This is a genomic window from Aggregatibacter segnis (assembly GCF_003130075.1).
Taxonomy (GTDB): Bacteria; Pseudomonadota; Gammaproteobacteria; order Enterobacterales; family Pasteurellaceae; genus Aggregatibacter; species Aggregatibacter segnis_A.
The window spans coordinates 115,343-173,013 of the sequence record NZ_NRCW01000002.1 but is presented as its reverse complement, the minus strand read 5'-3'; the positions used below and the strand labels follow the sequence as shown (position 1 = coordinate 173,013).

Sequence of the window (57,671 nt, the reverse complement as noted above, 5' to 3'; positions counted from 1 at the left end):
CAACAACGGCAAGTTGATGTAGGTGGTATGGCGTTTTGTGTGTTGAAAAAAATGGATACTTAAAACAATATAACGGAGTTCACTATGAAAGCTGATCTAAATAAACACGATCTCGTTAAAAGCACCTTAGTGCTTATTTTGGCCGGTGGCCGCGGTTCACGTCTGCACGAATTAACGGATAAACGTGCAAAACCGGCACTTTATTTTGGTGGTAACCGTCGAATCATTGATTTCGCTTTGTCCAACTGCATTAACTCCGGCTTAAACCGCATTGGTGTGGTAACGCAATATGCCGCACACTCTTTATTACGTCATTTACAAAAAGGTTGGTCTTTCTTGCCACAAGAGCGCGGTGAATTCATTGATATGCTCCCGGCGCGTCAACAAATTGATGACTCCACTTGGTATCGTGGTACGGCCGATGCGGTGTATCAAAATATGGCGATTATTCGTGATCACTACCGTCCGAAATACGTCTTAATTCTCGCCGGTGACCACATTTATAAACAAGACTATAGCCAAATGTTGTTAGACCACGTGACCAGTGGGGCAAAATGTACCGTGGGCTGTATCGAAGTACCACGTTCTGAAGCACATGAATTTGGCGTGATGGCAGTCAATGAAAATCTGAAAGTGAAAGCCTTCGTGGAAAAACCGAAAGATCCACCGGCAATGGTCGGCAAACCGGATACGTCGTTGGCTTCCATGGGGATTTATGTATTTGATGCAGACTATTTATACAAAATGTTAGATCGCGAAGTGAATACCCCTTGCACATCTCACGACTTCGGTAAAGACGTATTGCCGAAATGTTTGGAAGAAGGCACCTTATATGCCCATCCGTTCAGTCGTTCTTGTATGGGACGCAATACCGAAGGTGATATTTATTGGCGTGATGTGGGCACCTTGGACAGTTTCTGGCAATCCAATATCGACTTGGTGTCTGAAAATCCACAATTAGATATTTATGACCAAACCTGGCCGATTCGTGGTAACCCGGTGCAAGCCTATCCGTCTAAATTCTTCTATAAAAATGCCAATGTTAAGCCGGTGGATAATTCCCTTATCGGTGGAGGTTGTGTGATTACCGATGCGTCAATCAGTTATTCCGTATTATTTGATCGCATTAAAATTAATGAAGGCTCAGTGATCGATCATAGTGTCGTGTTGCCGGAAGTGACTATTGGAAAAAATTGCGTATTGAAACACTGTATTATCGACCGTCATTGCGTCATTCCAGACGGTATGCAAATTGGTGTTGATCGTGAATTGGATAGTAAACGCTTCCGTATCAGTTCTACCGGTAAAGTCATTTTAGTGACCCCTTCTATGCTGAAAAAATTAGAAGGGCAAGAAGTGTTTTCGGAAGAACATTTAGACTAACGTGAAAGTGCGGTCAGTTTTCAAAACGTTTTAATTATTACTCATAAATCACGGAAGTGATTTATTCGCTCCTTCGGAGCCGTTGGCAAAGCCAACGTTCAAAATCCTTCGGATTTTGTGACCGCACTTTAAGAAGGCAAATACAGGCGCAAGCGTCTTCGCTTGTGCCTGTAACAGAATTGTTTATAACGGCACGCGTTAGAAAACGCGCGTCATCTTCGGTGCCATTTTGGCGTCATATTAGGTAAATAAAATGAAAGTATTACACGTTTGCTCGGAGTTATATCCTTTACTCAAAACCGGCGGATTAGCCGATGTGATGGGCGCCTTGCCGTTTGCACAAAAAGAAATCGGCATTGATGCACGTATTTTGTTGCCGGCTTATCCGGCGATTATGGCTGGCATTCCGCACACTTCCGTGGTGACGGAATTTGATAATTTTGCCGGTCATATCGTTTTGCGCTATGGCGAATATAACGGTGTCGGCGTTTATCTTATTGATGCACCGCACTTATATGCGCGTGAAGGCAACCCTTACCATGATGCGTATTACAATGATTACGGTGATAACTACAAACGTTTCGCATTGTTAGCGTGGGTTGGGGCTGAATTGTCCACTGGTTTAGATAGTTGGTGGCGTGCCGAAGTTGTTCATGGTCATGACTGGCACGCGGGGTTAACGGCGGCGTATTTATTTAATAAAGGGCGTCCCGCGAAATCCGTTTTTACGATTCACAATTTGGCGTATCAAGGTCAATTTGATTATCGCCATTTATTTGAAATCGGTTTACCGCACAGCATGTTTCATGTGGATGGCGTAGAGCTGTTTGGGCAAATTTCTTACTTAAAAGCCGGACTCTATTATTCTGATGCGGTGACGGCCGTTAGCCCAACCTATGCGAAAGAAATTACTACACCGGAATTTGCGTATGGCTTACAAGGCTTACTTTCAACCCTTGATCATGAAGGGCGCTTGGTCGGTATTCTCAATGGTGTTGACGAAAAAATTTGGCATCCGATGAACGATCAGTACATTCAACATGGTTACAAGTTGAAATACATGGGCGGTAAAGCGAAAAATAAAGCGGATTTACAGGCTTATTTCAACCTTCCGGAACAAGCTGAGGCGTTATTGTTTGTCATGGTAACCCGTTTAACGGAACAAAAAGGCGTTGATTTATTGCTAGAAAGCGCCGATGAAATCGTTAAACAGGGAGGACAGTTGGCGATTCTCGGTTCTGGCGCACCGCACTTAGAAGCCGGTATTCGTCAATTAGCGGAAACTTATCCGCAAAATATTGCCGTTAAAATCGGCTATGATGAAGCATTATCTCATTTAATGGTTGCCGGTGGTGATGTGATTTTAGTGCCAAGCCGTTTTGAACCTTGCGGTTTAACACAGCTTTACGGATTAAAATACGGTACGTTGCCATTAGTTCGTGCAACCGGTGGCTTAGCTGATACCGTGGTGAATACCACGGCGGAAAATATCCAAGCTCGAACAGCAACTGGGTTTGTCTTTAGTGATGCTACTGCTGATAGTTTACGTCAGGCATTACAATCGGCGTTTGCTTTATGGAAAAAACAACGTTTATGGGCAACAGTCCGAGTCATTGCAATGGAACAAGATTTTAGTTGGCAAATCTCTGCAACCCATTACCAACATTTATATCAAAGAATTTTATCTAATTAATGAAACAGTTATCTTCTGCACAAAGAAAAAACAAGCTTTGTGCAGAAGATTGTTATTGTTTTTTTATTTTTAATGATTAAAATTCCCCCGTTTTTTTATTAACTGAGGACTATTTTTTATGATAATGGATAATTTTGATTCTCCATTCCTATACGATCGACCTGAAGTCAACGTCGATTCATTGAAAAAGACAATTGTCTATAAACTGATTTTTTTAATTGGCCGCTCACCGAAAGAAGCGAGTCAACGAGATTGGTTGAATGCCACATTATATGCTGTGCGTGATTTCGTCACCGAAGGGTGGATCACCACTGCACGCGAAGCCAGAGCAAAAGATTCCCGCCGTGTTTATTATTTATCAATGGAATTTCTCATTGGCCGTACCTTATCTAATGCGATGATCGCGGAAGGATTATACGATCTTGCCAAAGATGCGCTTTCCGAATTAAACGTTGATTTAGAAGAAATAATTGAAAAAGAAGTGGATCCGGGTTTAGGTAACGGTGGTTTAGGTCGTTTGGCTGCCTGTTTCATGGATTCTATTGCGACCTTAGGCTTACCGGGCATGGGGTATGGTATTCGTTATGAATACGGTATGTTCCGTCAAAAAATTGAAGATGGCCAACAAGTTGAACGCCCGGATGCCTGGTTAGAAAAAGGTGCGCCTTGGGAATTTATTCGTCCGTCTAAACGTTTTACCGTTTCTTTCGGCGGTAATATTCATTTTGAAGGTAAAAAATGTATCTGGAATAAAGGCGAAGAAGTGACCGCACTTGCTTATGACCAAGTGATCCCAGGCTACAAAAATGATTCTGCGGCCACATTACGTTTGTGGTCAGCTCATGCGGGTGAACTATTCAATTTGGAAGACTTTAACCGCGGTCAACACATTGCTGCCGTGGAAAGCCGCGCCTCTATTAAAAATCTTTCTCGTGTGCTTTATCCGGATGATTCTACTTGGAATGGTCGTGAATTGCGCTTACGTCAAGAATACTTCTTGGTTTCCGCTTCATTACAAGACATTATCCGTCGTCATAAACGCACACATAACAGTATTGAAAATTTAGCGGATAAAGTGGCGATTCATTTAAATGACACTCACCCGGCATTAGCGATTCCTGAATTAATGCGCATTTTAATTGATGAAGAAGGCTTTGCATGGCAAAAAGCGTGGGATATGACCCGTCGTATCTTCTCCTATACTTGCCATACCTTGATGTCTGAAGCGTTAGAAACCTGGCCGGTAGAAATGATGGCGAAAATCTTGCCTCGTCATTTACAAATGATTTTTGAAATTAACGATCATTTCTTGGAATACGTAAAAACCTACATCACCACGGATTTAGACTTCATTCGTCGCGTTTCTTTGGTGGAAGAAGGGCATCAACGTAAAGTTCGCATGGGGTGGTTATCCGTGGTTGGTTCGCACAAAGTCAACGGTGTTGCGGCAATTCATTCCGACTTAATGGTGTCATCCACTTTCGCGGATTTCGCGCGTATTTATCCGGAACGTTTCACTAATGTGACTAACGGTATTACGCCACGCCGTTGGCTTGCTGTGGCAAACCCACAATTAGCTTCATTATTTGATAAATATATCGGTTCTGATTGGCGTTGTGATTTAAGTCAAATCGAAAAATTAAAACAATATGCCCATGAAGCGGATTTCAAACATGCCATTTCCGATATTAAATTTGCGAATAAAGTGAAATTGACAAATTATGTGAAGAAAACGTTAAACATTGATTTGGATCCCCATGCGTTATTTGACGTTCAAGTAAAACGTATTCACGAATATAAACGTCAAATTCTGAACGTATTGCATATTATTGCCCGTTACAACGCGATGTTAGAGCATCCGGAAAAAGATTGGCAACCTCGCGTGTTTATCTTAGCCGGTAAAGCGGCATCGGCGTATTACGCAGCGAAACAAACCATCCATTTAATTAATGATGTAGCGAATGTGATTAATAACGATGCCCGTTTGGGTGGCCGCTTAAAAGTGGTCTTTATCCCGAACTACAGCGTCAGTTTGGCTCAATTGATTATTCCTGCTGCAGATATTTCTGAACAAATTTCTTTAGCTGGTACAGAAGCTTCCGGTACCAGTAACATGAAATTTGCATTAAATGGTGCCTTAACATTAGGAACATTGGATGGTGCAAATGTAGAAATTTTGGAAAATGTCGGCAAAGACCACATCTTTATTTTCGGTAACACCGTAGAACAAGTAGAGAAGTTACGTCGCGACGGCTACTGTCCATTTAATTTCTATCAAGAAGATGCCGAGCTAAGAAATGTTGTTGATCAAATCATTAACGGCCGTTTCTCTGAAAACGACCCGAACCGTTATCAACAATTGTTACAAGGCTTACAATATCACGATTTCTACCAAGCGTTTGCTGATTTCCGCAGCTATGTGGACGCACAAAAATTGGTGGATGAAAAATATAAAAACCGTGATGCATGGATTGATAGCACGATTCAAAATATTGTCAACATGGGTTATTTCTCTTCTGACCGTACCATTAAGGAATACGCAGAAAATATTTGGCACATTGAGCCATTAAATCTCGAGAAATAATTTCTTGATAAAAAGAAACCCCATTCAACGCTGAATGGGGTTTTGTTTTATGAGGTTAAAGTAACTGGAAAAACGTTTTGATTTTTTGACCGCACTTTTATGCTTTTTTGCTAGTATTTTTACGTCCTTTACGCCATTTCCAGACCAGATAGATTGCTAAAAGCGCAATTAAAATATAAATAATGGACTGTCCTTTTTTGATTTGTTCATGTAGCCAACCTAAGTTACTTGCTCCAAAATCACCTAGATAAACCCAAATTGGGACAGAAATAATGGCAGCGAAAAAATCCAACAAAAGAAAGCGAATGAAACTGACTCGACGGGTAATGCCGGCAACCATATAAATCGGTGCCCGTAGTCCCGGTAAGAAACGGGCGACAAATAAAACACGATTGCCATATTGTTCAAATTTGCTCCGAACCATACGCAAACGATCTAAGGTTAAAAAACGTCGAATAGGGCGAAAGCGTAAAATTTTTGTACCATAAATGCGTCCCAGCCAATACATGGTGCTATCACCTAAGAGGACGCCGAATAAACTCACAACCAACATAATATGTACGTTGGTATAACCTAAACCGGAAATAACGCCACCAGAAACCAAGGTAATGTCTTCGGGAATCGGCACCCCAAAGCCACAAATAATCAAAACAAACAGAACGGCAAAATAACCGTAATCACTAAAAAAACTAATTAAAAATTCCATCGAATACTCTTCAACTCAATAAAAAAATAACGCCCTATTGTAGCCCGTTTCTTAGCGTAATACCTAGGAAAATTAACAAGATTTTCGTTTGCTTTAGCGTCATGAATTCATTATAATGCACCACCTCAAAGTTCAAGCTTTGAGCAAATTTTGTGGAAATCGCTGGGTCGCCTGCGATTTTTTAATTTTAATCTTTACAAAAAGAGAACATAACAATGGCATTTAAATTTAACGCTGAAGTTCGTACAGCGCAAGGTAAGGGTGCGAGCCGCCGCCTGCGTCATAACGGTCAAATTCCTGCTATCGTTTACGGTGGTAGCGAAGCGCCGGTTTCTATCATCTTAAATCATGATGAAGTTAACAACGCTCAAGCACACGATTCATTCTATTCAGATGTGATTACTTTAGTTATCGATGGTAAAGAAGTTGCAGTAAAAGCACAAGCAATGCAACGTCATCCGTTCAAACCAAAATTGGTTCACGTTGACTTCAAACGCGTTTAATCATGAAAAAAACTCCGAAATTCTCGGAGTTTTTTTATATTTAAAAAGATTGAACGAATCATTACATGCTATGTCTAATGCCCCGTCTTTTGCTCGTAATAGAGTAATTTTCATCAACAATTAATAAGGATTTTTTATGAACAAATTTACAAAAATTAGCGCTACCGCATTATTGGCTCTTTTCTTAACAGCTTGTGATAAACCGGCTGATAAAGCACCAGAAACGAAAGCGGAAGCAGCGCAAATACAAGCTGTATCAGAAGTAAAAGTAGATGAAAAAGGTGATTATCAAAAATTAGTTGATTGGAACAAGGCGCAAGAACAAACACAGTTACAATCACAACAAAAATTCCAACAAGATTTGGTGGCTGCAGTTCAAGCTCAAGATGAGAAAAAAGTGAAAGAAGCGATTGAAACATTTAATCAATCAGTAAAAGATACAATTACAAGCTTAGATGCATTAGATGTAAAAGCCGAATCAATTAAATCTATCAAAGAGCAAACAAAAAATGTATTAAGCTTGGCGAGTGGTTTATTGGTTGATCAGGCTAATATGAGTTTCACTAACCCGACACAAACACCAGAACAACAAAAAGCTTATGCTGAAAAAGCTGAAGCATTAAGAAATGCGATGGCCGAGTTACAAAAACAAAGTGTCAAATTAGAACAAAAATTTAATCCTGCACCGGTAGCAGAGTCAGCACAAGAAGCAAAATAATATTCTGACTTATTTATCTAAGGCTTGGTAATTCAAATAACGAATATATAAAAACAAAAACCACCTTCTGTTGAGGGTGGTTTTTTTATTTAATCTGATTTTGAAAAACTGCTAGAATAGTGCTGTCGCTTACTTCTTTGAATCATCCTATGTTATCAAAAACCTTGCCTTTATTATTTTTACTACCAACGGTTGCCGTTGCGCAATCTTATGTTGTGTATGACTTTACCCACAATAAAATATTGGAAAGTAGCTCACCTCATAGCGTACGTCCCATTGCTTCTGTGACAAAATTAATGACGGCAAATGTGTTTTTAGAACATAACAAAAATGCCCGTTGTACAGCCTCAATTACCGCTGAAGATGCGGACCACATCAAAGGCACAAGCACGAAATTACCCAGATATACCCCTATCTCTTGCAACGAATTATTGAAAGCGATGTTGGTGCATTCTGATAATTATGCTGCACATGCTTTGTCCCGTTCAGCCGGTATGAGCCGTCAACAATTCATCAAAAAAATGAATGATAAGGCGAGAGCGCTTGGTATGACCTCAACTCATTTTAGCGACAGTTCAGGTTTATCTAACAGTAATGTGTCCAGCGTGATGGATTTGGTGAAGCTAGCTAAATATTCTTTAAATAACGCGGAAATTAAACGTCTTTCTAATATCTCTTCCACCTATATCCAAACAGGAAAGCGCAATATTTTTGTGAAGAACACCAATAAACTCGTGCGTGACGAAATGTTTAGTGCGGCTATCAATAAAACCGGCTATATCCGCGAATCAGGATACAATTTGGTGTTCGTCAATAAAGAGCCTTGCAATCGAGCCACCATCGGCGTGATAAGCCTCAATAATATCTCCTCTGCGTATCGTTCCAGCTTTACCAAAAGCAAATTGGAAAAATACGGTTGTACCGCGTTAAATAGCAAAGTATTGAGAGATTTCGTAGAGGATATGCAATATGAAGAAGGCTATGATGAAGAGGGTATGAATGAATTAATCAAAAAAGTGGCAGGTTAATCTAAAGATAAGTTTTATCTGAAAAACCATTGTTTTTTTTGACCGCACTTTCCATTTTCAAGCTGTTAGAAAAGGCAAATTCCTGTATAATTCCCGCAATTTTTTGTTGAAATAAACCTGTTGTGAGAACCCTCATGCTTGACACATCACAAACCATTCCCGAACTGGTCTCCTGGGCGAAAGAACGTGAGTTTTCCTTAAATTTGCCGACAGAACGCTTGGCATTTTTACTGGCGATTGCCATTTATAATAATGAACGTTTTGACGGCGAAATGCTAGAAGCCGACTTAGTCGATATTTTCCGTCACATTTCCACCGCCTTTGAACAATCTCAAGAAACAATAGCCGTTCGCGCGAATAACGCTATTAATGAACTGGTTAAACAACGTTTTCTTAACCGTTTTAGCAGTGAATTTACCGAAGGTTTAGCGATTTATCGCTTAACGCCGTTGGGTGTTGGTGTATCCGATTATTACATTCGTCAACGTGAATTTTCAGCCTTACGTCTTTCCGTTCAACTTTCCATTGTTGCTGATGAAATCCAACGTGCCTCTGATGCCGCTGAAGAAGACGGCGATGAGCATTATTGGCGTCGCAATGTGTTTGCGCCGTTGAAATATTCTGTCGCAGAAATTTTTGACAGCATTGATTTGTCACAACGCGTGATGGATGAAAATCAACAAAGCATTAAAGAAGATATCGCCGCCTTGTTAACCAAAGATTGGCAAGCAGCAATTTCTAGCTGTGAACAATTATTAGATGAAACCTCCGGCAATTTACGGGAACTCCAAGACACCTTAAATGCTGCCGGTGACAAATTACAGGCACAATTATTACGCATTCAAGATTGTGTGATCGGTCGCCAAGAATTGTATTTTATCGAACAACTAATCATTGATTTGCAAGCCAAGCTAGACCGCATTATCAGTTGGGGACAACAAGCTATCGATTTGTGGATCGGCTACGACCGCCACGTGCATAAATTTATCCGTACCGCCATTGATATGGATAAGAACCGTGTCTTTTCCCAACGTTTACGCAATTCTATTCACCATTATTTCGACAACCCTTGGTTCTTATGGACAGCACAAGCAGAGCGTTTAGTGGATTTACGCGATGAAGAATTAGCACTACGTGAAGAAGATGCCTTGGGCGAACTGCCGGAAGAATTACAATTTGAGTCTTTAGCCGATATTCGCGAAAAAATCGTCGAACACATGCAAGGCTTATTAATTGATTACCGCGAAGAAAATCGTCCGATTAATTTAAGTTTAGTGTTGAAGCAACAATTAGAAAATTATCCTTTGACACAACATTTTGATGTAGCGCGAATTATCGTGGATCAGGCTGTGCGTTTAGGTATTGCAGGCGATGACTTGGCTGGTATCTATCCGCATTGGACGGAAATTAACGATTACGGCGCAGAAGTTCAAGCGCATATCATTGATAAATATTAAAAGTGCGGTCGAAAATCCACGCGTTTTTTGAGTCGTATCTATCGCACGAATAAGACAATAACAGAGCAATTCAGTTAGAGAAAAAAATAATGACAGACAACCTTCAAGATGTAATTTCACCGAAATTGGCAGCTGCCATTGCCAACCCGTTATTTCCTGCTGTGGACAGCCAGTTGCGTTCCGGTAAACATATCGGCACAGAACATTTGGATAACCACGCTTTTTTACTTGATTTTCAAACGGAACTGGATCTGTTTTATCGTCGCTATAATGTCGAACTGATTCGTGCGCCAGAAGGTTTTTTCTATTTACGCCCGAAAGCGACAACACTCATTGCCCGTTCTGTGTTAACTGAATTGGAAATGTTAGTGGGTAAGGTGTTGTGTTATTTGTATTTAAGCCCGGAGCGACTAGCTCAACAAGGCATTTTTAGTACTCAGGAAGTGTATGACGAATTGCTGAATTTAGCGGATGAAGGCAAGTTACTGAAAGCGGTGAATCAACGTTCCAGTGGTTCCGATTTGGATAAACAAAAATTAGCAGAAAAAGTACGTGCGGCAATCGGTCGTTTGCGCCGTTTAGGCATGATTTATACCGTAGGCGAACCGAACAGCGGCAAATTTACTATTTCTGAATCGGTATTCCGTTTCGGCGCAGAAGTGCGTGCCGGAGATGATCCGATTGAAGCACAATTACGCTTAATTCGCGATGGTGAAGCGGCAACGCCACAATCTTTACAAGCTGAAAAAGCAGCATTACAACGCGATACAGAAAGCACTGAAAACGATACTGACGTTGAAGACGAATTCGTAGAAGAGGAACAAGAATAATGACTGAAGAATTATCCCTGGAAAATGAAGTAATGGATATAGCATCCTCTGATGTAGCGCCGGTTATCTTTAACCAAAACAGTGGGGTAGAACGCGGTAAATTCTGTTCTCTAACGCTCATCAACTGGAACGGTTTCTTTGCCCGTACCTTTGATTTAGACGAATTGGTGACCACACTTTCCGGTGGTAATGGTGCCGGTAAATCTACGACCATGGCCGGATTTGTGACAGCGTTGATTCCGGACTTAACCTTGTTGCATTTTCGTAATACCACGGAAGCAGGTGCAACAAGCGGTTCTCGTGATAAAGGTTTGCATGGTAAATTGCGTCCTGGCGTTTGTTACGCGGCGTTGGATACCATCAACTCCCGTCATCAACGGATTATCGTTGGTGTACGTCTGCAACAAGTGGCAGGGCGTGATAAAAAAGTGGATTTAAAAACCTTTTCTATTCAAGGCGTAGAATTGTCTGTCAATCCGACCGCACTTTTCACCGAAACCATTAACGAACGCCAAGCGCGCGTACTGACCTTAAATGAACTAAAAGATAAGGTTGAGCAGAGCGGCGCCCAATTTAAACAATATCATTCCATCACTGATTACCACGGCATGATGTTTGATTTGGGGATTATTCCAAAACGTTTACGTTCTTCTTCAGACCGCAGCAAATTCTATAAACTTATCGAAGCCTCTTTATACGGCGGTATTTCCAGTGCCATTACCCGTTCATTACGGGATTATTTATTGCCGGAAAATCTTGGTGTGAAAAAAGCCTTCCAAGACATGGAAAGTGCTTTACGTGAAAACCGTATGACGTTGGAAGCCATTAAAGTCACCCAAGCAGACCGCGATTTATTCAAGCATTTAATCACCGAATCCACCAATTATGTGGCGGCGGATTATATGCGAAATGCCAACGAGCGTCGTGGCAACATTGAAACCGCATTAAATTTCCGTCAGGAGTGGTATAAAGCCAAATCTGAACAGGATTTATCGCAACATCGTTTGGTTGAATTAAGTCGTGAAGCCGCCGAATTGGCAGAAAATGAAAGAATTCTGGAAGTCGATCATCAAAGCGCGCTTGATCACCTGAATTTGGTGTTAAATGCGTTACGTCATCAGGAAAAAATTTCTCGTTATCAAGAAGATGTTAACGAACTGACTGAGCGCTTGGAAGAGCAAAAAATGGTGGTTGAAACTGCTAACGAACAACTGGAAGAAAGTCAGGCGCAATTTGAACAAACAGAACAAGAAGTTGACAACTTGCGTTCCCAATTAGCAGATTATCAGCAAGCTCTTGATGCACAACAAACCCGTGCATTGCAATATCAGCAAGCCATTCAAGCCTTAGAAAAAGCCAAGACCTTGTGTGGATTAGCCGATTTAGCTGTGAAAAATGTAGATGTGTATCACGAAGAATTTGAAGCGCAAGCGGAAGTATTGACGGATAAAGTACTTGAGTTAGAGCAAAAAATGTCTATTTCCGAGGCGGCGAAAACGCAATTTGATAAAGCGTATCAATTGGTTTGCAAAATTGCCGGTGAGGTGCCACGTTCTGCCGCATGGGAAAGTGCCAAAGAGTTGTTACGCGAATATCCGACACAAAAACTTCAAGCACAACAAACGCCGCAATTACGCGCTAAGTTACATGAATTAGAACAACGTTTAAATCAACAACAAAGTGCGGTGAGATTATTAAACGATTTTAATCAACGTGCGAATCAAAGCTTAGAAACGGCGGATGAATTGGAAGCGTTCTATGGCGATCAAGAAGCCTTAATTGAAGATTTATCCGCCGAACTTTCCGAGTTGGTTGAACAACGTTCAACGCTACGTCAAAAACGTGAAAATTTGACCGCACTTTATGATGAAAACGCCCGTAAAGCACCGGCTTGGCTAACCGCTCAAGCCGCATTGGAACGCTTGCAGGAGCAAAGTGGAGAAGAATTCGCAGACAGTCAGGATGTGATGAATTTCATGCAATCACAGCTGACCAAAGAGCGCGAATTGACCATGGCACGCGACCAACTTGAGCTTCAACGTCAGCAATTAGATGAGCAAATTAGCCGTTTAAGTCAGCCGGATGGTTCGGAAGATGCCCGTTTGAATGTGCTGGCAGAACGTTTCGGTGGCGTGTTGCTGTCTGAATTATACGATGATGTGCCGATCGAAGACGCGCCTTATTTCTCAGCCTTATACGGCCCAGCACGCCACGCTATTGTGGTGCGTGATTTGAATGCGGTGAAAGAGCAACTCGCTAATTTGGAAGATTGTCCGGAAGATTTGTATTTAATTGAGGGCGATCCGGCGGCCTTTGATGACAGCGTACTTTCCGCGCAAGAGTTGGCGCTTGGTGTGGTTGTTCAGGTGTCCGATCGTGAATTGCGTTATTCCAAATTCCCTGAAATTCCGTTGTTCGGCCGTGCGGCTCGTGAAAAACATTTGGAAGAATTACAGGCTAAACGTGAGGAAGTGGCGGAGCAGTATGCACAGCGTGCTTTTGACGTGCAAAAATGTCAGCGTTTACATGAACATTTCAGTCAGTTTGTTGGCCTGCATTTAGCCTTGGCATTCCAAGCCAATCCGGAACAACTGATGGCGCAGACCAATCAACAACGCAATGAAATTGAACGCGAGCTTAATCAATTGGTGATCGGCGAGCAACAAATTCGTCTTCGTTTAGATGATGCGAAAGAAAGAATGCAGTTGTTGAATAAATTAATTCCGCAATTGCCATTATTGGCTGATGATAGCTTAACTGATCGCATTGAAGAATGCCGTGAGCAATTAGATTTGGCAGAGCAGGATGAATTATTTATCCGTCAGCACGGCGTCACGTTGTCACAATTAGAGCCGATTGCTAATACGTTGCAAAGCGATCCGGAAAATTACGAGCACTTAAAAGCCGATTATGAACAAGCCATTCAGCTACAAAAACAAGTGCAACAAAAAGTCTTTGCCTTGGCAGATGTCGTGCAACGCAAAGCGCATTTCAATTATGCGGAAAGCGTACAAACGGAAACCTCTGAATTAAACGAACAGTTACGCGCGCGTTTAGAACAAATGCAGCAACAACGTGAAATTCAGCGTGAACAATTACGTCAGGTTCAAGCGCAATATGCTCAGTACAATCAAGTGTTGATTCAATTGCAAAGTTCTTTCAACAGTAAAAATCAAATGTTGCAGGAATTAATGCAAGAGATTGGTGAGTTGGGTGTGCGTGCTGATGAAGGCGCGGAAGAGCGTGCCAAAATTCGTCGTGACGAGTTATATCAACAACTTTCTACTAATCGCCAACGCCGTTCTTACATTGAAAAACAACTTACTCTTATCGAAAGTGAAGCTGAAAATCTGACTCGTCGTATTCGTAAAGCAGAACGTGATTATAAAACCCAGCGTGAGTTGGTGACGGCGGCTAAAATGAGCTGGTGTGTGGTGCTTCGTTTATCCCGTAATTCTGATGTAGAAAAACGTTTAAATCGTCGTGAATTAGCCTATTTATCCGCAGATGAATTACGTTCCATGTCGGATAAAGCGCTAGGTGCGTTGCGTACAGCGGTTGCTGACAACGAATATCTGCGTGATGCTTTGCGTTTATCAGAAGATAGCCGTAAACCGGAAAATAAAGTGCGGTTCTTTATCGCTGTATATCAACATCTGCGCGAACGTATTCGTCAGGATATTCTGAAAACCGATGACCCGATTGATGCAATTGAACAAATGGAAATCGAGCTTTCCCGCTTAACGGAAGAATTGACCAGTCGTGAACAAAAATTGGCGATCAGTTCTGAAAGTGTGGCGAATATCATGCGTAAAACCATTCAACGTGAACAAAATCGCATCCGCATGCTGAATCAAGGCCTGCAAAATATCGCCTTTGGTCAGGTGAAATCAGTGCGTTTAGTGGTGAATATTCGGGATACGCACGCCATGTTGTTGGATGCGTTATCCGGCAATCAGTCGGATTATCAAGATCTGTTCAGCGATAATCGCATGACTTTCTCTGAGGCCATTGCGAAGCTGTATCAACGCCTCAATCCGCATATTGATGTAGGGCAACGTACTGCGCAAACCATCGGTGAGGAATTATTGGATTACCGTAATTACCTTGACTTAGAAGTGGAAGTGTATCGTGGCGCAGATGGTTGGTTGCGCGCAGAAAGCGGCGCATTATCCACCGGGGAAGCTATTGGTACCGGTATGTCCATCCTCTTAATGGTGGTACAAAGCTGGGAAGAAGAAAGCCGTCGTATTCGCGGCAAAGACATCGTGCCGTGCCGTTTATTATTCCTAGATGAAGCGGCTCGTCTTGATGCGAAATCCATTTCTACTTTGTTTGAGCTATGCGAACGCCTGGATATGCAACTATTGATTGCTGCACCGGAAAACATCAGCCCGGAAAAAGGCACTACCTATAAACTGGTGCGTAAAATCGCCGGTAATCACGAACACGTTCATGTGGTCGGATTACGAGGATTCGGCGCAACAGAGTAGTTTAATAAATAAAAAAGTGCGGTTAAAAAATGAAGTGTTTTTTGACCGCACTTTATTTCGTTAAAAGGAAAATTAAATGCACAATCTCATTATCGCTGTTCTCTGTAGCGTTGCGGTGTCTGTATTATTAAAAGTTGCCCGTAAACGTAATATCGCTATTCAGCAAGCCATTGCCTTTAATTATATTGTGGCGTTGTCACTTAGTTGGTTTTTATTGAAACCGGATTTCAAAGGGCTTGAGTTTACTGACTTTATCGCACAAAGCGAAAATACGCCGATTTTCTTAGCATTAGGTATTTTATTACCAAGCGTGTTTATTATTATGTCCAAAGCCGTAGAATTTGCCGGTATTGTACGTTCTGATGCAGCACAACGCTTATCCTTATTTTTACCCATTCTCGCTGCGTTTTTAATCTTCCATGAAACCCTAAGTCAATCAAAAGTCGTTGGTATTGTGTTGGCATTTGTCGGGTTGTTTTGCCTTTTAAGCAAACCGAATCAACAAAGTGCGGTCGATTTTCGAGGTGTTTTAGGCTTAATCGGCGTGTGGTTTGGTTATGGCATCATCGATATTTTGTTTAAACAAGTAGCGAAAAGCGGGGGAGCATTCCCTACGACGCTATTCATTGCGTTTTCCTTGGCTGCCTGCATTATGTTTATTTACTTGTTATTCAAACGAACTCAATGGAATGTCGCAAGTTTTGTGGGCGGCATTGTTTTAGGTGTGCTGAATTTCTTCAATATTCTGTTTTATATTAAAGCTCACCAGAGTTTTGGTTCGAATCCGACATTAGTTTTTGCCGGCATGAACATTGGGGTGATTTGTTTAGGTACGATTACCGGCGCATTAATTTTTAAAGAAAAAATCAGTAAAGTTAACTGGTTAGGCATTGTATTCAGCTTGTGTGCAATTTTCTGTTTGTATTATCTCGATAAAATCTTGGCTTAAATTTGAGAAAAACGATGGCAAAAAACGATTTTAGCTTTTTCATTTACGACTATGAAAGTTTTGGTGTCAATCCGGCAACCGATCGCCCGGCGCAATTTGGCGGCATTCGTACAGATGCCGATTTTAATATTATCGGCGAGCCCGTTGTGTTGTATTGCAAGCAAACCAACGATTATTTGCCTGCTCCGGAAGCGGTGTTAGTGACAGGCATTACACCACAGGAGTGTAATGAAAAAGGCCTACCGGAACCGAATTTTGCCGCTCGAATTTTACAGGAATTCAGCCAACCAAATACCTGTGTCATGGGCTTTAATAATATTCGTTATGACGATGAAATGACACGCTATACCTTTTATCGTAATTTTATTGATCCTTATGAATATAGCTGGAAAAACGGTAATTCCCGTTGGGATTTATTGGATTTAGTGCGTGCGTGTTATGCCTTGCGTCCCGATGGCGTTGAGTGGCCTTTAGATGATGAAGGCATGCCGAGTTTTCGTTTGGAAAAACTGACGGAAGCGAATGGAATAGAACATACCAATGCTCATGACGCCATGTCCGATGTGTATGCCACCATTGAAATGGCAAAATTAATTAAGCAAAAACAGCCGAAGTTATTTCAATATTTCTTTGAAAATCGTGGAAAAAAAGAGATTGAAAAGCTCATTAATACCGCAGAAATGACACCGTTAGTGCATGTATCTGGAATGTTAGGAAATTACCGCGGAAATACGACATTAATTGCCCCTTTAGCTTGGCACCCAACGAATAAAAATGCGGTGATTGCGTGCGATTTAACGGCCAATATTGATGATCTACTGACAAAATCGGTAGAGGAGTTGCGTGAAAATCTTTATACGAAGAAAGAAACGTTGTTAGAGGCCGGAGTGCTTCCTGTTCCGTTAAAGCTCATTCATATCAATAAATGTCCTATTGTAGCGCCGGAAAAAACCTTATTGTCTCAAAATGCTGAACGTTTAGGGATTGATCGAGCGTTATGCGAGAAAAATCAACAGCGTTTGTTGGCATCTAAGGATATTCGTCAAAAAGTCATGGATATTTTTCAGCAAGATCGCGAGTTTGAAGCATCTGATAATGTTGAAACTGAACTTTATAATGGCTTTTTTAGTGATGCCGATAAAAACAATATGGCGATTTTACGCACTTTGGATCCCGAAAAGCTCGCTGAACATAATCTGAGCTTTCAAGACCCAAGAATCCCTCAATTGTTGTTTCATTATCGCGCCAGACATTTTTATCGCACATTAAACCGAGCTGAACAAATTAAATGGCAAAAATATTGCCGGAAAAAATTAGAGGCTGAAATTTTGCGATTTGAGCAAAGCCTTCAAGAGTTAGCTGCACAAAATGAGAACAATGAAGAAAACCTCACTTTATTACGAAAAATTTATGAATATGGCAATAAGATAATTGATTAGAAAGTGCGGTCAAATTTTTTAAAGTTTTTTTAACAGAAGAAAAGAGACAACGTCACTAAACATTTAAAACACATCACGAAAAATGGTGTGTTTTTTTATTATAGCCAGCCAAAGTCTGGCTATAAAAACCATACGCTATGCGTATGGAGCCAAATAGCTTAAGCGATGAACAGAAAAAAAAATCCTCGCTATATAATGAACAAGGCTGGCAACCGAAATCAACATATAGGACGATTATTAACCCCTTGTAGCGTGCAACTTGTTGCACGAATAATTAACCTCGATGTGTAATTCAAGATTTCATGAGTAGCGTGCATATTGATACACGACGAAATTACGCACGGAACGTTATTTAATTCTTTCGGACATTCATGATTTCGTGCAACAAGTTGCACGCTACGATTCACTAAAATAGTTATATGAAAATAAACACGGTAACCAGTTTCACAAGCCCTTTGAGGGGCTTGTGAAGTATAGACCCTTATAGGAGGGAAGCCTAAAAACCGCACGTTTTACGTGCGGATTGTTATTTGTCTAATTTTTAAAAACTCAAGATAGGAGGGGAAATCGTTAAAAACACTTCAGATTTAACGTAGCGTTACCAATATATATAGCATTATTTTCACAATGCGTTAAATATCGATACCAATAAAAGAAAAACGATAGTAGATTCATTTTGGATGCGCTTTAGCGCATTTTTAAACATATTAATCATATCCATAATCCCTTTGCAATTAATTTACATATCAACCCATCAGTCTATAACTTTAGTTTTCTATTTGTTACATACCTTATCAACTCTAGATTTCATCATATTTAACTAGTGAGAGTGACTTGTGCATAACTATGTGATTTTCTTAATCCGTAGCTTTCGCTTACCTTATAACTAATTTCGCATAATGCATATTATGTTAAATAATAAATAGTATTTGTCACATTCAGATATTAAGGATAATCTACTTTGAAGCTATATCGCTTTGATGCGTAATTCTATAAAAAACATTAAATTTTCATGTTTTCTATTTATCCAGTATTTTGGATTTAATAAGTGATAGCAAAAAACTTTGGAAATCTGCGATTCTCTTTCCAACACCTCATCATTTCTCTAGAGAATTTGAGCAAAGGCGATATTGATAACTCATTTCATTAAATCTAACCAAATGAGAATGATTTTACTTATAAAATCCTTTTTAAATTAATGGGTTACAATAAAAATCAATAAAATAAAATTGACCATTCTCAATAATATGAGTAAAATTCATCCGCAAATACAAATTTTGTATTGTGATACATCTATTAACCGTATTAAGGAAAGGAGTTAGTTATGCTAAGTAAGTCAATTACAGCAAAATTAAACGAACAAATTAATCTTGAGTTCTATTCATCAAATGTCTATTTGCAAATGAGTGCATGGTGCCATAAACATGGTTATGAAGGCGCTGCAGCATTTTTACTTCGTCATGCCGATGAAGAATTGGAACATATGCAAAAGTTGTTTACTTATGTGAACGAAACCAGTGGAATGCCTTTGTTAGGTAAAATTGACGCTCCTAAACACGATTACGCTTCATTAAAAGAAGTTTTTGAAACAACACTTGAACACGAAAAACTAGTGACATCTAAAATTAATGAGTTAGTTGAAAGTACTTTTGCAGAAAAGGATTACTCTACTTTTAACTTCTTACAATGGTATGTGGCTGAACAGCATGAAGAAGAAAAATTATTTAACAGTATTGTTGATAAATTCAAACTTCTTGGTGAAAGTGGCACAGCGCTCTACTACATTGATCGTGAATTAAAAACTTTATAAGAATAGGAGAAATAAAATGTTATCAAATAGCGTGATTAAACTATTAAATGATCAAATGAATTTAGAGTTTTATTCTTCTAACTTATATTTACAAATGAGTGCCTGGTGCGAACAACAAGGTTTCGAGGGAGCTGCAAAATTTTTATCAGAGCATGCGGCTGAAGAAATGCAGCATATGCGTAAACTCTTCACTTATTTAAATGAGACCGGCGCTTTGGCTATCATCACACAAATTGATGAACCACCTCATCAATTTTCATCATTGAAACAAGTACTTGAATTAACTTATGAACATGAAAAGTTAATTACCTCTAAAATCAATGAATTAGTTGGTAGAACTTTTGAAGAGAAAGACTACTCTGCCTTTAACTTCTTACAATGGTATGTGGCTGAACAACATGAAGAAGAAAAATTATTCAGTGGCATTTTGGATAAATTAAATCTTCTTGGTGAAGATGGTAAAGGTTTATTCTTAGTTGATAAAGATTTAGGTGCATTAGCAATAAACAACTAATCAAGTCTGATGAAAAAGGCTAAGTCATTATCGATTTAGCTTTTTTTATATCAAAAATCTAGCTACTCTTTTCTAAAAGTGCGGTGCTTTTTTCAGGTGTTTTTGAAGGATATTGAGATTGTTGGTTGGTTTCATAATGAAATGTACGATAAAAAAACGCAATAAGTAGAATGATTAGTGCCAGTAAAATTTGAATTAAGCGTTTTTTAGTTAGTTTTTCAGCAGCCATACTTCCTCACCAATGTTTGTACTTTTTAAATTAATAATTTAGTGGTATTATTGAGATAGATCAATTTTACACGATTCTTTTCCATTTTTCTGGAATTTGGGGAATAAATGAAAATTTTACCGACTGAAACAAAATTAGGACGTCGAGTTCAATCTGGTGGATGCGCAATCCATTGTCAAAATTGTAGCATTAGTCAGCTATGTATTCCTTTTACTTTAAATGAACATGAATTAGATCAATTAGATAATATCATTGAACGTAAAAAACCTATCCAGAAATCTCAAGTGCTTTTCAAAGCAGGTGATGAACTTACATCACTCTATGCTATTCGCTCTGGTACGATTAAATCTTACACAATTAGTGAAACCGGTGAAGAACAAATTACGTCTTTTCATTTGCCAGGAGATTTAGTTGGTTTTGATGCAATTATGAACATGCAACATCCAAGTTTTGCTCAAGCCCTGGAAACCGCTATGGTGTGCGAAATTCCATTTGATATTTTGGATGATTTATCCGGCAAAATGCCGAAATTACGCCAACAAATTATGCGTTTAATGAGTAATGAAATTAAAAGTGATCAAGAAATGATTTTATTACTCTCAAAAATGAATGCTGAAGAACGCCTTGCCGCTTTTATTTATAATTTATCACAACGCTATTCTGCACGCGGTTTTTCCGCTCGAGAATTTCGTTTAACGATGACACGTGGCGATATCGGTAATTATCTCGGTCTCACCGTTGAAACAATCAGTCGTTTACTTGGCCGTTTCCAAAAACTAGGTGTTTTGTCTGTGCAAGGAAAATACATTACGATTAGCAATATGGCAGAGTTAATCGATCTATCCGGCACTAATAAAACTAAAATCAAAATGGTTATCTAATTCTTCCCTTTCCGGCGCATAAAATTGCGCCGGATGCCTTTTTAAGTCTCTCTCCTTGTCATTTATTCAAGAATGTTCTACCCTATTTATAACCAATAAATGGAGGTTGTACATGAAATTCAATAACATACTGGTGGTTTTAAATCCTGAAAATGACAAACAATATGCCCTTGCTAGAGCTGTTCGTTTGGCGCAAGAGCAAAAAAGCCAATCCCCAGTAAAAATAACTCTTTTCCTCGCAATTTACGATTTATCTTATGAAATGTCAGCGCTACTTTCTTCAGAAGAACGCTCAGAAATGCATAAAAATGTCATTGAGCAACGTAAATTAGCCATCCAGCCCTACATTGAAAAATATGCTTCTGATGGAATTGAATTTGCCACAACCGTTGTTTGGAACAGCAATGAGGCAGAAGCCATTGCCACTGAAGTAGAAAATCAAGGATATGATTTGGTCGTGAAATACACTAAAGCGGAAGAAAGCCTGACATCATTAATCGTGACGCCGGTTGACTGGCAATTACTGCGTAAATGTCCAGTACCTATTCTCGTAGTGAAAGATGGCGATTGGAAACATCAACGCCGGGTTTTGGTTGCAGTCAACGTATCTGATGATGAAAATGAAGCGCATAGCTCGTTTAATGATGAATTAGTCTCATTAAGTATGGATTTAGCGGCGTCTTTAGATCGTGGCAATGTTCATCTTGTTACCGCTTATCCACCAACGCCAATCAATATGGCCATAGATTTACCGGAGTTTAGTTCGGGCGAATACAATAGTGGCTTGCGTGGACAATACTTGATTAACATGAAAGCATTGCGCCAAAAATACGGTATTAATGACGATCATACCCATGTAGTTGAAGGCTTCCCGGAAGATGTGATTCCGCAAATTGCTAAAAAAATCGAAGCTGAACTCGTAATTTTAGGCACCATTGGTAGAACCGGGTTTTCTGCTGCATTTTTAGGGAATACCGCAGAACATGTCATTAGCAAACTAAACTGCAATTTATTAGCTATTAAGCCATCAAAGAAAGAGAATTAATTTAATCGCTTTCAGCTTAATGATTTTTTCTTATTGCAGAAAAATTATGGGTATTCTGATAAAACAAAAACCACCTCTATAGGTGGTTTTTTAATAATAAAAGTGCGGTCTAAAATTTAACTGTTTTTTTAGACCGCACTTTTAACTTTCAATAAAGAAGGAAATTACTTCTTCCGCTCTATCCATTTTCCATCGACAAAATCCACAATCCATTTCGTGGCTTTGCCATTCTTTTCAGAGGTAACATATTGACGTTTTTCTTTACGGCTAAAGCGAATAATTGCCTCATTCCCCTCCGGATCGACTTGTGGTGCATCGGCTAAGTAACGCAATTTCTCCGGTAAACGCTCACGATATAACGCCAATTCTGCCACTTTCGGGGCGCGAGTTTCGCGAGATTTCGGGAAATTATGCGCGGACATAAACACGCCGCTGGCACCATCGCGTAATACAAAATAAGCATCCGATTTTTCGCATTTTAATTCGGGGAAAGGAATCGGGTCTTCTTTTGGTGGTGCAACTTCACCATTTTTCAAAATTTTACGGGTGTTATCACATTGCGTACAGCCCATATATTTACCGAAACGTCCTAATTTGAGGTGCATATCGCCACCGCACTTATCACATTCGACAACCGGGCCGTCATAGCCTTTAATCTTAAATTTACCCTCTTCGATTAAATAACCCTCGCAATTTGGATTATTACCGCAAATGTGCAATTTGCGATGTGGATCGATAATGTAACTATCCATCGCCGTACCACATTTAGGACAACGTTTACGCTCCATCAATGCTTTTGTTTCCGATGCATCATCTAACACATTTAGCAATTCCGCTTCTGGAATCAAATTAATAGTAGTTTTGCAACGTTCTTTCTGTGGTAAAGAATAGCCGGTACAGCCTAAGAAGACTCCCGTACTAGCCGTTCTAATAGCCATATTGCGTCCGCAAGTCGGACAAAGAATATCGGTTTCGACCAAATTATTCAGACGCATTCCGCCTTCTAATTCGTCTAATTCCGCTTTGGTCAGTTGAGTCGAGAAATCTTTGAAGAATTGGTTTAATTCGGTTTTCCAGTTTTTCTCACCGGACGCTATTTGATCCAACACATCTTCCATATTGGCAGTGAAATCATAGCTCATTAAATCAGCAAAAGACTGATTTAAGCGATCGGTCACGATTTCGCCCATTTTTTCTGCATAAAAACGACGGTTTTCTGTACGCACATAACCGCGTTCCTGAATCGTAGAAATAATGGCGGCATAGGTGGAAGGTCGGCCAATACCACGTTTTTCCAATTCTTTCACTAATGCGGCTTCTGAAAAACGAGCCGGTGGTTTTGTGAAATATTGTTGTGGCTGCACTGCAGACAAATTGAGCTTGCTGTTAACAGAAACATCCGGTAGCGCTTGATCTTCAGCAGATTTACTTTGTTGCGGCAATACTTTTGTCCAACCGTCAAAACGTAAAATACGGCCTTTAGCGGTTAACGTATAATCCCCTGCTGTCACTGTTAACGTGGTGCTGTCATATTGCGCAGCCGGCATTTGACATGCCACAAACTGACGCCAAATTAAATCGTATAAACGCACGGCATCTTTTTCCATGCCGACTAAGTCATTTAACCCAACATGAATATCGGAAGGTCGAATAGCCTCGTGGGCTTCTTGTGCATTGTCTTTACTCGAGTAAAAATTCGGTTTTTCCGGTAAATAAGCGTGCCCGTAATATTTTTCAATATAACCGCGTACCATATTTAACGCATCTTGGCTTAAATTGGTGGAGTCCGTACGCATATAAGTGATGTAACCTGCTTCATATAAACGTTGCGCCAACATCATGGTTTTCTTCACACCAAAGCCCAAACGGGTACTTGCCGTTTGTTGTAGCGTAGAAGTAATGAACGGTGCTCTTGGTCGAGAACTGGTCGGTTTGGTTTCTAAATCAGAAATGACATAATCGGATTTAGTTAAAAAATCCACCGCACTTTGCGCTTGTTCTGCATTTTTCGGTTCAAATTTTTTGCCTTTAAATTGCGCAACATCTAACTGAATTTCATCACCTTTCGGTGTGTTAGTAAGAACCGAAACTTCCCAATATTCTTGCGGCACAAACGCCTTAATCTCACGCTCACGTTCTACAATCAATTTCACGGCGACCGATTGCACACGGCCGGCAGATAAACCACGCGCCACTTTTTTCCAAAGTAACGGCGACACCATAAAACCAACAACACGATCTAAGAAACGGCGTGTTTGCTGCGCATTCACCCTATCCATGTTCAAAGTTTCAGGATGTTCAAAGGCTTGTTTAATGGCATTTTTGGTAATTTCATTAAAGACAACGCGACTATAACGTTCATCATCGCCGCCAATCACCTCGCGTAAATGCCAAGCAATGGCCTCTCCTTCTCTATCCAAGTCGGTGGCGAGATAAATATGATCGGCTTTTTTGGCAAGAGATTTCAGTTCAGCAACGACTTTTTCTTTACCGGGTAAAATCTGATAGTTGGCTTTCCAACCGTGATATGGGTCGATCCCCATGCGTTTGACTAAAGCATCTTGTTCTTTTTGTTGTTTTATCGCTTGCTTTTCTTCCGCACTAAGACCTTTGGTGGAAATAGGTTTGGCTTTCTCTCCGGTCGCAGAACCCACCGTTGGCAAATCACGAATATGTCCCACGCTGGATTTCACTACATAATTGTTTCCTAAATATTTATTAATGGTTTTCGCCTTCGCCGGCGACTCCACAATAACCAAGGATTTTGTCATTATTATTACCTAATTTCGATTAACTTGTATAAAATTGCCCGCTATATTGCTAACTATCTTCAAGTAGGTCAACTACTTTTTTCCAAAAGGCATCAGAAATGGATAAACTCAACGCAATTTCAATTTTTTGCAAAGTGATTGAAACTCAAAGTTTTACCAAAGCAGCCGCATTGCAAAATATCTCGGTTGCCATGGCAAGCAAACTGGTTTCTCAATTAGAAGAACAGTTAAAAACACGTTTGTTACAACGAACCACCCGTAAGATTGTGCCAACGGAAGCCGGCAGCCTCTATTATCAACGTTGTCAGCCCATTTTATTGGAATTGGAGGAGGCTGAATCTAGCATCAGCAATCTTTCCACCTCTCTGAAAGGGAATTTAACCGTTTCTGTCCCACGGGATTTTGGTTTGCGATTTATTACGCCGAATTTAGCGAGTTTTGTTAAGGCTCACCCGAATTTACACGTGGACATTGAGTTTAACGATCGTATGATTGACTTGGTCAGCGAAGGATTTGATTTAGCTTTGCGTATTGGTTATCTGCAAGACAGTTCCTTAGTGGCAAAGAAAATTGCGACCTCTTCAATGCACTTTGTCGCGTCGCCGGAATATTTAGCCACGCATGGCACACCACAAACGCCGGAAGAATTAGAACATCACGACTGCCTTTTATACAAAGCCACAGGCAACCAAATTTATTGGGAATTCAACAAACACAACAAAATTCAGCGTATTAAAATGCGTTCTAAACTGGTGTGTAATAATGGCTTAACCCTTGCTTCATTGTGCGTTGACGGTGTTGGCATTATTAACACACCACGTTTCTTTATTGAGGAAGAATTGGCTTCGGGGAAATTGGTTGAGATTTTAGCGGATTACCGACAACAAGAGTTGGATTTACACATTGTTTATCCACACCACCGTCATTTGTCAGCAAAAGTCAAAGCCTTCATTGATTTTATTACTCAGCTGGATTTATGTAAGACAAAACCGTAAAAGTGCGGTCCTTTTTAAGTACGTTTTCGTTTTACGTGACCTTGCAATTAAGCAAGGTCATTTTTTATGTCTAAAACAAAAGGAATATGCTCCGGCAACGGTGCAAGTTTGCCTAATTCCACCCATGCGCAGGGGAAATGAAAATCAGAGCCCATAGAGCCGGCAAGTTGATGTTCTTCCGCGAGTTTTACCAACAATTGATACTGGTCGCGACTTTGTCCACAACCGGAAATTTCAATGGCGTCACCGCCCCAGGCTTTAAAACTCTCCGTTAGTTTTCGTACCCATTTCATAGTCATGGTATAACGCAACGGATGCGCAAACACGGCTACCCCACCGGCTTGATGGATGATGTCAATGGTCGTTGGAATATCAACCCACTGTGCCTTGACATAAGCCGATTTCCCCTGCCCCAAATAACGTTTAAACGCTTGACCATCGTTAGAGACTTTACCAATTTGCACTAAATGGCGGGCATAATGCGCACGAGTCACTTCGCCATTACCAGCTAATTTTTTTGCCTCTGCGTAGGCATTTTCTACACCAATTTTTTCTAACTTTGCCCCGATTTCCTGAGCTCGAATCTCGCGTAATTTTGCTTGCTCAGCTAAAAGTGCGGTCATTTTTTCATGTGAAATATCAAATCCTAAAGCCACAATATGAATGGAGCGATTTTCCCATAACGTGGAAATTTCCACGCCATTAATCAGCCTCATCCCCAAAGTTTCAGCCTGTTGTCGCGCCTCAGCAACTCCGGCCACGGTATCATGATCCGTCAACGCCAGCACATTCACACCTTTTTCATGGGCACGCAAAACTACTTCCGTCGGTGTCAGTATGCCGTCGGAGGCTGTACTGTGGCAATGGAGGTCGTATTTGATCATGCTTTTCCTTATTTAATTGCTTGAACCAACTCTTTCACCAATTTCGGACCGTGATAAATCAATCCGGAATAGACTTGTAAAAGTTCGGCACCGGCTTGGATTTTCTCTTGAGCATTTTGTACACCGTCAATGCCACCGCTGCCAATAATCGGAATTTGCCCTTTTAACTCTTGGTGTAAGCGAGCAATGATAGCGGTACTTTTATGTTGTAATGGTTTTCCGCTTAATCCGCCCTGCTGTTCTGCATTTTTAAAATTTGTGACGTTGTCTCGAGAAATAGTCGTATTTGTGGCAATCACGCCATCCATTTTATGACGCAGCAAGGTATCGGCAATTTGAATTAACTCGCTTTCCGTCAAATCCGGGGCAATTTTCACTGCAATCGGCACATATTTGCCGTGCTGTGAAGCCAGTTCTTTTTGACGGGATTTAATGCTTCTCAACAAATCATCAAAATAATCACCATATTGTAACTGACGTAAATCCGGCGTATTAGGCGAAGAAATATTCACGGTGATATAACCGGCATAATTATAGGCTTTGTTTAAACAAATCAGATAATCATCTTTCCCTTGTTCTAAGGGCGTCAGTTTATTTTTACCGATGTTGATCCCCAACACGCCGTCATAGTGCGATTTTTTGACATTTTCAATCAGCTGATCGATACCATAATTATTGAAACCGTTTCGATTAATAATGCCTTCGGCTTCAACCAAACGAAATTGGCGTGGTTTGGCATTGCCCTCTTGCGCTAATGGCGTCACTGTGCCCACCTCAATGAAACCAAACCCCATGGCACCAAAGCCATCAATCGCTTCCGCGTTTTTATCTGCCCCTGCTGCCAAACCAATAGGATTTTTAAATTCAATGCCCATGACGGTTTTCGACGTGCCTAGTGGACAATTTAGAAGTTGTTTTAAAAGAAAATGAAATGGTGGGTATGCCGCTAAACCAAGGGTTTTTATCACTAAATTATGGGCATCTTCAGGATCAAGGGAAAAAATCCCTTTACGAATGAAAGAATACATACTCGTTTATCTCTCCGGATAGTTAACTGTGAAAGGAATAGAAAAAGTGCGGTCAAATTTAACCGCACTTTTATATTTACTGTAACGCTTTTTCGATTTTCTCAAACAAATCACGAGATAAATCTTCTGTCTCACTAATGCGTTCTAGCGCTCGTTTCATCAAGGTTTGGCGTTGTGCATCATAGCGCGCGAAACGAATTAACGGCTCAATTAAACGAGAAGCCACCTGTGGGTTGCTTTTATTCAGTTTAATCAAAATATCTGTTAAAAAACGGTAGCCTGAACCGTCAATCGCATGGAACGCTTTTAAGTTTTGCCCCGCAAAGACACCAATGAGAGAACGCACACGGTTCGGGTTATTAAAATTAAAGCTTGGATGATCCATTAACTGCATCACGTTTTGTAATACATTTTCTTCCGGACGCGTCGCTTGTAAAGCAAACCATTTGTCCATTACTAAACCGTCATGCTGCCATTTTTGTTCAAAATCAGCCAATAAACTGTCACGACAAGCCAATTTAGCTTGGGTTGCAGAAGTTAAAGCTGCAAGCGTATCGGTCATATTATTGGAATACGTATAATGCTTATTCACCAAGTTATTGCCAATATTACTGTATGCCAAGTAACTTAAGCACACATTGCGCAGTTTGCGTAAGGCAATGTCTTGACGATTAATTTGATATTCATCCAAACGAATTTGATTGTAAGTCTTCAGTAATAATTCTTTTAAATTATCGGCAATCGTTTGTGCCATAAATTCCCGCACAGCACTGATCGCATCCGGATCAATGGTTTTAAATAGTTCGGCAAATTCTGTCGCTTTCGGTAAGGTGAGAATTAAACTGGTTAACTCGATATCTTTTTGATAATTATCTAGGACTTGATAAAGCACCGCAGCCGTTTCCGCAGATAAATCGAGCGGTTGCCCTTGCTGATAGTTGGTAACGTTACGTCGTAACTCAGCAGCAAGTAACATCTGTGCGGCATCCCAACGAATAAAGCCATTTTCAGCAAATTTTAATAAAGTAATCAGTTGTGAAGTGGAATAATCGTAATCCAATTTCACCGGTGCAGAGAAATCACACAACAATGCCGGAACAGGCTTAGTATAAATATTGTGGAACTCAAAGGTTTGGTCTTTTTGAGTAATGTTCAAGACATTATCCACAACGCCATCGGCATCATAGAGCGTTTGTGCTGCACCTTTTTCATCATATAACGCAATTTTCAACGGAATGTGTAAATTAACTTTTTCCATTTGATCGGCTGTCGGTGGCGTTAATTGAGAAACCTGCAATTGATAGACATGATTTTTTTCATCATAACGATCACTGATAGTTAACTCAGGCGTGCCGGATTGACTGTACCAACGGCGGAACTGGGTTAAATCCAAATCATTGGCACGTTCCATAGCTGACACAAAATCTTCGCAGGTTGCTGCTTTACCATCATTTTCCGCAATATATAACTTCATGCCCTTTTGGAAGCCCTCTTCGCCCAATAAGGTATGCAACATACGAATCACTTCCGCGCCTTTTTCATACACGGTAACCGTATAGAAGTTATTCATTTCAATCACTTTTTCCGGACGAATCGGATGCGCCATCGGGCCGGCATCTTCAGCAAATTGTACGGTGCGTAAAAACTTCACGTTATTAATGCGATTTACCGGGCGAGAACCGGTGTCAGAGGAAAATTCCTGATCACGGAAGACCGTTAAGCCTTCTTTTAGACTCAATTGAAACCAATCACGGCAAGTGACTCGGTTCCCCGTCCAGTTGTGGAAATATTCGTGCGCAATCACACTTTCAATGGCTAAATAGTCATCATCTGTTGCCGTTTGTGGATTTGCCAACACATATTTGTCATTAAAAATATTGAGCCCTTTATTTTCCATGGCACCCATGTTGAAGAAGTCCACCGCAACAATCATGTAAATATCGAGGTCATATTCCAAATCAAAACGTTCTTCATCCCATTTCATGGCACGTTTTAAGCTTTGCATTGCCCAATCTGCGCGATCTAAATTGCCACGATTAACATACAATTCCAATGCGACTTCACGGCCACTTTTGGTGATGAATTGATCTTTCAGTACATCAAAATCGCCTGCCACTAACGCAAACAAATAACTTGGTTTCGGGAATGGATCATGCCATTCAACCCAATGGCGACCATCATCCAAATCACCGCTGTTAATGCGATTGCCGTTAGAAAGTAAAAATGGATATTTCGCTTTATCCGCCGTGATTTTCGTGGTGTAACGCGCTAATACATCTGGGCGGTCTAGCATGTAGGTAATTTGACGAAAGCCCTCGGCTTCGCATTGTGTACAAAAAGCTTCACCGGATTGATACAAGCCTTGCAATGAGGTGTTGGCAGCTGGGCTTAAAATAGTGGTAATTTCCAGTTCAAATTGGTCTGCCTCTACTCGCGCCAAATCCAACGTTAAACTTTCGCTATCCTGCTGATATTGAGAGAACGGTTTGCCATTTAATTTAATGGAAGAAAATTGAAAATCATGCCCGTCTAAACGCAATGTCGTACTTTCTTTGTTAAGACGTTGATATTGACTTGTTGCTACAACAACTGTTTTTTCAGGTTCCAATTGGAAATCAAGATAAATGTCGGTAACAGTGAAATCGGGAGTTTGATAATCTTTTCTGTATTTGGCTTTAGCGTACATAAAACGACCTAATTCTAAGGGCTAAAAAGTGCCGTTAAGGATATGATTTTTAGCCTTAAGTTGCAAATGGATTTTCTTTGGCAAACTTATCGCAAACGTTTGCGCATTATGCTATTCTAGCGCCGTTTTTTATCTCCAAGAATGAGGCAAAAATGTCTTTAACATCTCCTAAAATTGCCATTGTAATGGGATCCCAAAGTGATTGGGCAACCATGCAAGAAGCTACGCAAATCCTCGATCAATTATATGTTCCTTATCACGTCGAAATTGTTTCGGCACATCGCACGCCAGACAAACTCTTCCAGTTTGCCGAAAACGCACAACAAAACGGTTATGAAGTGATTATTGCCGGCGCCGGCGGTGCAGCCCATTTGCCGGGCATGATTGCGGCTAAAACCATCGTACCTGTGCTTGGCGTACCGGTGAAAAGCTCAATTTTAAGTGGTGTCGATAGCCTCTATTCCATCGTGCAAATGCCCAAAGGGATTCCTGTCGGCACCTTAGCCATCGGGCCTGCGGGTGCAGCAAACGCAGGCTTATTAGCTGCGCAAATTTTGGCGATGAATAATGCAGAATTAGCCCAACGCTTACATCAGTTCAGACAGGTACAAACACAAAGCGTATTGGACAATCCGGATCCTCGAATTTAAAAACAGCTAAAATATCTACCGCACTTTAAACAGACCAATATAAAAAAGTGCGGTCATTTTTTCCGTGTTTTTTTAATGAAAAACTGAAGGTAGCGCAAGCGTGAACGTTTGTGCATCTATAAAAATCAATGAGAAAACTATGCAAAAATCAGCCCTCTATCCAACCATTTATGTTCTTGGCAATGGACAACTCGGCAGAATGTTACGCTATGCCGGTTCGCCTTTAGATATTCACGTTCAACCGCTGCCTTTTGATGCGCTGGTGTTTGAGTTGTCGCCGAATGACATTATTACCGCAGAAATCGAACGCTGGGAAAAAACACCTCTGACCACACTCCTCGGCAATCACGCCAATTTCGTTAATCAAAAAGTCTTCGCACAATTAGCTGATCGCTTAAGCCAAAAATCCTTATTAGATAAATTACATCTCCCAACCTCGCCTTGGTGTCTATTAAAAGAACCATCACAATGGGACGAAGTATTTCAAGATATCGGTGAAAAAGTCGTTGTTAAACGCCGTATGGGCGGTTATGACGGCCGTGGGCAGTGGATTGTGTCTGATGAAAACAAAGCGCAAATCACTGAAGACCTGTTTGGAGAAACCATTGCGGAAAAATTTATTCCCTTTGATTACGAAGTATCTCTTGTGGGTGCCCGTTTCCGTAACGGCGAGACTCGTTTTTATCCGGTCACTCACAATTTACAGCAAAATGGTATTTTACGTTACAGTGTCATGGACGTCACTTTCCCACAACAATCCACACAGCAACAGCAAGCTGAAATGATGTTAAGCAAAATCATGAATGAACTGAATTATGTGGGCGTAATGGCGATGGAATGTTTTGTGGTGGGCGATCAGCTTTTAATTAATGAGCTTGCGCCACGCGTACACAACAGCGGACACTGGACACAACTAGGCTGTGCTGTGAGTCAATTTGAATTGCATTTACGCGCATTATTAGATTTGCCTACGCCGGAATTAAAAGTATCCGCGCCAAGCGTGATGGTCAATTTGATTGGTACTGAGCACAACCCACAGTGGTTAAACACCGCTTTTGCACAATTACACTGGTATGGCAAAGAAGTACGACCGGGGCGTAAAGTGGGACACATTAACCTTTCCCATCCGGATAAAAAGATCATTATCGCCCAATTAGACAAACTCGCCACAGAGTTGCCGGAAGATTATCAATCCGGTTTGCAATGGGCAAAAAATAAGTTGATATAGTTAACATTTTCGCAACATATTGCTTGTCAAAAAGAAACCCGAGCAGTATAACTAAAAAGATTTTTCACCCACCATCCGAGGATAATATTATGTTTGAAAAGATTACTGCCGCACCGGCGGATCCAATTTTAGGTTTAGGCGAAGCATTTAAATCCGAAACCCGTAGTAACAAGATTAATTTAGGCATCGGCGTGTATAAAGACGCCAAAGGCAATACCCCGATTGTTAAGGCAGTAAAAGAAGCAGAAAAACGCTTATTAGAACAAGAAAATACCAAAAACTATTTGCCGATTGATGGTGTTGCTGATTTTAACGCACGTACCAAAGAATTATTGTTCGGTGCAAATTCCGATATCGTGAAAAATAACCGTGCCAGAACCGCACAAAGTTTAGGTGGCACCGGCGCGCTACGCATTGCCGCAGAGTTCATTAAACGCCAAACGAACAGCCAAAATGTATGGATCAGCACGCCAACCTGGCCAAACCACAATGCAATTTTCAAAGCGGTGGGCATCAATATTCGCGAATATCGTTACTACGATGCCGAACGCAAAGCCTTAGACTGGGACAACTTAATTGCGGATTTAAGCCAAGCCGGTGAAGGCGATGTAGTTTTACTTCACGGTTGCTGCCACAACCCGACCGGTATCGACCCGACACCGGAGCAATGGGACAAACTGGCTGAAATGTCTGCACAAAAAGGCTGGTTGCCATTATTCGACTTCGCTTACCAAGGCTTTGCTCATGGCTTAGAAGAGGATGCTTACGGTTTACGCGCTTTTGCCAAAAACCACAAAGAACTTTTAGTGGCAAGCTCCTTCTCTAAAAACTTCGGTTTATATAACGAGCGTGTTGGTGCATTCACTGTCGTGGCGGAAAATTCTGATATTGCTGCAACAGCATTAACTCAAGTGAAAGTTATTATCCGAACCCTCTACTCCAACCCGTCTTCTCACGGGGCAAATACCGTTGCATTGGTATTAAATGATGCAAAATTGCGCCAGGACTGGGAAAACGAGCTCACCGAAATGCGCGACCGCATCAAAAAAATGCGCCACCGTTTTGTCGAGTTACTTAAAGAATACGGTGCGCAGCAAGACTTTAGCTTCATCATCAACCAAAACGGGATGTTCTCTTTCAGTGGCTTGACCACAGAACAAGTTGACCGCTTGAAAGAAGAATTTGCCATTTATGCCGTGCGCTCAGGCCGTATCAACGTTGCCGGTATTACCGAAGACAACATTCGTTACCTCTGCGAAAGTATTGTCAAAGTGTTGTAATTTTTAACCGCTCTTTAAGGCGCTAATGAAAAATTAGCGCCTTCATTTTATCTCTATATCTGTTTCAGTAATTTTCGTTTTCTCTCCAACATGTGAGCTCATGATTTACTTTTAACGTGCGAGTTTGAATTATCTCAAACTCGGAGAACAGTGATTAAATACTCCATATAGGTAACGCCACTAAATCTTCCGTAAGCCACAATTTTTGCGGATATTGATTAATAATCACCCCATTGCCAATTTTGATTTCAGATTCAGGCAAATTCTCCTTTAAAACACCAAAGGCTTTTACCATTTTTTTGTCAGGACTGGCAGAGGTTTTAATTTCCACCGGGTAAAGTGTGCGATTATATTCAATCAGCATATCAATTTCTTTCTGATTAGTGTCACGGTAATAATAAATCGGCGGCTCAAGTCCGTTGTTATAAAAGGATTTAATAATTTCGCTCACCACAAACGTTTCAAAAAATTGACCGCTCTTTGCGCCTTGTTTAATGGTTTCGTGTGTAAGCCATTTGGTTAGCCACGCCATTAAGCCCGTATCCAGCATATACACTTTTGGCGTTTTAATCGCCCGCTTCAGATGATTATTACTGTATGGTTTGAGCAAATAAATAATACCCGACGTTTCCAAAATAGTCGTCCAACGCTTAATAGTATCCACCGAAACGCCCACTTCCTGCGCCACATTGCTGTAATTGAGCAATTCGCCACTGCGTGCGGCAATCGCCACCATAAAACGGGTGAAATCAGTAATACTACTGATATTCGTCAAAGCGCGCACATCTCGTTCAATATAGGTCGAAACATAAGAAGCATAATAAACCTCCCAGTTCATTTCTCGCTCATAAAGGCGTGGCATATAGCCCCGGTGAATAATTTCCCAGATATTTTCAAGAGGCTTGAAATATTTTTCCCGTGCGGAAATATATTCTTTATTCGGCACAAAAGGTTGATAAAAATCCAGTTGCTGAATTTCGCGTAAGGAGAAACCTTGCAACTTCAACACCGCAATTCTCCCCGCCAAACTTTCAGTGACATTTTGCATTAACTGAAACGCCTGCGAACCAGAAAGTAAAAATAGCCCTGACGTTTTTTGCTTATCAATCGCCAGTTTTAGGCTAGAAAACAATTTAGGGGCATATTGCACTTCATCTAAAATCAACTTGCCCGAATGGTTGAGCATAAACAAAGTAGGATCATTGCGGGCTTGGTTGAGCAAAAGCGGATCGTCAAAAGTCACATATTGGTAATCTTGTCCAATATGTTGCAATAAGGTTGATTTCCCGACTTGACGAGGCCCTGTCACTAGAATCGCTGGGAATTGTTGAATAAGGCTTTGCAATAAAGGTTGCATTTGGCGTTGATAGAAGTTCATAAGACAAAAATTAGTTTAATTTAAGATGGTATCGTAAATTAAACTAAAAGTAAGTATAAAAGTAAAGAAAAATCTAGTTTAATTTAATATATTATCGTAGATTAAACTAGATTTATGAGAGAAAAGCGGTCAACTTATGCAAATTATTTGAGAAATTTAATTGCTTATTCAAGCTAAACAAAAAAATTACTCTTTATACCATTTGGGAATTAATTGGTTATCTCTTAAAGCACATCTAACATCATAATCGTTATCTTCGGATAATCTTCGTGCAGCCGAATAAGATAGATCTCCTCTTTTGGCTAATAATTGTCTAGCTTTCCTGTTACGATCATTTGCTGATAGTTTTTCTTGTACTTCCTCAGATAAAGTGCTTTTAATAGCTAACTCCTCTACAGCCTCATATCTAGAAAATGCAGCCAAAACCTTCTGGACTTCTTCGGACAAATTCGCTTTTTTTACTAGAATCAGATGAGCATCCCAAGCATGTCTATGTGCTATATCAAGTTGGATTTCTTCCGGAAGATCATCTCTATTAGCTAGAATCTTTAAAACATCATCGCCATATTGGGTTGGTAAATATTTCATTTCTTCTAATGTGAGTTTTTTATTTCTTACAATATATTTAACGCATTCTATATCTTTCTTTTTTTTCATGATATTTTCTATAGATGCATGAGTTAGTTCATTCCTTTTAATCAGTTTAGTTAAAATTTCACTATTAGATGTCATGTCTAATATTATTTCTTGAGTTGAATCATATATGTAAACAAACTTAAATACTAGTTCTTTAATATACTCTTCTTTATAAAATGATTCATTAAATTTACTCAATATTTTAACCTGCATAGATTTCGTAACATATTTCTTCGAGCAAAAATTTACCAAATTATTAAAAACACGTTTTTTTTCATCTGAAAAAAGACAATTAGGAGAATCATTAAAATAATTATATTCATATAATAACTTATCAAGAATCAATGAATAAATATTCTTGCCACAGCTATTATTTTCAATCATTTTAATATAAAATCCGTTATCAATTAAGTTTTTTCCTTCTATAAGAGTTAAATCATCTCTATAACAAAAAGCCTCTTTTGCTAATTTATTTTGGAACAACTTACTTCTTATCTCTTTATGAATAATAGAATTCTTAGCTAATAAAAATTGAGGATAATCTCCCCCATATTCTACAATAGATTTTTGAATCTCTAACAAATCAAGGGTATGATGACTGAATAGATTATCTATTCTTGAGGTTCTGTCATTATTATTCCATCTGGAAAGTGCTAACTCAAATGATACGTTTTTATTTTGATAAATCACATCAAGTAATTCTTCATCATAAAGTTTGTGATCTTTATCTAAAGATAATTGTTCATCTAATACTTTCGTTGGGCAATTGATATTTTTAAATACGGCTTTACGCACCTCCAAATTATCATCTTTGGTTAATTGCTCTAGGATTTCTTCCGTCACATTCTCATCTTCCGCTACTTTTAAGCGAATAAGATAGTTCGGATCTTTTGCCATTTTCACCATTTGAGCAATGCTTAAACCATCATTTTCGGATGATGGCGATAAATAAAGTTCATCAAATTTTTTCTCATATTCTCCCACTTTCTCTTTTAAGGTTTTACGCAGTGGCGTAGTTTTGCGGATTGCCTCTAACAATAAATCTTGCGTAAGGATTTTATCATTACTAATAAAGGCATTTTTCACCGCATCAAAAATCGCATTTTCAATGTCCGCACCGGCATAGTCTCGACATTCACCGGCAAGGACATCAATATCAAATTCATGCGACTTTTGTTTTGCTTTGGCAAGGTGAATTTCAATAATTTTCTTGCGTTCTTTTTTTGTAGGGAACCCAACATAGAAAATCTCATCAAAACGCCCTTTGCGTAATAATTCAGGCGGCAAAGCGGTGATGTCGTTGGCGGTGGCAATAATAAACACAGGAGCAGTTTTTTCTTGCAACCAAGTCAGGAAATAACCCAACAAACGGGAACTGACTTCAGAGGCGTTATTGCCCGTCATGCCCACAAAGGCTTTTTCCAATTCATCCACCCACAACACGCACGGACTAATGCTTTCCGCCATTGCCAACGCTTTACGCATATTAGTCTCACTTTCTCCCACATATTTGCCGAGCAACGAGCCAATATCTAACCGCAACAATGGTTGTTGGAACAATGCCGCTGCCACTTTTGCCGTAAGCGATTTACCACACCCCGGCATGCCTGCAATCAACGTGCCTTTCGGGGCTTTTACGCCAAATTCTTTCGCAGCTTGTAAGTTTTTCACAATATAACTTTGATCTTGCAACCACGCTTTCAGTTTTTCCAAACCGCCAATATCTTCAATGGCTTCATTCACTTTCACCATTTCCAACACACCGCTTTTCGCGATAATTTGTTCTTTTTGTTGCTGAATTTCGGCAAGAATCGCCTTTTCATTTTCCGTTTTCAATTCGCTATATTTATTTTTGAGCAAGCTTAATAATCGCTCAATATCTAATTCATTTAAGCCAGAAAGTGCGGTCGATAATCGATCCGTTAATTCATTTGCAATATTTTTCTCATTTAACACCGCTTGAATTTGAGTTTGATTAGGCAATGGTAATTCAATTAAATTTACAAGCGGTTCAATTTCATTCGGTAAATACACGTCAGCAGATTGTAAAATTAATGCACTTTCGCCTTTATACTGATTAAGCGTCTCTAATAAATATTTTAAACGTGCCAATGCCACAGGATTATTTTCTAACCCAAGTTTGACATCCTTAATAAAAATAAGGCACTTTTCAAGTTCTTCGTGGCGTAGGCTGTTTAATATTTTCTCAAAACTATTTTGATTTTCATCTAGCACGTGCTTATTATCAAAATTAACTTTTCCATAGCCGAGATTATATTCCAAAACTTTGAAATTAAGTGATTCAGCCACTTTTGCAACTAAATCATCCGCACGCGATAATTCTGCCGTTTTTAAATAAAAGGCGGTATATCCGGCCTGAATATATTCCACCAATTGTTGGGTTAAATTTTGTTTTTTCATATTGTTCTCCGAGAGAGATTTTTATTTTATACAATACAATTTTTTGTAGGGTGCAACTTGTTGCACCGTTTGGTTATTTTGGGGGTATTGATGTACATTATACTTTGTTGTTTTTATGTAGGGGTGTGTTGCAAACGCCCTGAGACATCTTTGATGTTAAACGGTGTGCTCAGCACGCCTCTACGCTAGAGCACACTGTTGATACTACTACCAACCAAAGAAACTAGACACAGCACTAGAAACCGAACTCACAACACTTCGTGCTGCACTTGTTACAGAAGAGACAACCGATTTCGCCGTATCTTTTACTGTATCAATCACCGTATTCGCGACTCTTTTAGCTGTCTCGGCAACAGGTTTTACGATTTTGTCACTGACATAACCGCCCACTTTTTCACCGATAAAACCACCAATTATGCTACCGACACCCGTTCCTGCCGGACCAAATACTGAGCCAACTACAGCACCTAATTTTGCTCCAAGTTTTGCTCCGTTTTGGCGTAGAAATAAATCGGCTTTTTGTTCTAAATTGGTAATGATTTGGGCGGCAACAAATTTAGCTTTCTCGGCAGCAACTTCTGTGGCACTTAATACGCCTTGTTCCACTTTGTCATACAAACGAACATCATCCCAACCATTGGCGACATTTAATGTCAGATCCTGAATACGACCCAACATTGCTCCAGCTTTACCGACAACCTTCTCGACTTTTTCTAATCCCTCAAACGCATCTTTAATCCAGCCTTTTTTAGCTGACACCACTGCACCACCGGAAATGGCAATTTGCACACCTTTGTTTTCTGCCGTATCCACCGCACCACGAATAATTTTTTGCAATTCTTCTGCGTAAGAAAGATTTTCTTTGTTTAAAAACGCATTAGCAAGGCGTGAACCGGCACTTTTTATTCCCCAAAATGCGAGATTTAAATTTGCATTGAACTTGGCGCGTTGAATAGTTTTCTCGTTAAGCGGTTTTTCTTCAAAAGGGACATCAATTACTTCACCCGTTAAAAAGCCAAATTGCTTGCAGTTTGCTTCCGCTACAGCGGCATCCACTTCTTGAGCAAGCTCCTGTACTTCAAATTGATAAGTTTCTGCCATTTGATTGATTTTCTTTTGATAAAAATTTTCAATGGTTTTACGTTTATTGAGATGCTTTTCCAATTCTACTTGGTTACAAACAAGGCTTTCAATGGTGTTAATAATCGTGTTTGTTGTATCGATTTTCTCTTGTTCGCTTTCCCAAATATCAGGATATTGATCAAAACGGGATTTTAACCATTGATTTATAGGCTGCTGACGACCATTATTTAAATAATCATCCACAAATGTATTAATCATTTGTGCGGTATTTTTCTTTGCATTCTCATCGGTAAACAGGGCTTCTTCAGCTTGCTTTGCCAAAGTGAGTTGAGTTTCATCTTGTTTTAGTGAATCAAAAAGTTGATCAATATTTTTTTCTTGAAGTGAAAGTTGAGGGTTTTGCATAAAATATCCTTAGTCGTTATAAAAGTTGGGCTATTCTAGCAAAATTTCATCTTGTGTTATTGGGTAATATAAAAATACCTGTGAAGATGCTTACTAAGCAAAATAGATTAAAGTAATCTCTCCCCCAAAATGATCTACCCCCTCACGTTTTGACTTACTCCCTTAATTTCGTTATATAAAATAAATCACAAAGATATATATAATTTCATATATAATGAACCGCATTAAAAACTAACCGCGCTTTTCTCATGAATAAAAACACATTGATTTTTATCTTGCTTATTTTATTGCTTTTTAGCCTTGCCTTGTTTTCCTTGTCTTGGGGACGTTTTGCCATTCCGATTGAAAACGTGGTGCAAAGCCTAATGGGCAATAACACCAGTGACGTACAGAACAACATCATTTTCAATCTGCGCTTGCCGCGCATTCTTGCCGCTATTTTAGTGGGTACTGCGCTTGCGGTGGCGGGCGCAACTTTTCAGGGAATTTTCCGCAATCCGTTGGTGTCGCCTGATCTGTTAGGTGTATCCAGTGGTGCTTGTATCGGCGCAGCCATTGCGATTTTGCTCGGTTTCGGTTTGTTTGCCATTCAGGGATTTGCATTTGTGGGCGGTTTAATTGCCGTGTTGATGACCATGAGCCTGCCGAAGCTGGTACAGCGTGATTCCACGATCATTCTTGTGCTTTCCGGAATTATTATTTCCGGCTTTATGATGGCTTGCCTTGGTTTAATTAAATATCTCGCCGACCCGGAAACTCAACTTGCCGACATTGTGTATTGGCAAATGGGGAGCCTGACCAAAGTAGATTACAAAAATCTAAGCATACTCGCCCCGATTATTCTATTTACTACCGGCGGTTTACTCATGATGCGCTGGCGCATTAACGTGTTGTCATTAGGTGATCGGGAGGCAAAATTAATTGGTGCCAATATTCGTTTGGAACGCAACGTTATGGTGGTGTTTGCCACCTTGCTTACCGCCTCTACGGTCTGTTTAAGCGGCACGATCGGTTGGATTGGCTTAATTATTCCGCATTTGGCGCGTATGTTTATCGGCGACAATAACCTTCGCACCCTTCCGCTTTCTGCACTGATCGGAGCCCTATTCTTGCTCATTATCGACACCTTAGCACGCAACTTATATATCCAAGAAGTTCCACTCGGCATTCTAACTGGCTTTATTGGTGCGCCATTCTTTGCTTGGGTATTAGTAAAACAAAAAGTCGCGGAATAAGGAGCCGATATGTTAAAAATCAACCAACTTTATTTTCAACATCAGCCTCATATTCCGTTATTAAATGGTGTGGACTTAACGCTGAATGCAGGTGAATTAGTCACCATCCTCGGTGCTAACGGACGCGGAAAATCAACGTTGCTGAACTGTATTGCCGGTTTACTCACACCACAACGGGGCGAAATTTTCCTCAATAATGTAGAAATTAAGCATCTGACAAGTAAACAAATTGCCCGTCAAGTCGCCTATGTATCGCAACATTCACCACAAACTTATCAATACAAAGTATTGGATTATGTGGTGCTGGGACGTGCAGCCCACCTAGGTTTATTCGGCAAACCACGTGAGGAAGATTATCACCTCGCAGAACAAGCCTTAGCTCAACTGGGTATCAGCCATTTTGCCGACAAAATTTATATGCAAATGAGCGGTGGTGAAAAACAATTAGTAAATTTAGCCAAAATTTTAGTGCAACAGCCGCAACTGATTTTGTTTGATGAACCCACTTCCGCCCTGGATTACGGCAATGTATTTAAAACCTTGAGCCTGATTAAAGAGTTATCACATCAGCAATTTTCCATCATTATGACCACCCATAATCCCGATCACCCGATGCTTTTGCATGATGTGATCCCGAACAGCAAAGTGGCCATCTTAAATACCCAAGGAAAATTGTACTGTGGTTTAACCCCAGACATTCTCACAGAAGACAATCTGCGAGAACTTTACCAAACAGATTTGCGCTTAATTGAGGTGCCTGAATTAGGTCGCAAAATCTGTGCCATTACACATATTTAAGAGGACGTGCTTATGACCCTGAAAAAAACATCTCTAAAACTTACCGCACTTTTTGCCGCTACCCTGTTGGCATTTTCTGCACAGGCAAAAATCGTCACCGACGTGGACGGCAACCAAGTAGAAATCGCTGATCGCGTGGAACGTGTCGCCGACCTTTGGCATGCCAATAACCAAATCGTGTTGTTATTAGGTGGGGCCGACAAATTAGTTGCAACGACCACCGCTATTGCGGCAAATCCTTGGTTCGCTGAAGTGTATCCAAACATTAAAAACGTTCCGGTGCTAACTAACGGCGAAACGATTCAAGTGGAAGAATTATTATCCCAAAAACCGGATGCTGTGTTGTTGTCTAAAAAATCCATGCTAACCGAAGTAAACCAAGCCGGCTTAAAAGGCGTGCGTGTGAGTTTTCAAGATTTTGAGGGATTAAAGAAAACTGTGAGCATCACTGCCGAGGTTTTAGGAGACAAAGCCCCTGAAATCGCGAAAAGTTACATCAAAGAACTTGAAGGCAACATTCAATTCGTCGAATCCCGCATTAAAGACGTGAAAGAAGAAAAACGTCCAACTGTATTGCACATCACTAGCGGCGCTGATTTACTTAAGATTGACGGTGGCAAATCCATGATTGGTGAATGGATTCGTTTAGCCGGCGGTAAAAGCGTGTTACCGGATCAAGCCAACATGGTGACTGTCACCATGGAGTCCATTGTGGAAGCTAATCCGGATGTAATTATCATCGGCAGCAGCGGCAATAAATCTCAAGCCGCCATTGAGAAAATCAAATCAGATCCAACTTGGCAATCCATCAGTGCGGTCAAAAATAATCGCATTTATGCCAACCCGACAGGGACTTTCCCATGGGATCGTTATAGTGCAGAAGAAGCCTTACAAATTTTGTGGGCGGCACAATTATTCCACCCGGAAAAATTCCAAGACATTGATATGGTGGAAAAAACACAGGCGTTTTACAAAAAATATTACGGCTATGCGTTAAGTAAAGAAAACGCTGAGCAAATCTTAAAAGGGCTATCACCTCTTAAGTAGTATTGGTTTTTTAAATTATTCCATGTAAAATGCACGCTCTTTTTCAACCGCCCGCGAGTTGTATGGGCATCAACATAAGGAAATTTCTATGAAAATCAGTGCAAGAAACCAATTAAAAGGTAAAGTTGTTTCAATCGAAAGCGGTTCTGTAAACGCTATCGTTCACCTTGATATCGGTGGTGGCAACGTAATTTCTTCTACCATCTCTCTTGAAGCGGTAAAAGAATTAGGTTTAGCGGTAGGCAAAGACGCTTACGCAATTATCAAAGCCACTTCCGTGATGGTTGGCGTAGAATAATTTATTCTTAATTAAAGATAAAACAACCGTACTTGAAAAAGTGCGGTTGTTTTTTTATGTGTTTTTCTGCCATAAAAAATGCGGTGAAAATTCACCGCACTTTTTTTACATAATCAATTTTAGAAACTATATTTCAAATTCGCAAAGTAAGAACGACCACGCTCATTATAGGTGCGTGCCGTGCCGGCGTTACGATAAATGCGTTTATCTAAAATATTATTCACCCCCACACGTAGGCTTAAACTGTTATTAAATTTATAGCCAACGTTAGCGCCCCAAATGCCGTAGCTACCAAGTTGATATTGTGTCACCAAGCTTTCACCGGTGTTATAAATTATGTGCATAAAGTTTTCCGCATTCTCAACGGTTTTTTGTTTGCCGTAACGGGTGTAAGAGGTATTCACATCCCAATGATCATTAATTTTCCAATTAAGATTGCTGTTCACCGTGTATTTCGGCACAAGAGAAATCGGATTGCCGGTTTCCTTGTTTTTATTTTTGAGCATATAGGTGAGATTGGTACTAAATACGAGCGCATCATCTAAGAATGGTAATGTGATATTACCTTCAACCCCTTCAATAATCGCTCTTGGTGTGTTGCCCCAACGATAAACATTGGTTGCCGTGTAGTTACGATAAATCGCTCTTCCGTCCGGAGTATTGCTTGCACGAATTTCACGATCATAGCCGCCTGCCGGTGCATCAATGGTCGTTAAGAATTCACCGTTGGACACGATTTTATTACGATAATCATTGTGGAAATACGCCAAGGAGAACAATTTACCTTCGTTTTCATATTCAAAGCCGATTTCTTTGTTCCAGCTGGTTTCCGGTTTGATATTTTCATTGCCTAAGAAATAACAAGCACGTCCCCAGTCAAAACCTTTCGGATGACTGTTTTGAAGAACAGTATATTGTCTGCCTTTTGCATCTGTCTTAACAACACTGCCGGTTGAATTTAACGCATTTGGATTATTCCAGTTATTGGCGCTGTCAATCGGACAACCATTACTCGCGTTAATGAGCAAATAATTCGGGGAAGATTGATAAAAATTCGGTGCTTTATAGGATCTTGCTACCCCACCTTTAATTTTCCAGTTTTCGCTCACTTGGTGTGAGAAGTTGAATGACGGGCTCCAATTAGATTTAGAATTGGTGCTGGAATTAAAACGAATGCCCGGTGTTACAATGGTTTTGTTATTTGGCAACATAATGTTGTCTTCCAAGAACGCCGCCTATTCATTTTGTGCCACTTTACCACTACGCCCTTTATCTTTTAGCCAAGGCACGATGGCATAAACTTGCATGGTTTGCGTCATAGAAGCAGCATCATCCAATTCAGAACGGGACGCTTCCGCACCAACAGTCACCATATGGCTGGTGTTACCCAAAGCAAACGGAATATAAAGTTCATTACTAAAACGGTAGTTTCTGAGTAAACCGACAGATTTATTTAACCCGTTGTAAGCCCCTTCCGTACTGCCCAACAAGCCTTCTGGATAATGATAGTTACGGGTTTGGTCGAAAGTGAAATAAGTGCGGTTATCTAACACGCCCCATTTGCCTTCATGTGTTAAACCGTAACTTTGACGATAAAGCGTTGAGGTTTCCGCATGTTGTAACGCAAGATCACGGCTGGTTTTCATGGCTTGATTCAGTAAAACAGAGCTGTTTTGTGTATCCCCGTTATAAATATTGCCTTGACGACTGTATGCCGCATCAAAGGTTAATTTTTGATCCGGGGTGATATTCCAAACTAACTGTCCTGCCACATCACGGTTACGCACACCTTCACGACCGGCATAACGGGTATTGTCTTGTGTTCCCGCATTGTTATTAACGAAAGCATCTTCACCTGAGTTGATATCCAACGCATCCGCTTGTGTTTTTGCAATGTTGCCGTATAAACGGAAACCTAATACATCCTTAATTAACGGACCGCTGACGTTAAAACCAAGACGGTTGGTGTAACCTTCTTTGCCGTCTTCCGGTTGTTCGGTGAAAAGATTCACACTGCCGTGATACTCACTGGTCGGAGATTTGGTTTTAATATTAACCACACCACCCATCGCGCCGGAACCGTAACGAGCCGCCGCCGGCCCACGCAACACTTCAATGGATTCAATGGCATCCGCCGGTACCCAGTTGGTATCCCCACGGGTATTACGGGTACCGTTTCTGCCGTAACGTTCGGAGTTACGGGATTTTACCGGTTTACCGTCCACCAAAATCAAGGTATTTTCCGGCCCCATGGCGCGAATATCCACTTGACGTTTATTACCGCGAGCACCGCCCGGTGCGTTGGTACTTAAAGTTACGCCCGGTTGTTTAGCAATAATTTCAGACGCGTCATTTTCAATAGGATTACGTTCTAAATCTTTCGCTGTTACCACAGAAACCCCCAGTGATTGTTTCACTTGTTCTTCTGCCGTCACTTGAATTTCGTCTAGTTTTTGCGTGCTTTCCGCTTGTGCAAAAGTTGAAATTACAGCCAAACTAATCATGCTGAGTCGAGGGAATTTTTTCATTGATAAATCCTTAGTTTGATAAAAAATCGCGCAATAGTACGATCGTTATATAAAATAATAAATAACAATAAGTGAGTACAAATAAAAATGAGTCGCCCCAAAACGCAGATTCTCAGCAAATTTTTCATTCATGAAATAAAAAGTGCGGTCAGTTTTTTTAACGTTTTTTATGTTTATTTTCTGATATATATCAACGGATAACGGCTTATCACTTGAGCAAAGTTTGCTCGACTCTATAATCTTTATGTAAACCTCGTTAAATAAGGACAATGGATATGACTAGAAAATATTTAGTGTTAGGTTTAGTGATCTTAGGTGCGGCAGGTTTTGCCGTTTGGAAGAACCAACAATTACAAGCTGAAGAATTGGCAGGAATCGCTGCCGTTAATGGACGTTTAGAGTTAAAACGATTAGATGTCGCCACCCTGTATCCGGGACGGGTAGAAGAAATCTTGGTGCAGGAAGGTGATGAGGTAAAAATCAATCAACCGCTCGCGCGTCTTTCTTCTAGCATTTCACAAACGCAGGTTTCCGCCGCATTGGCGCAAAAAAAACGGGCAGAAGAAACAGTGGCTCGTGCCTTAGCAGAAATAGATGCCCGTCAACAACAAACCAAGGTTGCGAAATTAGAACTGGATAACGCCTTCAAATTACGCCACGATAATCTCATTTCAACGACCGAATTAGAACGTCGTCAAGCCGCATATAACGCCTCTCTTGCCGCGCTAAATACCACTCAAGCCGCCAAAGCCGAAGCAGAAGCTGGTGTGGCTCAAGCGCAGGCACAGTTAGAAAAAGCCCAATCGCAACATGAAGATATGATTATTAAGGCACCGAAAGATGGTCGACTTGAATATCAAATTGCCGAAGTAGGCAATGTATTGGGTGCCGGTGGCAAAGTCGTCAGCGTGCTGGATCCAACAGACACCTATATCAATGTGTTTCTTACCGCTCAGCAAATGAATCAGATTCAATTAGGTGATGAAGCACGCATTGTCATTGATGGCATGAACGCCGTCTTCCCCGCCAAAATCACTTTTGTTGCTCACAATGCGCAATTTACCCCTAAATCTGTCGAAACCACCGAAGAACGCGCAAAATTGATGTTCAAAGTGAAATTACAAATTCCTGTGGATATTGCCTTGAAATATAAAGGCCTATTAAAAGGTGGCATGACGGCAATAGGCTACGTTAAATATGACCCGCAGGTGCAGTGGGTGGAACGGTTGGATGTCAAATTGCCGCAAGGTGACTAGCCATGAGCACTGCCCCTTTTGCTGTTTCGGTTGAACATCTATCACATTCGTACGGAAAAACCACCGCACTTTCAGATGTCACCCTCCAAATTCCGCGCGGAACGACTGTCGGCTTAATCGGCCCGGACGGTGTGGGAAAATCCACGTTGTTGTCACTAATCGCCGGCGTAAAAATCCTTCAAACGGGTTCTGTGCAGGTATTTGGACTGAATGTTGCCGAGAAAAAAGCCCGTGACACACTTTCCCATCAAATTGCGTTTATGCCTCAGGGGCTTGGGAAAAACCTCTATCTCACCCTGTCTATTTATGAAAACATTGATTTCCACGCGCGTTTGTTCGGCTTAAACAAGCAGCAACGTCACGATCGCATTCAGCGCTTACTTAATGCCACAGGGCTTGTGCCCTTTGCCAAACGTGCTGCCGGTAAATTATCAGGCGGTATGAAACAAAAACTGAGTCTGTGTTGTGCTTTGGTACATAGCCCCGATTTGTTAATTTTGGATGAACCCACCACCGGCGTGGATCCTCTTTCTCGCCGTCAATTTTGGCGATTAGTGGATGATTTACGCCAAGAAGAAGACGGCATGACCGTTATTGTTTCAACGGCATATATCGATGAAGCAGAACGCTTTGAACATGTTCTCGCCATGGATGACGGCAAATTGATCGCCAATGCGCCGACCCAACAACTTATTGCAGAAACCCAAAGTGCGAATCTGGAGGAAAGCTATATCAAACTGCTTCCGCCGGAAAAACGAGGTGGGTTAAATGGCTTTCATATTCCGTCCTTTACGCCGGAACCGAATCAACCACCGGTGATTACAGCCACCGGACTCACCAAAAAATTCGGTGATTTTGTTTCTGTGGATAATGTGAGTTTTACTATTCCTAAAGGGGAAATTTTCGGTTTTTTAGGATCTAATGGTTGCGGAAAATCCACCACCATGAAAATGCTCACCGGCTTATTGGAACCCACAGAAGGCACGGCAACATTGCTCGGTCAGCCCATTGATGCAAGTAACATCGATACCCGAAAACGCGTGGGCTATATGTCACAAGCCTTTTCGCTGTACGAAGAACTGAGCGTTTCACAAAATCTCATGCTGCACGCCAAGCTATATCAAATCCCACGCGCTCAATGGACGCAATATGTGCAAGCCGTTATGCAGCAATTCGACTTACTCCATTTTGCCGATGAATATCCTTCTGCCCTGCCTCTTGGCATTCGTCAGCGTTTACAACTTGCTGCCGCCTGTTTGCATAAACCGGAAGTGTTGATACTAGACGAACCGACTTCGGGTGTGGATCCCGCCGCACGGGATATGTTTTGGGCATACCTGATAAAACTTTCCCGTGAAGACAAAATTACGATTTTTGTCACAACTCATTTTATGAATGAAGCGGCACGTTGTGACCGAATTTCCTTTATGCACCGTGGCCGTGTATTGGCGGTCGGTACACCGGAAGCTTTACGTTTAGAGAAAAAAGTATCGACCTTAGAAGAAGCCTTTATTTGTTATTTGGAAGAACAAGCCGATGACATTACGGTGCCACCAACAGAAAAGACAAAAAAAAGTGCGGTCGATTTTACAGACGTTTCTACAACTGCAACAGAAACCGGCTGGCTCGCTTGGTGGTCGCTCGTATGGACGTTTGCAGTGCGTGAAGGCAAAGAGCTTTTGCGTGATAGAATCCGTTTATTTTTCGCATTGCTCGGCCCAGTCATTATGCTTTTCACCATGGCGTCCAGCATTTCTTTTGACGTACATCCCTCAAATTTCACCGTACTGGATTATGATAACAGTTCGGAAAGTCGCCGTTTTACGGAATATTTTAGCGGCTCCGGTTATTTTGTTCGTCAACCCGATATTCATTCCGAACAAGAAATCAATGCGGTTTTGCAAGCCTCAACAGTCAAATTGGTGATTGAAATTCCGTCTAATTTCGGCAAAAAAGTGTTACGCCAACAAACGCCGGAAGTCGGTTTTTTCATTGATGGTGCATTTCCTTCTACCGCAGAAAATCTGCGCGGTTCGGTGGTCGGTGTGCTCACACAATATGTTCAAGAAAGCTTGCAACAGCAAGGCATTACGCTGCCCAATTCCAGCTTATTAACGCCCCGTTTTGTGTACAATCAAGATTTCAAAAGTATTTTTGCCATGACACCGGGTATTATTATGTTGGCGATGATGTTAATTCCGGCCATGATGACGGCGCTAGGCGTAGTAAGAGAAAAAGAAATCGGCTCCATTATGAATTTGTACGGTTGTCCTGCCGATACCCTGCAATTTTTACTCGGTAAACAACTGCCTTATATTGTGCTGGCGTTTATCAGCTATTTGATTATGGTGTGGATTGCCGTGGTGGTATTTGGTGTTCCGGTCAAAGGTTCTATGTGGGCGATGACCTTAGGGGCCCTCTTTATTATTACTGCTTCCACCGCATTTGGTTTATTGGTGTCCTGTTTTGTAAAATCGCAAATTGCCGCCATTTTTGCCACGGCAATCGTTATACTCATCCCAACGTTAAACTTCTCCGGCATGGTCTATCCAACCTCAACTCTGCCTTCTCATATTTATGTGATTGCACAGTTATTTCCCGGCTATTGGTTCCTTATTATCAGCTTAGGTGGTTTTACCAAAGGCTTAGGCTTTATGGATTTCCTTAGCAGCTACGGCGCTTTGCTCACCATTTATGCCGTGTATTTCTGTGGCGCGGTGGCATTGCTGAAAAAACAGGAGAAATAAGATGTTCAGATGGATAAAAAATGTAATGTATTTATCAGGCAAAGAACTACGCAGCTTATTCTCTGACCCGGTGTTGGTGGTATTAATCGTTTATATGTTTACCGCCGCCGTTTACTCCGTTGCCAATTCCATTACCTTAGAAGTGAAAAACGCTTCTGTGGCCATTGTTGATCACGATCATTCCGCGCTCTCCTATCGTTTACAACAAAGCCTTATTGCGCCGAATTTCCGTAAAGTGCACACCATCAACGCCAACGAAGCGGATCGCTTAATGGATACCGGAGAATACACATTTATTTTGGATATTCCGCCCAATTACGAACGGGATGTTTTGGCGGGGCATAATCCGTCTATTCAATTATTATCCGATGCCACAGCAATGACTCAAGCAGCTATTGGTGTTTCTTATATATCCCAAATATTTCGTGAAGAAATGAACGATTTTCTACACGCTCGTCAAGCTCATCGCCTTCTTATTGAACCAACCATTAACGTCCTTTATAACCCTAATTTTTCAAGCAGTTGGTTTATGGGGGGCATGAATATTGTGGGATATCTCAATTTGCTGACCATGTTACTGGTGGGCGCGGCAGTGATTCGTGAACGGGAACGCGGCACATTAGAACATATATTGGTCATGCCGGTACGCTCCAGCGAAATTGCCATCGCTAAAATTTTGGCAAACGAATTGGTGTTACTGACCGTGGTGGCTTTTTCTCTCTATTTTGTGGTGCATAAAATCATCGGTACGCCATTGCCGCCAGGCGCATTTTCCTTATATTTGTTAGGTGCTGCCGTCTTTATTTTCACTATTGCTTCGCTCGGCATTATGTTGGCGATTTTCGCCCCTACCATGCCCCAATTTGGCTTATTAGTGCTGCCCGTGTATATCGTCATGTATATGCTTTCCGGCACTATGTCGCCGGTGGACAATATGCCGGAGATCGTACAACAACTCACCCAACTGTCACCCACTACCATTTTTGGCGCTTACGCACAAGATGTGTTATTTCGTGGCGCCGGCATCGACTTGGTGTGGGATAAATTAGTCAAAATTGCAGCATTAGGTGCTTTATTTTTAAGCGTGGCATTAGCCCAGTTCAAATCCATGTTGTCACGCCAAGGTTAAAGAAGGAAAAGGTTATGAAAAAGATCACGCCTAAACTCAGTCTCATCGCGATATTTATTGCACTAACCGGCTGTACAACCCATGTTGATTTGTCATCAAAAGTGAACATTCCTGCGCAATTTGAACAGATACAAAATGCAGCAACCATCCAATCAACCACAGAAATCACCCGTTGGTGGCAAAACTGGCGAGATCCGCAACTGACTCAACTCATTGAACAGGGATTAAAACATAACTTTGATATTGAAATCGCCAAAGCACGGTTATTGGAAGCACAGGCAATCAGTCAATATACCCAAGCGGATCTTGGCCCCCAAGTAGGGGCGCAAAGTACGGCAGGATTAATGTACACGCATGTGAAAAATCCGCTCACCCACCGTTCTTATGATCGGTCAGGCAATGTGCAATCGGCCGGTATTTCCGCAAGTTGGGAATTGGATTTTTTCGGTAAAAAACGAAGTGATCGCGATGCGGCGAAAGCTGCCGTATTAGGTGCTCAACAACAGGTTTATGCCGCACAAATGTTAGTTGCCGGACAAATTGCCGAAAGCTACGCCAATATTGCGGCCCTAACGCAACAACAAGCGTTATTGCAACAAACCGAAAAACGCTTACGTCAATTAAAGCATTATGTGGAAGGTCGTTTCCGCGCGGGGCAAACTAATGCCAATGAGATGTTGCAAGTAGAAAGCCAAATCAGTGCCGTGCAAGCGCAACAAGCCACACTAAAAGCCCAAATCGCTGCTAATGAACGTGCCATTGCCGTACTGATCGGGCAACCGCCACAGGGATTTCATCTCATCCCAAGTGCGGTCGATTTTCTTGGCGTTTTACCGCCAGTGCCCCGTGGGGTGGTTCCCGGTGATATATTGGAACGTCGCCCGGATTTACGTGCCTATAAAGCCCAAGTACAAGCCCGTGCTGCAAAACTGGCGTCCGCCAAAGCCGATCTTTATCCACGCTTTGATATTCAATTTTTAGGGCAAACAGGACGTATCGACATCAACACAGACATTCCCGATTTAAAAGGCTGGGGCAATTTGCTCAATTTAGGCATTCACCTACCGATTTTTACCAACGGACGCATTCAAGCCAACATTAACGCCTCGGATGCCCGCCTAAAAACCGCACTGTTGCAATATGACAAAGCGTTGTTACAAGCGCTTGCCGATGTGGATAATAGCTATCAAGCTCAAGCGGCGTTAAATCGCAAAACTCAGCTGTTGCAAACGGCTTACCGACAAGCACAGACACAAGCGATCAACGCAGAGAAATTGTTTAAATATGGCGAGAAAACGTTAGATAACGCACTGATGGCGCAACTGACTGCGTTGGATTATCAAAATCGACTGATTCAAAGCCGTTTGGCTGGTGCAAAAAACTTGATTAATTTATACAAGGCATTAGGTGGCGGCTGGCAGGAATAAATGCGGCCATATCTCTTTGATAAAAACGCCCTCAAAAATGACCGCACTTTCGTTTTTTTAGAACAAAGGTTGGCTGTCAAGAATCGTTAAAAACGCAAATGTTGCTGTAGCTGTGTGGTTGAAGTGCGGTAGATTTTTGCTAAGTTTTCCAAGGTCAAAAGGGATTCTCGAGCGCCTTGTTGGCACCCGTATTGCTGATCGAGTAGCAAAATATTTTCGGCTAAATACATCGCTTGTTGCGGATTATGGGTAGTGATCAGCAAGGCGATATTTTGTGCTTGGAGCTGTTTAATTTTTTCTAACACGCGAATTTGATTGCCAAAATCCAAACTCGCTGTCGGTTCGTCCATCACCAACAATTTGGCTTGCTGCGCAATGGCTCGAGCAATGAGTACAAGTTGTTTCTCTCCGCCGCTCAATTCGGGATAGTAACGTTTGGCAAGATGTTCAATTTGAAGACCGGCAAGGGTGGACAGCGCCAACTCTTTGTCTTCCGCTGTCGGCGCTTGATACCACTTCAAAAAGGCTGAGCGCCCCATCAACACCATGTCTTGCACCAAAAACGGAAATAAATGTTGGTGCGCCTGTGGCACATAAGCGATATTGCGTGCCAATTCTGCCTGTGTATAAGCAGAAAGCGGCTGTTGTTGCCAGCAGACTTCGCCTTGTAATGCGGGTTGTAAACCGAGCAAGGTTTTCAAGAAGGTACTCTTTCCCGCCCCATTAGCCCCCAATAAACAACAAATTTGTTTTTCCTGTAAACAGAAATTGATGTTGTTTATTAAAACGTTGTTGCCATAACCAATGGCTAAATCATGGGTTTCGATCAAATTCATCGTCTGCCCCGCAATAACAAATAAAGGAAGAACGGCGCGCCGCACGCAGAGGTGAGAATCCCCAACGGTAATTCAATGCCGGCAATGGTACGAGCTAAGGTATCTGTTAATAACAGAAAACTGGCGCCAAGCAACAAAGAAGTTGGCAACAACAGAATAAAATTCGCCCCCACCAACAAGCGGGCAATGTGTGGCACAAGCAATCCGACCCAACCGATAATGCCTATAATCGACACCGCACTTGCGGTGCAAATGGTGGTGAAAATAATCAAAATGTAACGGGTCGCTTTAATCGGCACACCTAAACTGCGCGCTTCTTCCTCTTCCAAGGAAAGCAAATTTAAACGCCAACGCAATAAAAATAACGGCATCATGCCAAGAATTAAAATCGGTACCAGTTGTAACACATCTTTCGGGGTGATGGCGGTTAAACTACCAAGCAACCAAAACGTGATGGAAGGCAGTTGGGTAAACGGATCGGCAAGAATTTTCAATAAGGAAATACCCGCACCGAGCAAAGAGCCGATGGCGATGCCGGCAAGCACTAAAACCAAAATCGGGTCTTGCTCCTTACTACGAGAAGCAAGGAGCGAGACACAAAACACCGCAGAAATACCACCAATAAAAGCAAACAGCTGAATGTAAAACATCGGCAAACTATAAAAAATCGCCAAAGACGCGCCCAATCCTGCCCCTGCGGAAACACCTAAAATATCCGGTGAAACCAACGGGTTTTTAAACATGCCTTGGTAGGTTGCCCCCGCACAAGCCAACGCGGCGCCCACTAAACACGCCACCACAATACGCGGAGAACGAATTTGCCATAACACAGTGTGAATCGGTGAATCTACGTTGCATTGCGAATCCAATGAACAAACTACCGTTTGCCATAATTGGCTGGGTGAAATGGGAAATTTCCCCACATTCAAGGCAAACAAAATACTGCCGATTAACAACGCAATCAGCAGCAAAAAGAAAATTCGTGGGGAACGTTGGATAAATTGTTGCATTATTGTCCTTGTTTCAGCAGTTGCTCCGCCTGTGCAGTTGACAGTTCAATATGGTAGAACAATTTATAAAAATGCTGCACTTCCGGCGCGAAGTCTGCCATCGGCTTGTTGCTTAGCAAATGTTGTAACCAACGCACGCCAAGCAAGCGATTCAAACTTGGCGGTGAATCGAGCCAACCGAACGGCTGGTTAGGAATGAAAAAAACGCGCTGATTTTTCACCGCACTTAATTGACTCCATTGCGGATTATTTTTGATGGTTTGGAAAAATTCGGCATATTGCGTCAGAATGATGTCGGGATTCCAAAGCAACAACTGCTCCATAGACACTTGCGTTAAGCCTTTGTGTTCCCCTTCCACTACATTGCGCAAGCCTACCAACTCCATGGCTTCAGTATGAATAGAACCTTTTTGCCCCGTTTGCAAACCGTCAGCACTGCGCGCCAAGTAGGCGGATTGTTGTAAAACACCAGAAAAATCGACCGCACTTTTTAAGGTTTCTTCCGCATATTGCGCTTGCTGCTCCGTTAATTGTTCCACGCCCAGCCATTTGCCTAGTTCACGCAAGGTGTTTGGCGTGGCAGCAAGTCTGCCGTCTAATAATAAATAAGGTACGCCGGTCTGCGCAAAAGTACGCTTGGCTTGGTCAATATAATTCGGCGTGACATTCCCCACATCAATAATCAAATTCGGCTGCAATGCCACAATTTTTTCCGCAGAAAGTGTGCTGCCCTTACCGGCAATTTTGCCAATCGTCGGAAATACTTGTTGTTCCGCAGGAAATAATTTACCGCCCTGAGATGCCATATTAAAGCCCGCCAATCCCACCATTTTTTGTGGTGCGACCGACAGCAATAGCACATCACTCGGGTTGCCGGCACTTAGCACTTTCTCAATGGTTTGAGATGCTGGAACTTCCCCCGCCAGAAAAGCCGAAGGCGTATTCTCTGCCCATAGGTTTGTCGCGAAAATCAGCGAAAATAACAAGATAAAGTATTTTTTCATGTGAATATCCTTAAAAGAGCGGTCATTAAATCAATAAATTCAAATTCTACCGAAACACTATATGTTTTTGAATATATAACGCGAAATTGCTAGAATAATCTCGCTATATGTTTTTATACATATCGTTATTTTCCCGAAACCAAGTTGGGTAGAAAAGATGAAATTTGAGGTGATCTATAAATTCTTGCTGTTGTGCCTATCGCTCATCAGTTTGTGGTGCGTGGTGGTAAGCGGCGCTGGATTATTTTTCGGTTGGCAAATAAGCGCGTTGTTTTATGTGCATATCACTTTTGCCGTGTTACTGGTTGTGGCGTTGTTACTGCATATGCTTAACCGGAAAAATAAACTGGTGAAAATCAACACACAATTTGCCGATCTCGTTTTACACAACAAATACCCAAGTTATTGCAGCCTAGATCGCTTGATTATGACTTTTGAGCATTTTTCGATTGCGCAAATTGCCGAACAGTTGAACCTTGATTTAACGGTTTTACTGGATGAATTGGCAGAAGGAAAAATAAACGTAAAAAATTCTCACCGCACTTTACGGGAGAATTTTCCCCATAACGATGAAAAGATTTTTGCTGCCGTTACCCTCGCGCTGCAACTTCGTTTCACTTCCCACTTGCCTGTTTTTAATTTAAAAGGACATTAAGATGAAAAAAACACTTCTTTGCACAGCCATTGCCATGGCTTGTGCTGCAGCCTATGCCGAAGACGTTTTTACGCTTGGACAAATTGAGGTGATTGCCGATAAATCAACTGATTTGAGTACCGCCCGAACCAATCAAGCCGATTTACAAAAAAACAACCAAATTCGCGTTTCTGATGTGGCAAAAACCACACCGGGCGTCTTTTTAGAACGTAGCGGTGCGCGCAGTGAGCATAATTTATTGGTACGTGGTTTTGATGCTCGCCGTGTGCCCATTTTTATTGACGGGATTCCGGTATATGTGCCTTATGACGGTAATATGGACATCGGTCGTTTCACTACCTTTGATTTATCCCGTATGGATATTTCCAAAGGTGCGAGTTCCGTCTTATATGGCGCCAACACTTTAGGCGGGGCGGTCAACCTGATTACGCAAAAACCAAGCCACCCCTTTGAAGGGACTATCGGTTATGGTTTCTCACACGGTCGCAGCGGTGATACCGGTAAAAACCAAACTTATTTTAACTTAGGTACAAAACAAGACTATTTCTACGCGCAATTAAGCGGCGCTTTCATAGAAAAACAAGGATTACAGCTTTCCAAACATTACCATCAAATCAATCCGAAAGGCGATGATGGCGGTCGTGCTGAAAACTCCGTACAACGGGATAAAAAACTCAGCTTAAAAATGGCGTTTACCCCAAATACGACCGATGAATATGCCTTAGTGCTTTCCACTCAAAAAGGCAATAAACAACAACCCTTATATTCCGGTGCAAACAAAAATTCCCAAGACCGTTATTGGCGTTGGCCGGAATGGAATAAAGACAGCATTTATTTCTTATCTCATACGCAGTTCAATTCCCGCCATCTGTATCTCAACACAAAAGTGTTCTACGACACATTTAAAAATAAACTTTCTAGTTTTGACGATGAGACATTTAGCACACAAACCTTAAAGATTCGCCCTAAAAAATCCATCAAAAATGGGGACAGCTATTACAGAGATTATTCTTATGGCGTAGGCATTGAGTTAGGAGGCGATTTAACCGAAAAAGATTTGATTAAATTCTCCTCTATTGCGAAATTCGATGTGCATCGCGGACACAATGAGTATCCGAAATACAACCGTTTTGATCCGGTTGAAACAAGTAAAGACAGAACTTATAGCTTCGGATTAGAAAATACGCATACCTTCTCAGAACAAACCAAGCTGATTACAGGGGTCAGTTTTGATCACCGCGAAGCAAAACGTGCGGAAAGTTATGAAAGCGAAAATCGATGTGAAAGCTTAGGCAAAACGAATGTGCTTTGTCCGTTTAATGTTGGCAATAAAAATGCCTTCAATTACCAAATCAAATTAGTACATAGTTTCGACCAAAATGACGAATTCACCCTTGGTTTCGCTAAAAAAACGCGCTTCCCAACGATGAAAGATCGTTATTCACGTCGATTTGGCTCTACTGAACCGAATCCATACCTTGGCCCTGAAGCGGCATATCACTATGAAACCAGTTATATGCACACCTTTGGTGATTGGTTACGATTAGACGGTGCCTTGTTCTATTCTGAAGTCAAAGATGCTATTGAACCGGTAAAACAACCTAATGGCATGGAAAAGAATGTCAACTATGGCAAAGAAGTCTTTAAAGGCGTAGAACTTGCGGCGACTATTTTCGCGACAGATAACTTAACACTCGGTGCAAATTACACCTACACTCGTGCGAAAAATAAAATGAACACAAACTACATCATTCGCAATATTCCAAAACATAAATTCTTTGCTTATGTGGATTGGAAAGTCGTGCCAAATCTATCGTTCTATATCAGTCAAGAAGCGGAACAGGGTCGATATAGTACCGATGGCATTGGCAGAAAAGCAGAATTAGTCAAACTTTCCGGCTTTGGTGTTACCAATGCAAAAGTGATTTATGATGTAACAAAACAATTCAGCGTAGAAGCAGGCGTTTCCAACTTGTTTGATAAAAACTACTACT

42 protein-coding genes and 1 pseudogene (2 of these 43 running past the window's edge) are annotated in these 57,671 nt (G+C 41.2%); 30 read left to right on the top strand and 13 right to left on the bottom strand.

Features of this window, described 5'->3' with window-relative positions:
* The 4 genes from glgX to DK415_RS02715 form a co-directional block, all read left to right on the top strand.
* Positions 1–63, top strand: partial view of a glycogen debranching protein GlgX gene (gene glgX / locus DK415_RS02730; RefSeq protein WP_109432350.1) — the 3' portion only. The gene continues 1,953 nt to the left of window position 1, outside the view; 63 of the gene's 2,016 nt are visible here — the last part of the coding sequence; its start codon lies beyond the left edge, outside the window; the stop codon is at positions 61–63.
* A gap of 21 nt (positions 64–84) precedes the next feature.
* Positions 85–1,383: a glucose-1-phosphate adenylyltransferase gene (gene glgC / locus DK415_RS02725; RefSeq protein WP_109432349.1), complete on the top strand. Its 1,299-nt coding sequence runs from the start codon at positions 85–87 to the stop codon at positions 1,381–1,383.
* Positions 1,384–1,636: 253 nt separating this feature from the next.
* Positions 1,637–3,076, top strand: a complete 1,440-nt coding sequence (gene glgA / locus DK415_RS02720) for a glycogen synthase GlgA (RefSeq protein ID WP_109432348.1) — start codon at positions 1,637–1,639, stop codon at positions 3,074–3,076.
* 118 nt (positions 3,077–3,194) lie between these two features.
* Positions 3,195–5,660, top strand: a complete 2,466-nt coding sequence (locus DK415_RS02715; RefSeq protein WP_109432347.1) for a glycogen/starch/alpha-glucan phosphorylase — start codon at positions 3,195–3,197, stop codon at positions 5,658–5,660.
* Between the two features lie 97 nt (positions 5,661–5,757).
* Here DK415_RS02715 and DK415_RS02710 read toward each other — a convergent pair whose 3' ends face one another.
* Positions 5,758–6,366 carry a DedA family protein gene (locus DK415_RS02710; RefSeq protein ID WP_109432346.1) on the bottom strand — a complete coding sequence of 203 codons (609 nt, stop codon included), beginning with the start codon at positions 6,364–6,366 and terminating at the stop codon, positions 5,758–5,760.
* 215 nt (positions 6,367–6,581) lie between these two features.
* Here DK415_RS02710 and rplY point away from each other — a divergent pair, with 215 nt between their 5' ends.
* From rplY to ftnA (DK415_RS02660), 10 genes are all read left to right on the top strand, one after another.
* Positions 6,582–6,869 carry a 50S ribosomal protein L25 gene (gene rplY / locus DK415_RS02705; RefSeq protein ID WP_109432345.1) on the top strand — a complete coding sequence of 96 codons (288 nt, stop codon included), beginning with the start codon at positions 6,582–6,584 and terminating at the stop codon, positions 6,867–6,869.
* A gap of 136 nt (positions 6,870–7,005) precedes the next feature.
* Complete coding sequence (locus DK415_RS02700) at positions 7,006–7,587, top strand: lipoprotein HlpB (protein ID WP_109432344.1); 582 nt, start codon at positions 7,006–7,008, stop codon at positions 7,585–7,587.
* A 149-nt stretch (positions 7,588–7,736) separates the two neighbouring features.
* A complete protein-coding gene (locus tag DK415_RS02695) occupies positions 7,737–8,615 on the top strand; it encodes a D-alanyl-D-alanine carboxypeptidase family protein (protein ID WP_109432343.1) in 879 nt (292 codons plus the stop codon).
* Between the two features lie 134 nt (positions 8,616–8,749).
* Positions 8,750–10,072, top strand: a complete 1,323-nt coding sequence (gene mukF / locus DK415_RS02690) for a chromosome partition protein MukF (protein WP_109432342.1) — start codon at positions 8,750–8,752, stop codon at positions 10,070–10,072.
* An 89-nt stretch (positions 10,073–10,161) separates the two neighbouring features.
* Positions 10,162–10,902, top strand: coding sequence for a chromosome partition protein MukE (gene mukE / locus DK415_RS02685; protein WP_006718195.1), 741 nt, complete (start codon positions 10,162–10,164; stop codon positions 10,900–10,902).
* On the top strand, positions 10,902–15,395 hold the full coding sequence (gene mukB / locus DK415_RS02680) for a chromosome partition protein MukB (protein WP_109432341.1): 4,494 nt from the start codon (positions 10,902–10,904) through the stop codon (positions 15,393–15,395). Before mukE ends, mukB begins: the two co-directional genes overlap by 1 nt.
* A 76-nt stretch (positions 15,396–15,471) precedes the next feature.
* Positions 15,472–16,344, top strand: coding sequence for a DMT family transporter (locus DK415_RS02675; RefSeq protein ID WP_109432340.1), 873 nt, complete (start codon positions 15,472–15,474; stop codon positions 16,342–16,344).
* Positions 16,345–16,358: 14 nt separating this feature from the next.
* Positions 16,359–17,783, top strand: coding sequence for an exodeoxyribonuclease I (gene sbcB / locus DK415_RS02670; RefSeq protein ID WP_109432339.1), 1,425 nt, complete (start codon positions 16,359–16,361; stop codon positions 17,781–17,783).
* Between the two features lie 1,324 nt (positions 17,784–19,107).
* Entirely contained in the window at positions 19,108–19,593 is a 486-nt protein-coding gene (ftnA, locus tag DK415_RS02665) for a non-heme ferritin (protein WP_109432338.1), read from the top strand.
* Positions 19,594–19,609: 16 nt separating this feature from the next.
* Positions 19,610–20,107: a non-heme ferritin gene (gene ftnA, locus DK415_RS02660; RefSeq protein ID WP_109432337.1), complete on the top strand. Its 498-nt coding sequence runs from the start codon at positions 19,610–19,612 to the stop codon at positions 20,105–20,107.
* Between the two features lie 58 nt (positions 20,108–20,165).
* Here ftnA (DK415_RS02660) and DK415_RS09495 read toward each other — a convergent pair whose 3' ends face one another.
* Positions 20,166–20,336, bottom strand: a complete 171-nt coding sequence (locus DK415_RS09495; protein WP_204098393.1) for a hypothetical protein — start codon at positions 20,334–20,336, stop codon at positions 20,166–20,168.
* A gap of 107 nt (positions 20,337–20,443) precedes the next feature.
* Between DK415_RS09495 and DK415_RS02655 the strand changes: the two genes are divergently transcribed.
* Positions 20,444–21,217: an FNR family transcription factor gene (locus DK415_RS02655; RefSeq protein ID WP_109432336.1), complete on the top strand. Its 774-nt coding sequence runs from the start codon at positions 20,444–20,446 to the stop codon at positions 21,215–21,217.
* A gap of 112 nt (positions 21,218–21,329) precedes the next feature.
* On the top strand, positions 21,330–22,262 hold the full coding sequence (uspE, locus tag DK415_RS02650) for a universal stress protein UspE (protein ID WP_109432335.1): 933 nt from the start codon (positions 21,330–21,332) through the stop codon (positions 22,260–22,262).
* Positions 22,263–22,426: 164 nt separating this feature from the next.
* Here uspE and topA read toward each other — a convergent pair whose 3' ends face one another.
* Positions 22,427–25,033, bottom strand: coding sequence for a type I DNA topoisomerase (topA, locus tag DK415_RS02645; RefSeq protein WP_109432334.1), 2,607 nt, complete (start codon positions 25,031–25,033; stop codon positions 22,427–22,429).
* Between the two features lie 98 nt (positions 25,034–25,131).
* Between topA and DK415_RS02640 the strand changes: the two genes are divergently transcribed.
* Positions 25,132–26,028 (top strand): LysR family transcriptional regulator, encoded by an 897-nt coding sequence (locus tag DK415_RS02640; RefSeq protein ID WP_109432333.1) that lies wholly within the window; start codon positions 25,132–25,134, stop codon positions 26,026–26,028.
* A gap of 47 nt (positions 26,029–26,075) precedes the next feature.
* On the opposite strand, the gene DK415_RS02635 is transcribed toward DK415_RS02640, so the two are convergent.
* From DK415_RS02635 to pepN, 3 genes are all read right to left on the bottom strand, one after another.
* The gene (locus DK415_RS02635; protein ID WP_109432332.1) at positions 26,076–26,912 is read right to left on the bottom strand and encodes a PHP domain-containing protein; all 837 of its coding nucleotides are present in this window, start codon (positions 26,910–26,912) and stop codon (positions 26,076–26,078) included.
* Between the two features lie 8 nt (positions 26,913–26,920).
* The gene (gene pyrD, locus DK415_RS02630; protein ID WP_109432331.1) at positions 26,921–27,940 is read right to left on the bottom strand and encodes a quinone-dependent dihydroorotate dehydrogenase; all 1,020 of its coding nucleotides are present in this window, start codon (positions 27,938–27,940) and stop codon (positions 26,921–26,923) included.
* 76 nt (positions 27,941–28,016) lie between these two features.
* Positions 28,017–30,626 (bottom strand): aminopeptidase N, encoded by a 2,610-nt coding sequence (gene pepN / locus DK415_RS02625; RefSeq protein WP_109432330.1) that lies wholly within the window; start codon positions 30,624–30,626, stop codon positions 28,017–28,019.
* Between the two features lie 152 nt (positions 30,627–30,778).
* On the opposite strand from pepN, the gene purE reads away from it, so the two are divergent.
* The 3 genes from purE to DK415_RS02610 all read left to right on the top strand — a co-directional run bounded on the left by purE (position 30,779) and on the right by DK415_RS02610 (position 33,784).
* Complete coding sequence (gene purE, locus DK415_RS02620; protein WP_109432539.1) at positions 30,779–31,276, top strand: 5-(carboxyamino)imidazole ribonucleotide mutase; 498 nt, start codon at positions 30,779–30,781, stop codon at positions 31,274–31,276.
* 139 nt (positions 31,277–31,415) lie between these two features.
* Positions 31,416–32,504, top strand: coding sequence for a 5-(carboxyamino)imidazole ribonucleotide synthase (gene purK, locus DK415_RS02615; RefSeq protein ID WP_109432329.1), 1,089 nt, complete (start codon positions 31,416–31,418; stop codon positions 32,502–32,504).
* 89 nt (positions 32,505–32,593) lie between these two features.
* Entirely contained in the window at positions 32,594–33,784 is a 1,191-nt protein-coding gene (locus DK415_RS02610; protein WP_109432328.1) for an amino acid aminotransferase, read from the top strand.
* Positions 33,785–33,938: 154 nt separating this feature from the next.
* Here DK415_RS02610 and DK415_RS02605 read toward each other — a convergent pair whose 3' ends face one another.
* From DK415_RS02605 to DK415_RS02595, 3 genes are all read right to left on the bottom strand, one after another.
* Positions 33,939–35,162, bottom strand: a complete 1,224-nt coding sequence (locus DK415_RS02605; RefSeq protein ID WP_109432327.1) for an ATP-binding protein — start codon at positions 35,160–35,162, stop codon at positions 33,939–33,941.
* Positions 35,163–35,348: 186 nt separating this feature from the next.
* A complete protein-coding gene (locus DK415_RS02600; protein WP_239305502.1) occupies positions 35,349–38,219 on the bottom strand; it encodes an AAA family ATPase in 2,871 nt (956 codons plus the stop codon).
* A 207-nt stretch (positions 38,220–38,426) separates the two neighbouring features.
* Positions 38,427–39,707 carry a glycine zipper family protein gene (locus DK415_RS02595; protein ID WP_109432326.1) on the bottom strand — a complete coding sequence of 427 codons (1,281 nt, stop codon included), beginning with the start codon at positions 39,705–39,707 and terminating at the stop codon, positions 38,427–38,429.
* 248 nt (positions 39,708–39,955) lie between these two features.
* Between DK415_RS02595 and DK415_RS02590 the strand changes: the two genes are divergently transcribed.
* From DK415_RS02590 to DK415_RS02575, 4 genes are all read left to right on the top strand, one after another.
* Complete coding sequence (locus DK415_RS02590) at positions 39,956–40,942, top strand: FecCD family ABC transporter permease (protein ID WP_109432325.1); 987 nt, start codon at positions 39,956–39,958, stop codon at positions 40,940–40,942.
* 9 nt (positions 40,943–40,951) lie between these two features.
* Complete coding sequence (locus DK415_RS02585) at positions 40,952–41,740, top strand: ABC transporter ATP-binding protein (RefSeq protein WP_109432324.1); 789 nt, start codon at positions 40,952–40,954, stop codon at positions 41,738–41,740.
* Positions 41,741–41,752: 12 nt separating this feature from the next.
* Positions 41,753–42,787 carry an ABC transporter substrate-binding protein gene (locus tag DK415_RS02580; RefSeq protein ID WP_109432323.1) on the top strand — a complete coding sequence of 345 codons (1,035 nt, stop codon included), beginning with the start codon at positions 41,753–41,755 and terminating at the stop codon, positions 42,785–42,787.
* A gap of 88 nt (positions 42,788–42,875) precedes the next feature.
* Positions 42,876–43,085: a TOBE domain-containing protein gene (locus DK415_RS02575; protein ID WP_006718235.1), complete on the top strand. Its 210-nt coding sequence runs from the start codon at positions 42,876–42,878 to the stop codon at positions 43,083–43,085.
* Positions 43,086–43,204: 119 nt separating this feature from the next.
* Here the strand turns inward: DK415_RS02575 and DK415_RS09490 are convergent.
* Positions 43,205–45,613: pseudogene (locus tag DK415_RS09490) on the bottom strand (FepA family TonB-dependent siderophore receptor).
* A gap of 275 nt (positions 45,614–45,888) precedes the next feature.
* Here DK415_RS09490 and DK415_RS02560 point away from each other — a divergent pair.
* Genes DK415_RS02560 through DK415_RS02545 form a run of 4 tightly spaced genes read left to right on the top strand, consistent with a single transcriptional unit; the run spans position 45,889 to position 52,172 of the window.
* Positions 45,889–46,869 (top strand): HlyD family secretion protein, encoded by a 981-nt coding sequence (locus DK415_RS02560; protein WP_109432322.1) that lies wholly within the window; start codon positions 45,889–45,891, stop codon positions 46,867–46,869.
* Between the two features lie 2 nt (positions 46,870–46,871).
* Positions 46,872–49,616, top strand: a complete 2,745-nt coding sequence (gene rbbA / locus DK415_RS02555; RefSeq protein WP_109432321.1) for a ribosome-associated ATPase/putative transporter RbbA — start codon at positions 46,872–46,874, stop codon at positions 49,614–49,616.
* A 1-nt stretch (position 49,617) separates the two neighbouring features.
* The gene (locus DK415_RS02550) at positions 49,618–50,745 is read left to right on the top strand and encodes an ABC transporter permease (protein ID WP_109432320.1); all 1,128 of its coding nucleotides are present in this window, start codon (positions 49,618–49,620) and stop codon (positions 50,743–50,745) included.
* A 14-nt stretch (positions 50,746–50,759) separates the two neighbouring features.
* Entirely contained in the window at positions 50,760–52,172 is a 1,413-nt protein-coding gene (locus tag DK415_RS02545) for an efflux transporter outer membrane subunit (protein ID WP_109432319.1), read from the top strand.
* Positions 52,173–52,258: 86 nt separating this feature from the next.
* Here DK415_RS02545 and DK415_RS02540 read toward each other — a convergent pair whose 3' ends face one another.
* From DK415_RS02540 to DK415_RS02530, 3 genes are read right to left on the bottom strand one after another with little or no spacing between them, the layout of a single operon-like run.
* Complete coding sequence (locus tag DK415_RS02540; protein WP_109432318.1) at positions 52,259–53,008, bottom strand: ABC transporter ATP-binding protein; 750 nt, start codon at positions 53,006–53,008, stop codon at positions 52,259–52,261.
* The gene (locus DK415_RS02535; RefSeq protein WP_109432317.1) at positions 53,005–54,018 is read right to left on the bottom strand and encodes a FecCD family ABC transporter permease; all 1,014 of its coding nucleotides are present in this window, start codon (positions 54,016–54,018) and stop codon (positions 53,005–53,007) included. The genes DK415_RS02540 and DK415_RS02535 overlap by 4 nt, the downstream gene beginning before the upstream one ends.
* The gene (locus DK415_RS02530) at positions 54,018–55,022 is read right to left on the bottom strand and encodes an iron ABC transporter substrate-binding protein (RefSeq protein ID WP_109432316.1); all 1,005 of its coding nucleotides are present in this window, start codon (positions 55,020–55,022) and stop codon (positions 54,018–54,020) included. Before DK415_RS02530 ends, DK415_RS02535 begins: the two co-directional genes overlap by 1 nt.
* 157 nt (positions 55,023–55,179) lie before the next feature.
* On the opposite strand from DK415_RS02530, the gene DK415_RS02525 reads away from it, so the two are divergent.
* Both DK415_RS02525 and DK415_RS02520 read left to right on the top strand, forming a co-directional pair.
* On the top strand, positions 55,180–55,677 hold the full coding sequence (locus DK415_RS02525) for a hypothetical protein (protein WP_109432315.1): 498 nt from the start codon (positions 55,180–55,182) through the stop codon (positions 55,675–55,677).
* Position 55,678: 1 nt separating this feature from the next.
* Positions 55,679–57,671, top strand: the 5' portion of a protein-coding gene (locus DK415_RS02520) for a TonB-dependent receptor plug domain-containing protein (protein WP_109432314.1). It continues 62 nt past the right edge of the window; only the first 1,993 of its 2,055 coding nucleotides appear in the window; the start codon lies at positions 55,679–55,681; the stop codon falls past the right edge of the window.

What these genes read in the sequence shown, in the direction of transcription:
- rplY (WP_109432345.1), top strand. Translation starts at nt 6,582, where the DNA reads ATGGCATTTAAATTTAACGCTGAAGTTCGTACAGCGCAAGGTAAGGGT.
- DK415_RS02655 (WP_109432336.1), top strand. Translation starts at nt 20,444, where the DNA reads ATGAAAATTTTACCGACTGAAACAAAATTAGGACGTCGAGTTCAATCT.
- DK415_RS02640 (WP_109432333.1), top strand. Translation starts at nt 25,132, where the DNA reads ATGGATAAACTCAACGCAATTTCAATTTTTTGCAAAGTGATTGAAACT.
- glgC (WP_109432349.1), top strand. Translation starts at nt 85, where the DNA reads ATGAAAGCTGATCTAAATAAACACGATCTCGTTAAAAGCACCTTAGTG.
- DK415_RS02695 (WP_109432343.1), top strand. Translation starts at nt 7,737, where the DNA reads ATGTTATCAAAAACCTTGCCTTTATTATTTTTACTACCAACGGTTGCC.
- DK415_RS02635 (WP_109432332.1), bottom strand. Translation starts at nt 26,912, where the DNA reads ATGATCAAATACGACCTCCATTGCCACAGTACAGCCTCCGACGGCATA.
- DK415_RS02600 (WP_239305502.1), bottom strand. Translation starts at nt 38,219, where the DNA reads ATGAAAAAACAAAATTTAACCCAACAATTGGTGGAATATATTCAGGCC.
- DK415_RS02575 (WP_006718235.1), top strand. Translation starts at nt 42,876, where the DNA reads ATGAAAATCAGTGCAAGAAACCAATTAAAAGGTAAAGTTGTTTCAATC.
- DK415_RS02590 (WP_109432325.1), top strand. Translation starts at nt 39,956, where the DNA reads ATGAATAAAAACACATTGATTTTTATCTTGCTTATTTTATTGCTTTTT.
- rbbA (WP_109432321.1), top strand. Translation starts at nt 46,872, where the DNA reads ATGAGCACTGCCCCTTTTGCTGTTTCGGTTGAACATCTATCACATTCG.
- DK415_RS02585 (WP_109432324.1), top strand. Translation starts at nt 40,952, where the DNA reads ATGTTAAAAATCAACCAACTTTATTTTCAACATCAGCCTCATATTCCG.
- pepN (WP_109432330.1), bottom strand. Translation starts at nt 30,626, where the DNA reads ATGTACGCTAAAGCCAAATACAGAAAAGATTATCAAACTCCCGATTTC.
- DK415_RS02580 (WP_109432323.1), top strand. Translation starts at nt 41,753, where the DNA reads ATGACCCTGAAAAAAACATCTCTAAAACTTACCGCACTTTTTGCCGCT.
- DK415_RS02525 (WP_109432315.1), top strand. Translation starts at nt 55,180, where the DNA reads ATGAAATTTGAGGTGATCTATAAATTCTTGCTGTTGTGCCTATCGCTC.
- purK (WP_109432329.1), top strand. Translation starts at nt 31,416, where the DNA reads ATGCAAAAATCAGCCCTCTATCCAACCATTTATGTTCTTGGCAATGGA.
- DK415_RS02610 (WP_109432328.1), top strand. Translation starts at nt 32,594, where the DNA reads ATGTTTGAAAAGATTACTGCCGCACCGGCGGATCCAATTTTAGGTTTA.
- DK415_RS09495 (WP_204098393.1), bottom strand. Translation starts at nt 20,336, where the DNA reads ATGGCTGCTGAAAAACTAACTAAAAAACGCTTAATTCAAATTTTACTG.
- DK415_RS02545 (WP_109432319.1), top strand. Translation starts at nt 50,760, where the DNA reads ATGAAAAAGATCACGCCTAAACTCAGTCTCATCGCGATATTTATTGCA.
- DK415_RS02595 (WP_109432326.1), bottom strand. Translation starts at nt 39,707, where the DNA reads ATGCAAAACCCTCAACTTTCACTTCAAGAAAAAAATATTGATCAACTT.
- mukE (WP_006718195.1), top strand. Translation starts at nt 10,162, where the DNA reads ATGACAGACAACCTTCAAGATGTAATTTCACCGAAATTGGCAGCTGCC.
- ftnA (WP_109432337.1), top strand. Translation starts at nt 19,610, where the DNA reads ATGTTATCAAATAGCGTGATTAAACTATTAAATGATCAAATGAATTTA.
- sbcB (WP_109432339.1), top strand. Translation starts at nt 16,359, where the DNA reads ATGGCAAAAAACGATTTTAGCTTTTTCATTTACGACTATGAAAGTTTT.
- DK415_RS02700 (WP_109432344.1), top strand. Translation starts at nt 7,006, where the DNA reads ATGAACAAATTTACAAAAATTAGCGCTACCGCATTATTGGCTCTTTTC.
- DK415_RS02710 (WP_109432346.1), bottom strand. Translation starts at nt 6,366, where the DNA reads ATGGAATTTTTAATTAGTTTTTTTAGTGATTACGGTTATTTTGCCGTT.
- topA (WP_109432334.1), bottom strand. Translation starts at nt 25,033, where the DNA reads ATGACAAAATCCTTGGTTATTGTGGAGTCGCCGGCGAAGGCGAAAACC.
- DK415_RS02535 (WP_109432317.1), bottom strand. Translation starts at nt 54,018, where the DNA reads ATGCAACAATTTATCCAACGTTCCCCACGAATTTTCTTTTTGCTGCTG.
- pyrD (WP_109432331.1), bottom strand. Translation starts at nt 27,940, where the DNA reads ATGTATTCTTTCATTCGTAAAGGGATTTTTTCCCTTGATCCTGAAGAT.
- DK415_RS02675 (WP_109432340.1), top strand. Translation starts at nt 15,472, where the DNA reads ATGCACAATCTCATTATCGCTGTTCTCTGTAGCGTTGCGGTGTCTGTA.
- mukB (WP_109432341.1), top strand. Translation starts at nt 10,902, where the DNA reads ATGACTGAAGAATTATCCCTGGAAAATGAAGTAATGGATATAGCATCC.
- ftnA (WP_109432338.1), top strand. Translation starts at nt 19,108, where the DNA reads ATGCTAAGTAAGTCAATTACAGCAAAATTAAACGAACAAATTAATCTT.
- mukF (WP_109432342.1), top strand. Translation starts at nt 8,750, where the DNA reads ATGCTTGACACATCACAAACCATTCCCGAACTGGTCTCCTGGGCGAAA.
- DK415_RS02530 (WP_109432316.1), bottom strand. Translation starts at nt 55,022, where the DNA reads ATGAAAAAATACTTTATCTTGTTATTTTCGCTGATTTTCGCGACAAAC.
- uspE (WP_109432335.1), top strand. Translation starts at nt 21,330, where the DNA reads ATGAAATTCAATAACATACTGGTGGTTTTAAATCCTGAAAATGACAAA.
- DK415_RS02560 (WP_109432322.1), top strand. Translation starts at nt 45,889, where the DNA reads ATGACTAGAAAATATTTAGTGTTAGGTTTAGTGATCTTAGGTGCGGCA.
- glgA (WP_109432348.1), top strand. Translation starts at nt 1,637, where the DNA reads ATGAAAGTATTACACGTTTGCTCGGAGTTATATCCTTTACTCAAAACC.
- DK415_RS02550 (WP_109432320.1), top strand. Translation starts at nt 49,618, where the DNA reads ATGTTCAGATGGATAAAAAATGTAATGTATTTATCAGGCAAAGAACTA.
- DK415_RS02605 (WP_109432327.1), bottom strand. Translation starts at nt 35,162, where the DNA reads ATGAACTTCTATCAACGCCAAATGCAACCTTTATTGCAAAGCCTTATT.
- purE (WP_109432539.1), top strand. Translation starts at nt 30,779, where the DNA reads ATGTCTTTAACATCTCCTAAAATTGCCATTGTAATGGGATCCCAAAGT.
- DK415_RS02715 (WP_109432347.1), top strand. Translation starts at nt 3,195, where the DNA reads ATGATAATGGATAATTTTGATTCTCCATTCCTATACGATCGACCTGAA.
- DK415_RS02540 (WP_109432318.1), bottom strand. Translation starts at nt 53,008, where the DNA reads ATGAATTTGATCGAAACCCATGATTTAGCCATTGGTTATGGCAACAAC.